Source organism: Pseudomonas sp. HS6-2 (assembly GCF_049325675.2).
GTDB classification, from domain to species: Bacteria; Pseudomonadota; Gammaproteobacteria; order Pseudomonadales; family Pseudomonadaceae; genus Aquipseudomonas; species Aquipseudomonas putida_N.
This window is the reverse complement of record NZ_CM143906.1, coordinates 3,394,423-3,449,785: the sequence shown is the minus strand read 5'-3', so window position 1 is coordinate 3,449,785 and position 55,363 is coordinate 3,394,423. Positions and strand designations below refer to the sequence as shown.

General features: G+C 64.2%; 54 protein-coding genes and 1 pseudogene (2 of these 55 running past the window's edge). 30 read left to right on the top strand and 25 right to left on the bottom strand.

Annotated elements, in window-relative coordinates; translation table 11 throughout:
* The 4 genes in view from hflK (ACOKS3_RS16010) to ACOKS3_RS15995 are tightly spaced (at most 37 nt apart) and all read left to right on the top strand, a layout consistent with a single transcriptional unit that may run on beyond the window.
* Positions 1–1,319 carry the 3' portion of a protease modulator HflK gene (gene hflK / locus ACOKS3_RS16010; RefSeq protein ID WP_422763652.1) on the top strand. The gene continues 661 nt to the left of window position 1, outside the view, so 1,319 of the gene's 1,980 nt are visible here — the last part of the coding sequence; its start codon lies beyond the left edge, outside the window; its stop codon occupies positions 1,317–1,319.
* Positions 1,316–2,338 (top strand): protease modulator HflC, encoded by a 1,023-nt coding sequence (gene hflC, locus ACOKS3_RS16005; protein WP_422763653.1) that lies wholly within the window; start codon positions 1,316–1,318, stop codon positions 2,336–2,338. The genes hflK (ACOKS3_RS16010) and hflC overlap by 4 nt, the downstream gene beginning before the upstream one ends.
* Positions 2,325–3,365: a protease modulator HflK gene (gene hflK, locus ACOKS3_RS16000; protein ID WP_422763654.1), complete on the top strand. Its 1,041-nt coding sequence runs from the start codon at positions 2,325–2,327 to the stop codon at positions 3,363–3,365. Before hflC ends, hflK (ACOKS3_RS16000) begins: the two co-directional genes overlap by 14 nt.
* A gap of 37 nt (positions 3,366–3,402) precedes the next feature.
* Entirely contained in the window at positions 3,403–5,367 is a 1,965-nt protein-coding gene (locus ACOKS3_RS15995) for a heavy metal translocating P-type ATPase (protein WP_103447564.1), read from the top strand.
* Here ACOKS3_RS15995 and mtlD read toward each other — a convergent pair.
* Positions 5,364–7,538, bottom strand: coding sequence for a bifunctional mannitol-1-phosphate dehydrogenase/phosphatase (gene mtlD, locus ACOKS3_RS15990; protein ID WP_422763655.1), 2,175 nt, complete (start codon positions 7,536–7,538; stop codon positions 5,364–5,366). The genes ACOKS3_RS15995 and mtlD overlap by 4 nt on opposite strands.
* Positions 7,539–8,031: 493 nt before the next feature.
* Here mtlD and ACOKS3_RS15985 point away from each other — a divergent pair, with 493 nt between their 5' ends.
* Positions 8,032–9,657: a methyl-accepting chemotaxis protein gene (locus ACOKS3_RS15985; protein ID WP_103447562.1), complete on the top strand. Its 1,626-nt coding sequence runs from the start codon at positions 8,032–8,034 to the stop codon at positions 9,655–9,657.
* 3 nt (positions 9,658–9,660) lie between these two features.
* Here ACOKS3_RS15985 and ACOKS3_RS15980 read toward each other — a convergent pair whose 3' ends face one another.
* Positions 9,661–9,957, bottom strand: a complete 297-nt coding sequence (locus ACOKS3_RS15980) for a DUF3144 domain-containing protein (RefSeq protein ID WP_103447561.1) — start codon at positions 9,955–9,957, stop codon at positions 9,661–9,663.
* Positions 9,958–10,040: 83 nt separating this feature from the next.
* A complete protein-coding gene (locus ACOKS3_RS15975; RefSeq protein ID WP_103448264.1) occupies positions 10,041–10,892 on the bottom strand; it encodes a GGDEF domain-containing protein in 852 nt (283 codons plus the stop codon).
* A gap of 119 nt (positions 10,893–11,011) precedes the next feature.
* On the opposite strand from ACOKS3_RS15975, the gene ACOKS3_RS15970 reads away from it, so the two are divergent.
* The 5 genes from ACOKS3_RS15970 (at position 11,012) to ACOKS3_RS15950 (ending at position 14,727) form a co-directional block, all read left to right on the top strand.
* A complete protein-coding gene (locus tag ACOKS3_RS15970; protein ID WP_103447560.1) occupies positions 11,012–11,500 on the top strand; it encodes an isochorismatase family protein in 489 nt (162 codons plus the stop codon).
* An 88-nt stretch (positions 11,501–11,588) separates the two neighbouring features.
* Positions 11,589–12,353 (top strand): hypothetical protein, encoded by a 765-nt coding sequence (locus tag ACOKS3_RS15965; RefSeq protein ID WP_422763656.1) that lies wholly within the window; start codon positions 11,589–11,591, stop codon positions 12,351–12,353.
* 206 nt (positions 12,354–12,559) lie between these two features.
* Positions 12,560–13,087: an HvfA family oxazolone/thioamide-modified RiPP metallophore gene (locus tag ACOKS3_RS15960; RefSeq protein ID WP_103447558.1), complete on the top strand. Its 528-nt coding sequence runs from the start codon at positions 12,560–12,562 to the stop codon at positions 13,085–13,087.
* A 64-nt stretch (positions 13,088–13,151) separates the two neighbouring features.
* The gene (locus ACOKS3_RS15955) at positions 13,152–13,997 is read left to right on the top strand and encodes an HvfB family MNIO-type RiPP peptide maturase (RefSeq protein ID WP_103447557.1); all 846 of its coding nucleotides are present in this window, start codon (positions 13,152–13,154) and stop codon (positions 13,995–13,997) included.
* Positions 13,990–14,727, top strand: a complete 738-nt coding sequence (locus ACOKS3_RS15950; protein WP_103447556.1) for an HvfC family RiPP maturation protein — start codon at positions 13,990–13,992, stop codon at positions 14,725–14,727. Before ACOKS3_RS15955 ends, ACOKS3_RS15950 begins: the two co-directional genes overlap by 8 nt.
* An 86-nt stretch (positions 14,728–14,813) precedes the next feature.
* Here ACOKS3_RS15950 and ACOKS3_RS15945 read toward each other — a convergent pair whose 3' ends face one another.
* The 7 genes and pseudogenes from ACOKS3_RS15945 to ACOKS3_RS15915 form a co-directional block, all read right to left on the bottom strand.
* Positions 14,814–15,203 (bottom strand): hypothetical protein, encoded by a 390-nt coding sequence (locus tag ACOKS3_RS15945; protein WP_103447555.1) that lies wholly within the window; start codon positions 15,201–15,203, stop codon positions 14,814–14,816.
* A gap of 142 nt (positions 15,204–15,345) precedes the next feature.
* Positions 15,346–15,708, bottom strand: a complete 363-nt coding sequence (locus ACOKS3_RS15940; protein ID WP_103466435.1) for a hypothetical protein — start codon at positions 15,706–15,708, stop codon at positions 15,346–15,348.
* A gap of 21 nt (positions 15,709–15,729) precedes the next feature.
* The gene (locus tag ACOKS3_RS15935) at positions 15,730–16,074 is read right to left on the bottom strand and encodes a hypothetical protein (protein WP_103447553.1); all 345 of its coding nucleotides are present in this window, start codon (positions 16,072–16,074) and stop codon (positions 15,730–15,732) included.
* Positions 16,071–16,712 (bottom strand): hypothetical protein, encoded by a 642-nt coding sequence (locus ACOKS3_RS15930; protein ID WP_146048960.1) that lies wholly within the window; start codon positions 16,710–16,712, stop codon positions 16,071–16,073. Before ACOKS3_RS15930 ends, ACOKS3_RS15935 begins: the two co-directional genes overlap by 4 nt.
* A gap of 279 nt (positions 16,713–16,991) precedes the next feature.
* Positions 16,992–17,348 carry a hypothetical protein gene (locus tag ACOKS3_RS15925; RefSeq protein WP_103447551.1) on the bottom strand — a complete coding sequence of 119 codons (357 nt, stop codon included), beginning with the start codon at positions 17,346–17,348 and terminating at the stop codon, positions 16,992–16,994.
* Between the two features lie 102 nt (positions 17,349–17,450).
* Positions 17,451–17,938: pseudogene (locus tag ACOKS3_RS15920) on the bottom strand (BamA/TamA family outer membrane protein); the annotation flags it as partial.
* An 86-nt stretch (positions 17,939–18,024) separates the two neighbouring features.
* Positions 18,025–18,978 (bottom strand): LysR family transcriptional regulator, encoded by a 954-nt coding sequence (locus ACOKS3_RS15915; protein WP_103447550.1) that lies wholly within the window; start codon positions 18,976–18,978, stop codon positions 18,025–18,027.
* Between the two features lie 146 nt (positions 18,979–19,124).
* Here ACOKS3_RS15915 and ACOKS3_RS15910 point away from each other — a divergent pair, with 146 nt between their 5' ends.
* Genes ACOKS3_RS15910 through ACOKS3_RS15895 form a run of 4 tightly spaced genes read left to right on the top strand, consistent with a single transcriptional unit; the run spans position 19,125 to position 22,868 of the window.
* A complete protein-coding gene (locus tag ACOKS3_RS15910) occupies positions 19,125–19,952 on the top strand; it encodes an amidohydrolase family protein (RefSeq protein ID WP_103447549.1) in 828 nt (275 codons plus the stop codon).
* 41 nt (positions 19,953–19,993) lie between these two features.
* Positions 19,994–21,343 carry an MFS transporter gene (locus tag ACOKS3_RS15905; RefSeq protein WP_422763657.1) on the top strand — a complete coding sequence of 450 codons (1,350 nt, stop codon included), beginning with the start codon at positions 19,994–19,996 and terminating at the stop codon, positions 21,341–21,343.
* Entirely contained in the window at positions 21,340–22,080 is a 741-nt protein-coding gene (locus ACOKS3_RS15900; RefSeq protein WP_422763658.1) for an SDR family NAD(P)-dependent oxidoreductase, read from the top strand. Before ACOKS3_RS15905 ends, ACOKS3_RS15900 begins: the two co-directional genes overlap by 4 nt.
* Entirely contained in the window at positions 22,077–22,868 is a 792-nt protein-coding gene (locus ACOKS3_RS15895; RefSeq protein ID WP_422763659.1) for a sugar phosphate isomerase/epimerase family protein, read from the top strand. The genes ACOKS3_RS15900 and ACOKS3_RS15895 overlap by 4 nt, the downstream gene beginning before the upstream one ends.
* A 28-nt stretch (positions 22,869–22,896) precedes the next feature.
* Here ACOKS3_RS15895 and ACOKS3_RS15890 read toward each other — a convergent pair whose 3' ends face one another.
* From ACOKS3_RS15890 to ACOKS3_RS15880, 3 genes are read right to left on the bottom strand one after another with little or no spacing between them, the layout of a single operon-like run.
* Positions 22,897–23,373, bottom strand: a complete 477-nt coding sequence (locus ACOKS3_RS15890) for a YMGG-like glycine zipper-containing protein (protein WP_103447545.1) — start codon at positions 23,371–23,373, stop codon at positions 22,897–22,899.
* Between the two features lie 54 nt (positions 23,374–23,427).
* Positions 23,428–24,945: an MDR family MFS transporter gene (locus ACOKS3_RS15885; RefSeq protein ID WP_103447544.1), complete on the bottom strand. Its 1,518-nt coding sequence runs from the start codon at positions 24,943–24,945 to the stop codon at positions 23,428–23,430.
* 45 nt (positions 24,946–24,990) lie between these two features.
* Positions 24,991–25,653, bottom strand: a complete 663-nt coding sequence (locus ACOKS3_RS15880; protein ID WP_103447543.1) for a TetR/AcrR family transcriptional regulator — start codon at positions 25,651–25,653, stop codon at positions 24,991–24,993.
* A 266-nt stretch (positions 25,654–25,919) separates the two neighbouring features.
* Here ACOKS3_RS15880 and ACOKS3_RS15875 point away from each other — a divergent pair, with 266 nt between their 5' ends.
* From ACOKS3_RS15875 to ACOKS3_RS15845, 7 genes are all read left to right on the top strand, one after another.
* The gene (locus tag ACOKS3_RS15875; RefSeq protein WP_103447542.1) at positions 25,920–26,240 is read left to right on the top strand and encodes a P-loop NTPase family protein; all 321 of its coding nucleotides are present in this window, start codon (positions 25,920–25,922) and stop codon (positions 26,238–26,240) included.
* Positions 26,241–26,461: 221 nt separating this feature from the next.
* Complete coding sequence (locus ACOKS3_RS15870) at positions 26,462–27,058, top strand: paraquat-inducible protein A (RefSeq protein WP_103447541.1); 597 nt, start codon at positions 26,462–26,464, stop codon at positions 27,056–27,058.
* Positions 27,055–27,696 carry a paraquat-inducible protein A gene (locus ACOKS3_RS15865; protein ID WP_103447540.1) on the top strand — a complete coding sequence of 214 codons (642 nt, stop codon included), beginning with the start codon at positions 27,055–27,057 and terminating at the stop codon, positions 27,694–27,696. The genes ACOKS3_RS15870 and ACOKS3_RS15865 overlap by 4 nt, the downstream gene beginning before the upstream one ends.
* On the top strand, positions 27,680–29,320 hold the full coding sequence (locus ACOKS3_RS15860) for a PqiB family protein (RefSeq protein WP_103447539.1): 1,641 nt from the start codon (positions 27,680–27,682) through the stop codon (positions 29,318–29,320). Before ACOKS3_RS15865 ends, ACOKS3_RS15860 begins: the two co-directional genes overlap by 17 nt.
* A gap of 28 nt (positions 29,321–29,348) precedes the next feature.
* Positions 29,349–29,885: a PqiC family protein gene (locus tag ACOKS3_RS15855; protein ID WP_103447538.1), complete on the top strand. Its 537-nt coding sequence runs from the start codon at positions 29,349–29,351 to the stop codon at positions 29,883–29,885.
* A gap of 42 nt (positions 29,886–29,927) precedes the next feature.
* Positions 29,928–31,790, top strand: coding sequence for a diguanylate cyclase domain-containing protein (locus ACOKS3_RS15850; RefSeq protein WP_422763660.1), 1,863 nt, complete (start codon positions 29,928–29,930; stop codon positions 31,788–31,790).
* 163 nt (positions 31,791–31,953) lie between these two features.
* Complete coding sequence (locus ACOKS3_RS15845; RefSeq protein ID WP_422763661.1) at positions 31,954–32,766, top strand: substrate-binding periplasmic protein; 813 nt, start codon at positions 31,954–31,956, stop codon at positions 32,764–32,766.
* Between the two features lie 8 nt (positions 32,767–32,774).
* On the opposite strand, the gene ACOKS3_RS15840 is transcribed toward ACOKS3_RS15845, so the two are convergent.
* Genes ACOKS3_RS15840 through ACOKS3_RS15825 form a run of 4 tightly spaced genes read right to left on the bottom strand, consistent with a single transcriptional unit; the run spans position 32,775 to position 37,862 of the window.
* Positions 32,775–33,788 (bottom strand): XdhC family protein, encoded by a 1,014-nt coding sequence (locus ACOKS3_RS15840; RefSeq protein WP_103447535.1) that lies wholly within the window; start codon positions 33,786–33,788, stop codon positions 32,775–32,777.
* A 13-nt stretch (positions 33,789–33,801) separates the two neighbouring features.
* Positions 33,802–35,139 (bottom strand): c-type cytochrome, encoded by a 1,338-nt coding sequence (locus tag ACOKS3_RS15835; protein ID WP_422763662.1) that lies wholly within the window; start codon positions 35,137–35,139, stop codon positions 33,802–33,804.
* Positions 35,140–35,157: 18 nt separating this feature from the next.
* Entirely contained in the window at positions 35,158–37,407 is a 2,250-nt protein-coding gene (locus ACOKS3_RS15830) for a xanthine dehydrogenase family protein molybdopterin-binding subunit (RefSeq protein ID WP_422763663.1), read from the bottom strand.
* Positions 37,407–37,862: a (2Fe-2S)-binding protein gene (locus ACOKS3_RS15825; RefSeq protein WP_422763664.1), complete on the bottom strand. Its 456-nt coding sequence runs from the start codon at positions 37,860–37,862 to the stop codon at positions 37,407–37,409. Before ACOKS3_RS15825 ends, ACOKS3_RS15830 begins: the two co-directional genes overlap by 1 nt.
* A gap of 246 nt (positions 37,863–38,108) precedes the next feature.
* Between ACOKS3_RS15825 and ACOKS3_RS15820 the strand changes: the two genes are divergently transcribed.
* The gene (locus ACOKS3_RS15820; RefSeq protein WP_422763665.1) at positions 38,109–40,295 is read left to right on the top strand and encodes an OsmC domain/YcaO domain-containing protein; all 2,187 of its coding nucleotides are present in this window, start codon (positions 38,109–38,111) and stop codon (positions 40,293–40,295) included.
* A gap of 86 nt (positions 40,296–40,381) precedes the next feature.
* On the opposite strand, the gene ACOKS3_RS15815 is transcribed toward ACOKS3_RS15820, so the two are convergent.
* Positions 40,382–40,681 (bottom strand): hypothetical protein, encoded by a 300-nt coding sequence (locus ACOKS3_RS15815; protein ID WP_422763666.1) that lies wholly within the window; start codon positions 40,679–40,681, stop codon positions 40,382–40,384.
* Between the two features lie 171 nt (positions 40,682–40,852).
* Here ACOKS3_RS15815 and ACOKS3_RS15810 point away from each other — a divergent pair, with 171 nt between their 5' ends.
* The 4 genes from ACOKS3_RS15810 to ACOKS3_RS15795 all read left to right on the top strand — a co-directional run bounded on the left by ACOKS3_RS15810 (position 40,853) and on the right by ACOKS3_RS15795 (position 43,992).
* Positions 40,853–41,281, top strand: coding sequence for a DUF2231 domain-containing protein (locus ACOKS3_RS15810; protein WP_422763667.1), 429 nt, complete (start codon positions 40,853–40,855; stop codon positions 41,279–41,281).
* Positions 41,278–42,567 (top strand): PQQ-dependent sugar dehydrogenase, encoded by a 1,290-nt coding sequence (locus ACOKS3_RS15805; protein WP_103447528.1) that lies wholly within the window; start codon positions 41,278–41,280, stop codon positions 42,565–42,567. The genes ACOKS3_RS15810 and ACOKS3_RS15805 overlap by 4 nt, the downstream gene beginning before the upstream one ends.
* A 192-nt stretch (positions 42,568–42,759) precedes the next feature.
* Entirely contained in the window at positions 42,760–43,338 is a 579-nt protein-coding gene (locus ACOKS3_RS15800; protein ID WP_103447527.1) for a hypothetical protein, read from the top strand.
* Between the two features lie 147 nt (positions 43,339–43,485).
* Positions 43,486–43,992 carry a DMT family transporter gene (locus ACOKS3_RS15795; protein ID WP_103447526.1) on the top strand — a complete coding sequence of 169 codons (507 nt, stop codon included), beginning with the start codon at positions 43,486–43,488 and terminating at the stop codon, positions 43,990–43,992.
* Here ACOKS3_RS15795 and ACOKS3_RS15790 read toward each other — a convergent pair whose 3' ends face one another.
* Complete coding sequence (locus ACOKS3_RS15790; protein ID WP_422763668.1) at positions 43,993–44,901, bottom strand: LysR family transcriptional regulator; 909 nt, start codon at positions 44,899–44,901, stop codon at positions 43,993–43,995.
* A 131-nt stretch (positions 44,902–45,032) separates the two neighbouring features.
* Between ACOKS3_RS15790 and ACOKS3_RS15785 the strand changes: the two genes are divergently transcribed.
* The 3 genes from ACOKS3_RS15785 to ACOKS3_RS15775 are packed head-to-tail and all read left to right on the top strand — an operon-like array spanning position 45,033 to position 46,961.
* Positions 45,033–46,247, top strand: coding sequence for a YeeE/YedE family protein (locus ACOKS3_RS15785; RefSeq protein ID WP_103447524.1), 1,215 nt, complete (start codon positions 45,033–45,035; stop codon positions 46,245–46,247).
* A 32-nt stretch (positions 46,248–46,279) separates the two neighbouring features.
* Complete coding sequence (locus ACOKS3_RS15780) at positions 46,280–46,759, top strand: OsmC family protein (protein WP_103447523.1); 480 nt, start codon at positions 46,280–46,282, stop codon at positions 46,757–46,759.
* Entirely contained in the window at positions 46,740–46,961 is a 222-nt protein-coding gene (locus ACOKS3_RS15775) for a LysR substrate-binding domain-containing protein (protein ID WP_463581493.1), read from the top strand. Before ACOKS3_RS15780 ends, ACOKS3_RS15775 begins: the two co-directional genes overlap by 20 nt.
* 177 nt (positions 46,962–47,138) lie before the next feature.
* Here ACOKS3_RS15775 and ACOKS3_RS15770 read toward each other — a convergent pair whose 3' ends face one another.
* A complete protein-coding gene (locus ACOKS3_RS15770; protein WP_103447522.1) occupies positions 47,139–47,468 on the bottom strand; it encodes a hypothetical protein in 330 nt (109 codons plus the stop codon).
* A gap of 252 nt (positions 47,469–47,720) precedes the next feature.
* Here ACOKS3_RS15770 and ACOKS3_RS15765 point away from each other — a divergent pair, with 252 nt between their 5' ends.
* Positions 47,721–48,470, top strand: coding sequence for a FadR/GntR family transcriptional regulator (locus ACOKS3_RS15765; protein ID WP_085678821.1), 750 nt, complete (start codon positions 47,721–47,723; stop codon positions 48,468–48,470).
* A gap of 170 nt (positions 48,471–48,640) precedes the next feature.
* Here ACOKS3_RS15765 and ACOKS3_RS15760 read toward each other — a convergent pair whose 3' ends face one another.
* From ACOKS3_RS15760 to ACOKS3_RS15740, 5 genes are all read right to left on the bottom strand, one after another.
* The gene (locus ACOKS3_RS15760) at positions 48,641–50,221 is read right to left on the bottom strand and encodes an aldehyde dehydrogenase (NADP(+)) (RefSeq protein ID WP_422763669.1); all 1,581 of its coding nucleotides are present in this window, start codon (positions 50,219–50,221) and stop codon (positions 48,641–48,643) included.
* 23 nt (positions 50,222–50,244) lie between these two features.
* A complete protein-coding gene (gene garD, locus ACOKS3_RS15755) occupies positions 50,245–51,798 on the bottom strand; it encodes a galactarate dehydratase (protein ID WP_422763670.1) in 1,554 nt (517 codons plus the stop codon).
* Between the two features lie 78 nt (positions 51,799–51,876).
* Positions 51,877–53,241 carry an MFS transporter gene (locus ACOKS3_RS15750; protein WP_422763671.1) on the bottom strand — a complete coding sequence of 455 codons (1,365 nt, stop codon included), beginning with the start codon at positions 53,239–53,241 and terminating at the stop codon, positions 51,877–51,879.
* Positions 53,242–53,343: 102 nt separating this feature from the next.
* Positions 53,344–54,255: a 5-dehydro-4-deoxyglucarate dehydratase gene (gene kdgD, locus ACOKS3_RS15745; protein WP_422763672.1), complete on the bottom strand. Its 912-nt coding sequence runs from the start codon at positions 54,253–54,255 to the stop codon at positions 53,344–53,346.
* A gap of 570 nt (positions 54,256–54,825) precedes the next feature.
* Positions 54,826–55,363: the 3' portion of a gamma-glutamyl-gamma-aminobutyrate hydrolase family protein gene (locus tag ACOKS3_RS15740; protein WP_103447516.1), read on the bottom strand. 272 nt of this gene lie beyond the right edge of the window; only the last 538 of its 810 coding nucleotides appear in the window; its start codon lies off the right edge, out of view — the gene reads right to left on this strand; its stop codon occupies positions 54,826–54,828.

Sequence of the window (55,363 nt, the reverse complement as noted above, 5' to 3'; positions counted from 1 at the left end):
GCCTGGTCAGTATTGATGGCGAGCGGCTGTGGCCGGCCCGCCTGGCAGTGCTGATCGGCCTGTTACCTGGCCTGGCAGCGCTCGAACTGCTGGCCCGGGCAGTATTGGCGATGTTCCGCCCCTCGCGCCCACATGAAGAGCCGGCGTTGGTGGCGCGCAGCCTGGCGGGCGACTTCCTGCAATGGCCACCGCGGCCATTGGCCGTGCTGCAGGACGAACTGCATGAACGCCTGGGCATCGACCTGCGCCAGGTATGGGCGTTCGCCTTCATGCGGCGGGCGTTCCTGCCGGTGGCGGCGCTGGTGGCGCTGGTCGGTTGGCTGCTGACGGGCATTGTCGAGGTGCCGACCAACAACCGTGGTGTCTACGAACGCTTTGGCAACCCCGTGTCGGTGTACCCGCCAGGCCTGCATGTCGGTTTGCCCTGGCCCTTTGGCAAAGTACTGACAGTGGACAACAGCATCATCCATGAATTGGCAACGACCACGGCCGAGGGTATCAGCGAACCGCTGGCAGCTGCCGACGGTGCCCCACCGACCACCGCCAACCGGCTGTGGGACGCCACTCACCTGAGCGAGAACTCGCAAGTGATTGCCGGTGCCGATGGCGGGCGTCAGGGGTTCCAGATCGTCAACATGGATGTGCGCTTCATCTACCGCATCGGCCTGAGCGACGCGGCCGCCTTGGCCGCGGCCTATCACACGGCCAACGTCGAGCAGCTGCTGCGCAGCGTTGCCAATCGCGTGCTGGTCCATGACTTCGCCGGCCGCTCGCTGGATGGTCTGCTGGGCGCTGAACGTGCCGAGCTCGGCCGTGACATCGGACGTGCAGTGCAGGCGGACCTCGACCGCATGGATACCGGAGTGGAGCTGTTGGCGACCTCGGTGGAGGCGATCCACCCGCCCGCCGGCGCAGCCAATGCCTACCATGCCGTGCAGGCTGCGCAGATCACCGCCCAGGCGCTGGTTGCCCGTGACCGTGGGCAGGCCGCGCAGAAGCTTGACGAAGCCCGCCAGAGCGCCACGTCTTTGACCGACAAGGCCACCGCCGACGCCCATGAAACCCAGACCAAGGCCGACACCGCCGCGTTGCGCTTCGATGCCGAGCACACCGCCTGGCTGCACGCAGGCCAGGCGTTCATCCTCGAACAGTACCTGGAGCGCCTGTCCCAAGGCATGGCGCAGGCGAGCAGCCTGATCATCGATCACCGGCTGGCGGCGAACCAGGCGCCGACTCTGGACCTGCGCAGCTTTGCAGCGCCTATCGACCCATCGCAATCAAAACCCGCATCCGGCCGTACCCAGGAGCGTAACCCGTGAGTTCCCATACTGCACATGGTCATGACCACGACCACGACCACGACCACGACCACGACCACAATCACGATCATGCCGATAATCACGGTCGTGCCCGTCCCGCCTGGCTGCGTGTCGGGGTGGCGCTGCTGCTGGTCCTGATCATGGTCGCGACGGCCTGCCTCGTGCAGGTTCGTGTCGGCGAAGCTACCGTCATCACGCGCTTTGGCAACCCGTCACGGGTACTGATCGAGCCCGGGCTCAACTGGCGCTGGCCCGTGCCGTTCGAGGCCGCGGTACCGGTCGACCTGCGCTTGCGCACCACCTCAAGCGGGCTGCAGGATGTCGGCACGCGGGATGGCCTGCGCATCATCGTCCAGGCCTATGTCGCCTGGCAGGTGGCGGCCGATCCGCAGAGCATCCAGCTGTTCATGCGCGCGGTGCAGAACCAGCCCGACGAGGCGGCGCGGCAGATCCGCACCCTGGTGGGCTCTGCCCTGGAAACCACGGCCAGCGGTTTCGAGCTGGCCGACCTGGTCAACGTTGATGCCAGCCGGGTACGCATCGACGGCTTCGAGCAACGCCTGCGTGAGCAGATTGAGCAGCAACTGATCAACAGCTATGGGGTGCGGGTGGTGCAAGTGGGCATCGAGCGCCTGACCTTGCCCAAGGTCACCCTCGAAGCCACCGTTGACCGCATGCGCGCCGAACGCGAGACCATCGCCACCGAGCGCACGGCCGAAGGCAAGCGCAAGGCGGCGGAGATCCAGTCGGCGGCCGAGCGTGATGCCCGTATCCTGCAGGCCGATGCCGGTGTGAAAGCCGCGCAGATCCAGGCGCAATCGCAGGTGCAGGCGGCGGACATCTACGGCAAGGCCTATGCCGGTGCGCCGCAGCTGTACACCTTGCTGCGCTCGCTCGACACCCTCGGCTCGGTCATCAACCCCGGCACCAAGCTGGTGTTGCGCACCGACGCTGCGCCGTTCCGTGCCCTGGTAGAGGGGCCTGTGCTGCCAGCGGGGGCTGACCATGGCCAGCCGTGAGCCGTTGTCGGCCAGGCTGCCCGCCGGCCCCTGGCTGCAATCGGGGCGCATCGGCTTTATAGCGCTGTACGTGGTGGCATTGTTGGCGGCGCTGGGCTGGCTGTTTGGCAATGTGCGTCAGATAGGCCCGGAAAACCGTGCGGTGGTCTTGCGCCTGGGGGCCGAGGAGCGCATCCAGAATGCCGGCTTGTTGCTGGCTTGGCCTGAGCCCTTCGAGCAAGTGGTGATGTTGCCCTCGGCAGCGCGGGTGACCGAACGCCAGGTGGAGTTGCTGCTGCGCTCGGCGCTTGCGCAGAAATCCGACAAGGACGGCACCCTGGCCAGCGATGCCACCGCAGGTTCCGGCTATCTGCTGACCGGCGATGCCGGGGCCGTGCAGTTGGACGTGCGAGTGTTCTACACGGTGAGCGACCCCTACGCCTACGCGCGCCAGGGGCAACATGTGCAACCCGCGCTGGACCGCCTGGTGGAACGTAACGCCGTGCAGATCTGCGCCTCGCGCGACATGGATGCCATCCTGGTCGCACGCCCGGAGCTGGTCGGTGGCGATGCCCGTCTGGCCGATCAACGCGAGCGGCTGCGCGGTGACCTGCAGCAAGGCATCAATGGCAGCCTGGCCCGGTTGCAGTCGGCTGGCGCCAGCCTGGGCATCGAGGTGGTGCGGGTCGACATCCAGTCTTCGCTGCCGTGGTCGGCGGTCAGCGCGTTCAACGCGGTGCTCACTGCCAGTCAGCAAGCCGAGCAGGCGGTCGCCAAAGCCCGTAATGATGCTGCGCGCCAATTGCAGCAGGCCACCCAGGCCGCCTACCGCACCGTGCAGGTGGCCCAGGCCGAAGCCAGCGAGCGCTTGTCCCGCGCCCAGGCCGCCACCGCGACGATCGTCGGCCTGACCCAGCAGCAAGATCCGCAGTTGCTGCTGCGCCTCTACCGCGAGCGGGTGCCGGCGATCCTGGCGCGTGCCGGGTCGGTCACCACCGTCAACAAAGATGACGCCGGGCACATGATCCTGCAGGGCCCTGCGCAATGACTACGATGCCTTTTTCCCAGTTCTGGAGCTGCTCGCGATGAGTACTCATCACTGTCATGGCCACGGGCACCATCACCATGCCCACACCCACCTCACGTCCGGCCTGCTGTCCCCGGCCGAGCAGCGCACGGCCGCACGCCAGCTTAGCCTGGCGATGCTGGCTCTCGGGTTACTGGCGCTGGGGCTGGTCTGGCGCTGGCTGGCACCGACCCAGGAAGGGGTCAGCCAGTTGTTGCTGGGCGGCGCCTCGCTGCTGGTGGCCGTTCCGGTGTTACGCTCTGCCTGGTACAGCCTGCTGCACCCCAGCCTGCATGGCCTCACCGATCAGCTGATCGCCCTGGCCATGCTGGGGGCCTGGGCGACCGGCGACCTGGCCACGGCGGCGCTGCTGCCGATCATCATGATCTTTGGCCACATGCTCGAAGAGCGCAGCGTGCTGGGTTCGCAAGAGGCCATTGCCGCGCTGGGGCAACTGACCCGCAGCCATGCGCGGCTGATCGACGCCGATGGCCAGGTGCGCGAGGTCGATAACGCCAGCCTCAAGCCAGGCGACCAGGTCGAGGTGCGCGCCGGTGATCGTGTACCCGCTGACGGCCGCGTCCTGCAAGGCCAGGCCAGCCTGGATACCGCGCCGATCACCGGCGAAGCGGTGCCGCTGGAAGTGGCCAGTGGCATGGATATCCATGGTGGCTCTATAAACCTGGACGGTCTGTTGCGGGTAGAAGTAACCCGGGTTGGCGATGACTCGACCCTGGGCAAGGTCATCGCCCTGATGCAGCGCGCCGAGCAGGCCAAACCACCGATTACCCGCCTGCTGGAACGCCACGCCGGGCGCTACCTGGTGCTGGTCTTGTTGATTGCCGCGGTGACCTGGTTCATCACCCGCGATGCCCAGGCCATGCTTGCCGTGCTGGTGGCTGCCTGCCCGTGCGCGCTGGTGCTGTCGGCGCCGGCCACGGCAGTGGCCGGCATTGCCGTCGCTGCCCGGCACGGCATCCTGATTCGCGGTTCGGCCTTCCTTGAAGAACTGGCCGACCTGTCTTCACTGGTGATCGACAAGACTGGCACGCTGACCTACGGTGACCTGCGCCTGCGCAGTGTGGTCGGCACTGCCGCGGCAGTGCCCCAGGCCGATATCGTCAACCTCGCGGCCACCCTTGGCGCTGCCAGCAGCCACCCGGTCAGCCGGGCGCTGGCGACGCTGGTGCCCCATGAGCAGCATCTGCCCCTGCTGGACATTCACGAGCGCCAGGGCTTTGGCGTGGTGGCACACACGGCCGAGGGTGAAGCGGCCCTCGGGCGCCCGGAGCTGTTCCGCCAACTGGGCATGCAGGTGCCGCCCGTGCCCGAGCATGACGGCCCGATTGCCGGCCTGGCGCTGAACGGGCAGTTCCTCGCCTGGCTGCTGCTGGCCGACAACGTGCGGGCAGAGTCTGCCGAGGCCATGCAGCAGCTGCGCGAACTCGGCCTGCAGCGCCAGTTGCTACTGACCGGTGACCGCAGCCGTGTCGCAGAAGCCATTGCCGAGCAGGTCGGCATGACGCGCGTGGTGGCTGAAGCGCTGCCGGAAGACAAGATGCACCACGTCAACCAGGAACTGCAGTTGGGATTCCGCCCGCTGGTGGTGGGGGATGGCATCAATGACTCGCTGGCGCTGAAGGCCGGTGTGGTCGGGGTGGCCATGGGCGCCAACGGTGCCGACATTGCCCTGGCCGCAGCAGATATCGTGCTGATCAACGGCGACCTGCGGCGCCTGGCCACCTGCATCCGCCTCAGCCGCGAGTGCCGACGCACGCTCCAGGTGAATGTGTTGATCGGCCTCGGTTGGACCTTGGCGATTGTGGTTGCCGCCGCATTCGGCCTGCTGGGCGCGGCGGGGGCCATGATCGCCGCGCTGCTGCACAACCTCAGCACGCTGTTGGTGCTGACCAACGCCGGGCGCCTGTTGCGCTATGACGAACGGCTCGGGCAGGGCAATCCGGTGCCGGCGCTGCAGCCCTAGCTGAGCACAGCGTCAGGGCCAGGCGCGTGCCTGGCCGCGCCGCTGTTGGCTGCAGGCGCGATGCTCCACTCGGCGCTGTCGCGTTGCTGCAGGCGGCGGAAGTGGGCGGCTATGCTGTCGATAATCGGCGCATCCTCGAGCGGGTCAAGCCCCGGATAGGGCTTGCCGTGGTAATCACCGTCATGGGTCAGTACCGCCTCGACCTGTTCGCCGCTGGCACTGTAGAGCTGCTTCATCAGCTGCGCCTCGCGGTCTTTGCGGGGGTTGCAGCGCAATGCATAGTGAATGGCCAGTGCCGCCCCCAACGCCAAGGCCGGTGTGTCCATGCCGTGCTTGCGGGCCAGGTCGATGCTGCTGAGGATGCGCTCGTTGCGCTGCAGCTTGCGCATCGGATCGCGGCCCACACGGGCGCAGGGGTCCTTGAACGAAGACTTGCAGCGTTCAAGAAACGCATTGGCAAACCGCTCGACCACCTCGGCCATTTGCGGATACTCGGCCACCAGCGCCGGCGCCACTTCCTGGTGAATCAAACGCTCGGCCAGCGCGCTCACGCGGGCGTCGCCCATGCCCTGGCCGACCCAGGTGTAGCCCAGCAGGCTGGCGTACCAGGCGATGATGGCGTGCGGGCCATTCCACAAGCGGTTCTTGATGATCTGGATCTGGGTAATGTCGGTGACGGTTTTCACCTGGCGCAGCCGCTCCAGCAAGTCGCCGCCGCGCTCGACATACAGCGGCATGTCGGGCTCGCTGTTGAACAGCACCAGATGCAACTGGCTCAGGGCATTACTGGACTGGGCGAAAGGCCTGAAGTGGCTGATCAGCCGTTGGTACTCGGCTGTCGGTTTTGCTGGCGCCGGTTCGTTATCAAGGCTGTTCTGGAACATCTGCGACTTGATGCGCAATTGCCGAACCAGCGCATCGTTGCTGATCTTGGAAACGATGCGGCTAACCACGGTTTCGGCGAAGTGGGTCTTTTCCAGTACCTGCTTGCAGATTTCGGGTGCACACAGCAACGCCAACTGAGCCTGTACCTGCCGGCGGACAAACGCGCCGCCGCCGATCTTGTTGAGCACGATCAGCAGGGTCAGCTCGCGACCGCGGCACTCGAAGCGTTGCAGCAAGCCCTTGGCAATGACCTTGGCCTGCTGCTGAATCGCCTGTTCAGGCAGGCTCAGGCCGATGATTTCGGCGGCGTTGTACATGTCGATCACCGCCTGCTCATCGTCCATGTCGATCATGCGCACATTTTCGATGGTCTGGTCGAACGCGCTGGCTCCGTAGCGCACGCTGTAGCGGCCGAACGCGGCGACGGTTTCCCTGAGCATGCGCGAGCGGCTGGCGGCGATGATTTCGCACGGCCGGGTGTAGCCGTCCCAGTGGGCGAACACCTGGGTCAGGTAGCCACCGCCGATGGCGCCGAAACCATGGATGCCGACACGGAACTGGTTGAGCGAGGCCGGGAAGGGTTCGGCGAGCTCCGGCATGCCCAGGTCGGGCACGCACTCGTTCAAGTCGGCGAGGAACCCGTGCATGCTGCGGTAGGCCTTGAGCGCACCCGCCTTGACTGCGGGCGCAGGCGGCTTGATGTCTTCGATCAGGATGGCCTGGCCTTCGGCGCGCATGGCCGAAAGCAGGCCGTTTTCCGAATCTTCGAGCATGAAGCACTGAGCGGGCGCGCAATTGAGTGCGCGGGCAGCGCGCAGGAAGATTTCCGGGTGCGGCTTGCCCTGGCTGACTTCATCGCCACAAACGGTGATGTCGAAGTACTTCAGCACGTTGGCATTGATCAGGTATTCCTCGGCAATCGCACGGCGGCTGGAGGTAGCCACCGCCAGGGTCAGGCCCGACTTGCGCAGGCGCTCCAGTACTTCCAGCAAGCCTGGCTTGATCGGCACGCCGTGATTGCGCACGTACTCCAGCTCCAGCTCGTCGGCGCGCTGACGAATCTGCGCATAGGGGAAATCTTCGCCGTTGTGGGCCTTGGCCAGCGCTTCGGCCTTTTTCGCACTCAGGCCCAGCGAGCCGATCAGCGTCTGCTCGCTCAAGGCTTTGCCGAAGATTTCCAGCGATGCCTGTTTCAACGTCCTGAAACGCAGGCGCTCGGTGTCGAACATCGTGCCATCCATATCGAAAATGGCGCTGAGAATTTTGTTGCCCTGAAACAAGATCATGTAGGTATTGCCCCTTTTTTTGGCGTGTAACACTTCGCCTGCAGCGGCTGAATGGCGAGTCAATGCGTGTCGACTGCGGCATGGGCAGTCAGGTAGGGGGCATGCGATCTACCGGTGGGCGCTCGGGTTTGACCCAGAGGTAGGGTGGTACGGCGCGGGGCGTGCAGAGGAGGGAGAGGAACTTCGAGGCAAGGCGGGCGACTTTGGATTCACGCCCACTGGCTGCAGCTTGGCTGGCAGACAATGGGCGCACAGAGCGATGGATACGTGTGATTCCAAGCATGAGGTGCTTATCTTCCTTATTCGGGTGACTGTCGTTCCTTTTTTACCCTTGCACGTATGCGCAAGCAGATGCAAGGCACCAGCAACATCCGTTCGGTTACCGAACACAAGCCGCATTTGCGCACTCAAGCCTGCCACGGCAACTCCGATAGCTGCTCACCCACCGTCGAAACCTCGACCAGAAGTGGCGCCAACAAGGAGTACTGCCCGCATGTTTGCCGACCTGAAGATCCGTACCGGAATGTTCTGGGTGCTGTTGTTGTTCAGCCTGACCCTGCTGTTTTCCACTGTCAGTGCCTGGCGAGCGGCGCTGGGCAGCGACGAGCAGATCACCGAACTCGACCAGACCGCACACCAGTCGGACCGGCTGAACAACGCGCTGCTGATGGCGATCCGCGCCAGTGCCAACGTGTCTTCGGGCTTCATCGAGCAGCTGGGCGGCCACGACGAGAGCGCGAACAAACGCATGGCGCTGTCGGTCGAGCTGAACGACAAGAGCCAGAAGCTGATCGGTGAGCTGGTCGACAACGCTCGCGAACCGGCGCTGCACGCGGTGGCCAGCGAGCTGCAAGCCACTTTCGGCGAGTACGCCAGGGCGGTCGCCGGGCAGCGCGAAGCCTCGCGTCAACGCTCGCTGGAGCAGTACTTCAAGGTCAACACCGACGCCGGCAACGCCATGGGCCGGCTGCAGGCGTTGCGCCAGCAACTGGTCGCCGCCTTGAGTGAGCGCGGCCAGCAGATCATGCAGGCATCCGACCGTCGCCTGGAGCGTGCGCAACAGCTGAGCCTGGCGCTGTTGGCGGTGACACTGTTGCTCGCCGGCCTGTGCTGGGCCTTCATCGCCCAACGCGTACTGCACCCGTTACGCGAGGCGGGTCGGCATTTCCAGCGCATTGCCGGTGGCGACCTGAGCGTGCCGGTGCAGGCTCAGCAGCGCAACGAGATCGGCCAGCTGTTCCATGAGCTGGAGCGCATGCAACAAAGCCAGCGCGATACCCTGGGCAAGATCAGCAGCTGCACCCGGGAGCTGGCCGACGCGGCGGGCGCACTGAACACGATTACCGAAGAAGGCGCCAACAACCTGCGCCAGCAAGGGCTAGAGCTGGAACAGGCCGCCACCGCCGTCACCGAAATGACCACGGCGGTGGAGGAGGTTGCACGCAATGCGGTCACTACCTCACAGGCGACCCACGAGTCCAATCAGCTGGCAGAGAAAAGCCGTCAGCAAGTCAGCGAAAACATCGACGGCACCCAGGCCATGACCCGCGAGATCCAGACCAGCAGCGGCCATCTGGAGCAGTTGGTGGGGCAGGTCCGAGATATCGGCAAGGTGCTGGAAGTGATCCGTTCGGTGTCCGAGCAGACCAACCTGCTGGCGCTCAACGCGGCCATCGAGGCGGCCCGCGCCGGGGACGCCGGGCGCGGCTTTGCCGTGGTGGCCGATGAAGTGCGCACGCTTGCCTACCGCACCCAGGCGTCGACCCAGGAAATCGAGCAGATGATCGGCCGCGTGCAGCAGGGTACCGAAGCGGCTGTTGCGTCGATGCAGGCCAGCACCAGCCGGGCCCAGTCGACACTCGACATCACCCTGGCATCGGGCCAGGTGCTGGAAGGCATCTACAGCGCCATCGGCGCGATCAACGAGCGCAACCTGGTGATCGCCAGCGCGGCCGAAGAACAGGCACAGGTGGCGCGTGAGGTGGATCGCAACCTGCTGAACATCCGCGAGCTGTCGAGCCACTCGGCGGCGGGTGCACAGCAGACCAGCGAGGCCAGTCAGGCGTTGTCAGGGCTGGTCGGGGAGATGACGGCGCTAGTGGGGCGGTTCAGGGTCTGAAGCTCAGCTGTCTTTGCCCAGTACGTAACGGTCGAACTGCTCGATGTACTCGTCGACGTTGTCTTCCAGCATCATCCGGTACTGCTCGCTGAAGTACTTGAGGATTTCCTCGCGCGCGGCGGCCATTTCGGCGCCGGACTTGAAGTTGCGGGCGCTGAGCCAGGCACTGAAGCGGCTGGCGGCGAAGGTCATCGAGGCGCTGACCTTGCCGATGTCGGCGAGGGTGTCGAGCTGCTGGTTGGCCAGGTCGATGTGCGCATCGGCGCGGTCGTAGAATGCCTGGTCAGTGGCTTGGGTCATGGCGGGATACCTGTGTGGGCCTGTCGTGCGGGCGCGCAGCATGCCACAGCGGGCACCTGCCGGCAGCAATTTCCGGCAGCAGCCTAGCGCGCCACGGAACGGCGCCGCTTGTTGCGGTACATGTCGTCATCGGCGCAGTTGAGCAGGGTGTCGATGTCTGCGCCGTCCTCCGGGTAACAGGCCACGCCGATGCTGCAGGACGGCATGGGCAGTGCACGCTGCTCGCTGGCCAGTGGCATTGCCAGGGCGGCGAGGATCTGGGCCATCTTTTCGGCTACCGCGCCCGCCGAGCTCAAGTCGGTCAGCAGCACGGTGAATTCGTCGCCGCCCATGCGCGCGACGGTGTCCTGCTGGCCGACACAATCCTCCAGGCGCCGCGCGACTTCGCACAGCACCTGGTCACCGATGGCATGCCCGTGTACATCGTTGATGCCCTTGAAGTCATTGATGTCCAGGAACAGCAGGGCAAACGGGCGCCCGTGGCGCAGGGCGCTGGCCAGCCGCTCGTTGAACAGCGAGCGGTTGCACAGCCGGGTCAGCGGGTCATGGTGGGCGAGAAAGCGCAACTGCTGCTCGGCCTGGGTCAGCGCTGTGATGTTGCGCGCCACGCCGATGCGCGCACCCACCTCTTCGGACCAGAAGGCCGACCAGAGGATGTGCACCACACCACCGTCCTTGCGCAGGTAGCGGTTGCGGAAGTCGCTATGCGACTGGCCGTTCATCACCCGCATGATCGACGCTCGTGTGGCGTCCAGGTCTTCGGGGTGCATATAGCGGGTGATCGGGGTGCCGATCAGCTCGTCGGCACGGTAACCGAGCAACGCCTCGCAGGCATTGCTGACGAACACGATGGTGTTGTCCCGGTCGACCACGAACACGGTGTCGAGCATCAGCTGGATCAGCTTCGGGTAAAGTGCTTGCAGGTCAACAGGCATAGGGTCGTCCGCTGCATCGGGCTCGGGCGTGGCCAGCATACACAGAGCAGGGTTGGTTCCACCAGCGGCCATTCAAACAGATATACTCCGCGGCCGTTTTGAGCATTCAGGAGTCGTTCATGCAGCAGGTTCTGCTCATCGTTGATGTCCAGTCCACCTTCAGCCCACCCGAATGGCTGGTAGACGGGATTCGTCTGTTGTCGGCGAGCATTCCGTCGATTGCCTCGATCGAACTGCACGATGAGCAGGTGACGCCGTTCCAGCGCCAGCTCGGCTGGCACCCGGCGGCCGAAGACGAGTGCCTGGTCGAGGTGGACCAGGTGTTCATCAAGCATGGCTATGGCCAGACCGCCGAGACCATCGCCCACATCCGGCAGCTCGGCGTTGAGCGCGTGCTGGTGTGCGGCATGCAGACCGAAACCTGCGTGCTGGCGGCAGGCTTTGCGCTGTTCGATGCCGGGCTTTGCCCGACCCTGGTGACCGACCTGACCGTCGGCTCTTCGCTGGACCGCTCCGGCAAGTTGGGTACCGACCTCTGGAAGCATCACTTTGGCAACGTGACCACCCGTGCCGAGGTGATGGCCGAGGTCGCGCAGTCGCGCGGCTGAGAAAACCGCGAAAAGCCAGCGCGCTTCGTTTAGCATGGGGACGCTGATGCACCTGGCCCCCTTCCTTATCGAAACGCGCTAGCTCCCCATGACTGCCTTTTACCTCAAGTTCCTCATCACCCCCACGCTCATGCTGGCCATCTCGTTGGCAGCCAAGCGCTGGGGCACGCAAATCGGCGGGCTGCTCTCCGGTCTGCCGGTTACATCAGCCTTGGTCGTGTTGTTCCTGAGCCTCGAACAGGGCCCAGGCTTTGCCTTGCAGGCCGTACCTGGGGCATTGGCCGGCCTGGCGGCGGTGCAGGCGACCTACCTGTTCTACTACCGGGTGACGCGGCGGATCGGCGCATTCCCCGGCTGCATCGCCGCGTTGGCGGTTTACGCAGCCATGGCTGCCTTGATGAGCCACCTCGGCTGGGTGGTGCTGTCGGTGGTGGTGACCCTGGCACTGCTCAGCCTGATCATCGTCGTCACCTCGCAACCAGCACCCACTGGCAACGCCAAGGTGGTGCAACTGCCGCGCTGGGTGATCCCGATGCGCATGCTCACGGCCACCGCGCTGCTGGTGGCGATCACCGCCAGTGCCGAATGGCTCGGCCCGGTGGCCAGTGGCCTGCTGGCGCCGATCCCGGTGATTGCCTGGCCGCTGGCGGTGTTCGCCCATGTTCAGGGCGGGCACCATGAGCTGGGCGCGATCGTGCGCGGCAACGCCATCGGCGGCGTCGGCGTGTTGGGTTTCTACCTGACGGTGAACAGCTTCATCGAGCAGTGGGGCACCGTGCCGGCCATTGCTGCCGCCGTGGTGCTGGCCGTGGTCGCCACTTTCGCCCTGGCCAAGCTGCTGGACCGCCGCTGACTTCTGCACCCCAGGCAGGCGCTTGTATCACTCTGTATCAAGGCGCCTGCCGCGCCTACTTGCATACAAAACCTTCGCTCTCCTGATACGCCCGGGATACATCCCTGGGGCCAAATGGGCCAGCCCGAACGAACAAGCCTTACGGCCTGCGTTCCCTGGCTCTTTCGCCCTTGAGGCATGACCGTACGACTATCAGGAGAAACACCATGTCCCGTATCCAGTTCCCCAACAAGACCCGTCTCGGCCTGCTGAGCATCGCCCTGGTGGGCGGTATCAACCTGGCTTCCTCGGCGTTTGCCGTCGAGGCACTGCCACAAGGCTATCAACTGGCAGCTGCAGAAAAGGCCGGCGAGGGCAAGTGTGGCGAAGGCAAGTGTGGTGCCAGCGGCGCCAAGGCCAAAGCCACCCAGGCCGAAGGCAAGTGCGGCGAGGGCAAGTGTGGCGCCAGCGGCGCCAAGGCCAAGGTTACCCAGGCTGAAGGCAAATGCGGTGAAGGCAAATGTGGCGACGCTTCGTTCGCCCGCACTGACGCCGACCATGACGGCCGCGTGTCCCGCGCCGAACTGCTGGCCGTGGCGCCAAAGGCCGGTGCCGAGTTCGATGCGATCGATGCCAACCACGACGGCTACCTTTCCGAGGCCGAGGTCTACCAGTTCCGCAAGCACCAGTTCGACGCCAATGGCAATCCATTCCCGACCGACCTGTACAGCAAACTGAGCCAGGCGAAGAACTGACCCTCGGCGGCATCCTCCCCGGGCCGTGGGCCGGGGAGGGCGCTGCACCACAAGGAACAAGCCAATGAGCACTTCTTCAACCCTGCAGGGCGCAGGCCTGGGCTTGCGCCGTGGGCTGTTGCCCGAACTGCTGAACATGGACGCCGGCGCCGTGGACTTTCTCGAATGCGCCCCGGACAACTGGATCGGTGTTGGTGGTGCCTTCGGCGAAGGCCTGGCGCAACTGGCCGAGCGCTATCCGCTGTCCTGCCACGGCCTGTCATTGTCGCTGGGCGGCCCGGCACCGCTGGACCATGGCTTTCTGCGCCAGATCCGCGCCTTTCTCGACCGTCATCAGGTACCGCTGTTCAGTGAGCACCTGAGCTACTGCGCCGATGACGGCCATCTTTACGACCTCATTCCGATGCCGTTCACCGACGAAGCCGTGCGCCATACTGCCCGGCGTATCGCTGAAGTCCAGGATGCCCTCGGCCGGCGTATCGCCGTGGAGAACATTTCGTACTATGCCGCGCCGTATCAGGCGATGAGCGAGATCGCGTTTCTTCAGGCGGTGTTGAGCGAGGCGGACTGCGACCTGCTGCTGGACATCAACAACATCGTGGTCAATGCCTGCAACCATCGCTACGACGCTGCCGAGTTTCTCGCCCAGGTGCCGGCCGAGCGAGTGGTCTGCCTGCATGTGGCCGGGCACTACGACGAAGCGCCGGATCTGAAGATCGATACCCATGGCGCCAGCGTCAAGCCAGATGTCTGGGGCCTGCTGGTCAGTGCCTACCAGCACCTGGGGCCGGTGCCGACCTTGCTCGAGCGCGACTTCAACCTGCCACCGCTGGCCGAACTGCTGGCCGAGGTGCAACACATTCGCAGCCTGCAACCCGTGGCGCAGGCCCTGGCGGTGCGCCATGGCTGACTCGCTGCGCGAACAGCAACTGCGCATGGCAAGGCATATCCGCGATCCCCAGGCCAATCCGCCGCCGCCCGGTATCGACGCGCGACACCTGGCGGTGTACCGGCAACTGTTCTTCGGCAACCTGCAATCACTGCTGGCCGGCAGCTTTCCGGTGCTGCATGCCAGCCTCGCCACCGAACACTGGCAGGGGTTATGTGAGGAGTTCTATGCCCACCATCGCTGCCATACGCCGCTGTTCACCGAAGTGGGCGCTGAGTGGGTCGAGTACCTGCAAGGGCGTACCGACCAGGCCGACTGGATCGCCGAACTGGCCCATTACGAATGGATCGAAACGGCCTTGCTGCTGAGCGATGCCGCCGAAGCTGAGCATGACCCTGAAGGCGATCTGCTCGAAGGCGTGCCTGTGCTGTCCAGCCTCGCCGTGCCACTGGCCTATGCCTGGCCGGTCAGCCATATTGGGCCGGAGCATCTGCCGGTTGAGGCTCCCGCCGAGCCGACATTGCTGGTGGCCCACCGAGGTGCAGGCCACAAGGTGAGCTTCTTACGTCTGGCACCGCTGGCCCATGCACTGTTGGAGTCGTTGCAAGACCAGCCACTGAGCGGGCGTGAACACCTGGCGGCGCTGGCCGCGGCTGCCGGTGTCGAACCCGCCGCCGTCGAGGCCCAGGGGCTTGCGTTGTTACTCAGCCTCAAGGCCCAGGGCGTGGTGCTCGGCACGCGCTGCGACTAGGTTGGCGACAGCCCAGGCCGTCACCCGCCGACGATGCCAGCAGTGCTGCACCGGCCAGGCCGTCGGGCACAAATGGCTGCCGGGGCCTAGCGGCGATAGTAGCGGTGGTCGTCATCGTAGTGGTGGGCGCGCTCGTTGCGGCGCTCCCATTCGTGGCGGCGTTCGGCTTCACGACGAGCCTGTTCCCGGCGCCATTGCGCGCGACGCCATTCTTCGCGGCGGCGGTCTTCGCTGTGGTAATGCCAGCGGCCGTCGCGCCAGTAGCGGTCGTCATGGGCGAGCAGCGGCCCTTGCTGGCCATCGGCGATGCTGGCCAGATTTGACCAGGGGCTCTGGGCTGGCTTGGCTGGCGTGTGGAGCGCACTGTCAGTGGCCTGGACCGGGTTCGGAGTGTGCATTTGCATCGCCGACGCCGAGCCTGCGGCCGCGAACGCGAACAGGCTGGCGAACAGGAGCTTCGAAAAGTGGAGTTTCATGAATACAGGCAATCCCCTGGTTATCATTGAACATACGGATGCGTTGCCTCTCGAGGCTGCGCGTCCGCTCGCGTGAGCCTGCTCAGATAGACCAGTAATTGCGCAAAAGTTCAGCCTCCTCAGTGCTTTAGTACCTTCAGGGCTATTTGTAGGTCACCGGGCTGGGCGACAGCAAGCCAGTGAGGAAGCTGATCACCGTCATGAGTACGGTCAGGATCGTGTCGGATTTCGTCACTGGGGTTTCGATACTGCTTTCGCTGACACCACTCCCCAGTATCCAGACGGTATACAGCATGACCAGCGTGAAAGAACCGACAATGACGATCCATATTCGATTGGTGGTGGCATCGTTCGGACGTGCCAGGTGCGGGAGCTGTTGTACAGTTTGATCTTTGAGTGCAGTGAGCGCGCTATGCGGATCCTCCTGGATTCTCTGCAGGACTTCAGGGTCTGACAGTGCATTCTTTACCAGCAGCTCGGCAGAGCGGATTTGATTGTCCATCATGTATTTTCCTTTGCAGACCAATTATTGCACGGCACAGCCCAGTGCCCGGTAGATGGCCGACCTGAACACGGCAGTCATGGCGTTGAGAATGGCCTCTGCAAGTTGCAGTGTGACAATGGCAATAGAGCGAAGGCGCAGGCGTGCCACTATCTTCTGGTCATCGAGGAATAGTCCGATATCGTGGTCACTCAATGAGCCGTCTTGGTGCTGTTGATGAAGGAACATCATATCTCTGGCCATGCCGCGACCAAGGCTTTCCACTTCGGCCCGAATGACTGGCCAATCCGACTGAATGATGATTTTTGCGGCGTTGATCGCCTCGAGCAGGACCGCGTCGAGGTCCACGCCATTGATGAGGGTGCTCATGGGGTTATCCTCGAAGACGGTGTGTTGGCTGTCGCGGCCTGGATGGCCAGTATGCTGTCGAAGAGCGTGTTGTTGCGATTTTGCCAAATGGCCTTGTTCAACACCTGATAACTGGCTTGTTGGTGTTCGCGCTGCCACCTATTGACCAGGCACTTGAGATCTACATAGTTGCGTGTGGTCAGGTCGGCGTCGGGAAAGTCGCGCTGCAGCGAATCGCATTCGTTGCCGAGCTGCTCCTCCAGCGACCGCTCGACACGGACGTGCACCTGCTTGCCGGGCTCGCTGAGCGCTGCTGAATTGGCCAGCGCCCGCAGGATGAGGGTGTTGCTTTCGACCAGAAGCTCGTCGTATTCAGCCTGGTATCGATTGAAATGCCCAGGATGCTGACGTGCCTCCTTTGCCCTCAAGGTTGAAAGTTGTTGCTTGCTGACAGGGCTTGCACGTTCGCCCTTGAACAGTAGCGTTGCTGCGTTTTTGTAGAAGGCTTCTGTGGTTTTATAGAGTTCGGCATCGTCGGGTTGAGCCAATGTCACCGTACAACCTGATAGAGCGATGTTGCTGAGTAACGCGGCGGCAATCAGTGTTTTCTTTTTCATATTCACCCAGCTGCTTCGATAGCGGTAACTGTTCAGGCGCATCGTTGAAGCGCGTCGTCGCAGTCGAGGCAGGGAAATATATGAAAATACATATTTCGCTGAACAGGTTTAAATAGTTACAGAAAGTTTGATGTGCGAGAGGTTGTGCGGGTTTTCTGAAAGTTTTAAGAATGACTGGAAAGTATTGGCCTGAGGGGCGGGAAGTTGTTGCGCTGATGTTGAATATTCAGCTTGACGTCAATGTGAAGATTGCAGTTTCAACAAGGCGCTTGCGCGTCAAGGTGGAAACGCCAAGGGTCCAATGCCACACCAGTGGCGCCATCAGGCGCCATCTGAATCAGCCCGATCGCTGAGCCATACCAGTGGCCGGCCCGGGTCGTCGCTGCCCATGCGTGCGAAGGTTTGCGACTCGAGCATGGCCTTGACCTGCCTGCCGAGGGCCAGCAGCCGCTCGGCGAAACCCGGGCCGATGCTGCCATTGTCCTCCAGCGACAGGCCGCTCTGGCTGTACTGGATTGCCAGGTAGTAGTGGCTGGCGTCGTCGCCACTGGCCGCAAGGATCACCGTGAAACGTGGGCCCAACACGGTGCTAAGGCGCTGCTGCAGCAGGTCGAGCAGCGAGGCGGGGCTGTCTTCGTGCAATGCCGAGGCCAGGGCGGTGGGGGCGAAGGGTGGCATGTGGTTACCTGCAAGGCATGTTCATATGTCTCTCAGCTTAGGCAAGGTGACTGTCAACTTGGGTTAAGCGAGGGTAAAAAGCAGTAATTTGTGCGCCCTGAGTCAGAAGGTCTGCCCCAGGGAGAACTGGATGATCTGCGTCTCGGTGTTGTCCGGCTTTTTCAGCGGTGCCGCCAGGCTGAAGCTCAGCGGCTCCATCGGGCTGTACCAGATCACGCCCACACCCACCGACACCGCCAGCTGGTTTAGGTCGACGTTGCCGCAGCCCTGGGTGGTGGACAGGTAGCAGGTGTCGGCATAGACGTTGCCGGCGACGACGAACACCGAGCTGCTAATTGGCTCTGGTTCTTGATGAACGGCAGCGGGAAGATGTACTCGGCGCCGCCGGTGATCAGGATATTGCCGCCAAGCACGTCGGTGTTGCGGTCGGAGTAATAGGCCTGGCCAGCGCTTGAATAGGTGCCGGTGGCCGGAGTGCTGCGTGGGCCGAGGGTGCCGTCCTTGAAACCGCGTAACCAACCCTGGCCGCCAGCGGTGTAGCTTTCGTAGAAGGGCAGGCCGTCGGTGGAACCGTAGCCGTTGCCGTAGCCCGGGTTGATGTCGTCGTGCTGCAGGGGCAGGCCGTAGGTCAGGCGCTGAAAGTGCTGCGGCGAACACCCGGAAGCCCTCAATCACTTCAACCCGGTGGCAGCATGAACCCGTCAATCCCCCGGCCGAGCCCAACGGCCTGATCATGCAACACCCGCATCAGGTGCAGCGCCGACTGCGTCGGCGGCTCGAAGCGCGAGTAGACGAAGCTGATGTCGAAATGGATCTCGTCGACCAAGGGCACCACGTGCAGGCCGCTGTCCTGCGCGACGAACTCGTCGATCACACTGATGCCCATGCCCTGCTTGACCAGTGCCACGGCTTCGTTGGCATTGGTGAACGACAGCAGGGAATCCAGCTGCAGGCCGCGTCGCTCGATGTGGCCGGCCAACAGCTGGCCGAAGGGCATGTCCGGGCGAAACAGCAGCAGCGCATGGCCCTGCAGCTGTTCCAGCGTCAATGACGACGCTTGCGCCAGTGCATGGTCGGCTGGCATCACCACCACCATGCGCCCGCGCATGAAGGCCTGGGAGTGCAGGTGGTCGTGGATCACCGGCAATGCGGCGATCGACAGGTCGACGGTCTTCGACAGGATCTGGTTGGGCATGGCGTGCATCAGCGAAGTCTGCCATTCGATCTGCAATGACGGCGCTTCGCGTTTGAGCTGAGCCAGCGCGGCGGGGATGACGACAGTTGACAGCGAGGCACTGCAGGAAATGCGCAGCGTGCGGTGGGTGCCGGCGGCCAGGGAGTGGGCGCAGGCGTTCACCTGCAAGGCCGCCTGGTACACCCGCTCGACCTCGCGGTACAGCACCTGCGCCTCGGCCGTGGGTACCAGGCGGTTGTTGATGCGCTCGAACAATCGATAGCTCAGGCGCCCCTCGATGTAGCCGATCAGCTTGCTCACAGCCGGCTGGGACACGTAGAGCAGCTTCGCTGCCGCGCTGATCGAGCCGGTCAGCATCACCGCGCGGAACACTTCCATGTGCCGCAGTTTGAACACCATCGTCGTGCCGTCCGGGTTTTCCTGAGCGGGGATCATGCCTATTACCTTCGGTTATGGTCTTCGCCATCTGTGTATGAGCGCTGGGCAATCGCCCGCAGTATCGTGAACCCAGGCAAATCGCCCTGGCGGCGAACAATAACAAGATCTGCAGGCAAGCGCAGTGGCGCTTGAAGGAACCGCGCTTGAACATCTACGACGAACCCAAGATCGACTGCCATAACCATTTGTTTGACCCCGCACGCTTCGCCTACCACCCAAGCGCCCCTTACGCGCCGTCGGGCCAGGAGGTCGCCACCCTGGCCCAGTTCAACCAGGTGATGGACGCCTATGGCGTGCGCCATGCGTTGCTGGTGGGGCCGAACAGTGGCTACCACACCGACAATGGCCTGCTGCTGCACGCACTGGCGGCTGGCCAGGGGCGCTTCAAGGGAATTGCGGTGGTCGAGCGGCAGATCGGCCTGGACGCATTGGCCGCTCTGCACGAGCAGGGCGTGGTCGGTGTGGCTTTCAACCCGGCGCTGTACGGCGTGGCGAGCATGCGTGATGCCGAGCCGCTGTTCGGCAAGCTGGCTGAGCTTGGCATGTTCGCCCAGGTGCAGGTCTGCGAAGACCAGCTGCTGGACCTGCAATGGCTGGTCGAGGCTACTTCGGCGCCCCTGCTGATTGACCACTGTGGCCGCCCGGATGCCGCCGCCGGCCTGCAGCAGGCCGGCTTCCAGGCCCTGCTGCGGCTGGCCCGCAGCGGGCGGGCCTGCGTGAAGCTGTCAGGCATGCAGAAGTTCGCCGATGCCGATGGCCTGTATAAGCAAAGCCACGCCTACGTGCAGGTATTGCTCGATGCGTTCGGCCCGGATGCCTGCGTGTGGGGCTCGGACTGGCCGTTCATCCGCCAGCAGGCGCGGGTCGACTATGGCCCGCTGCTGAAGCTGGCCGAGCGGTTGATGCCGGAAGCCCGTCTGCGGCGCAAGGTCATGTGGGACACCCCGCGGCGCCTGTTCGGTTTTGCCTGAATTCCTGCACTTGCCAATCCAATAACAAGAGAGCAATCGCCATGAGCACTGAGCAGCCAATCGGCGTCGGGGTGTTCGACACCCCCGCGCGCGCGCAACAACGGACCCGCACCCGGTTCATGATCCTTGCGCTGATTTCCGGTGGCACCATGATCAACTACCTGGACCGCAGCGTGATGGGTATCGCCGCCCCGAGCATCAGCGCCGACCTGGGCCTGAATGCAGCGATGATGGGGGTGATCTTCTCGGCGTTTTCCTGGACCTACGCCGCAGCGCAGATCCCCGGCGGCATCCTCATCGACCGCCTGGGCACCAAGTTCACCTACTGGCTGGCGTTGACCCTGTGGTCGCTGTTCACTGGCCTGCAGGGCCTGGCTCAAGGCTTTCTGTCGTTGCTGGGCATGCGCTTTCTGGTCGGCGTGACCGAGGCGCCGTGCTTCCCCACCAACAGCCGCGTGGTGGCGACCTGGTTTCCGCAGCGCGAAAGGGCTCGGGCAACTGGCATCTACACCTTTGCCGAGTACACCGGGCTGGCGTTCCTCACGCCATTGCTGTTCTTGGTGCTGCATGCCTATGGCTGGCGCTTCTTGCTGATGGCAGTGGGGCTGCTGGGCATACTCTATGGCCTGGTGTGGTGGCGCAAGTACCACGAGCCACACCAGTCGACGTCGGCCAACCAGGCAGAGCTCGACTACATTGCCGCCGGCGGTGGGGTGGTCGATGGCGGGCAGAAGGCCGCGCAGTTCCACTGGTCGCAGATCCCGGCGCTGCTCAAGCACCGCAACATGCTCGGCATCTGCCTGGGGCAGTTCGCCTGCAACTCGACCAACGTGTTCTTTCTGACCTGGTTCCCCACATACCTGGTTACCGAGCGGCACATGCCCTGGCTCAAGGTGGGTTGGGTAGCGGTACTGCCGTTCATTGCCGCCTCGCTGGGCACGCTGGTCGGCGGCTGGATTTCCGATGCACTGCTGCGCCGGGGCCATTCGCTGAACCTGGCGCGCAAGCTGCCGGTGATCGCCGGGTTGCTGACCGCGTCGATCATCGTGCTGGCCAACTATGTCGAGTCGGACGCGCTGGTGATCAGCATTCTCTGCGTCGCTTACTTCGCCCAAGGCATGTCGGCCCTGGCCTGGATGATCGTGTCCGACATTGCGCCGAAAGGGCTGCTGGGCCTGAGCGGCGGCTTGTTCAACCTGTTCGCCAATGCCGCCGGCATCGTCACCCCGCTGACCATCGGCCTGATTGTCACTGCCACCGGCTCGTTCGTCTGGGCGCTGGCCTTCGTCTCGATGATCACCGCGCTGGGCGCGCTGTGTTACCTGTTCATGGTGCGCGACCTGCGTCGCCTGCCGGATGTCCCTTCTGTTGAAAATGGAGCAAGACAATGAGCCAACCCCTGCACGGGCAAACTGCAATCGTCACCGGCGGCATGCGCGGCATCGGCCTGGCCATCGCCCAGCGCCTGCACCAGGCCGGCGCCCAGGTGGTGATCTGGGACCTCGCGGTCGATGGCTGGAACACGGCTGAAAACGGTTTCGAACCGGTGCTGCGCCAGGCCGTGGATGTGTCCTCGCTGGAGTCGGTGGAGGCGGCGTTCGGCCAAGCGCTGGCCCACGTCGGCCAGGTCGAGATCCTGGTCAACAACGCCGGAATCAACGGCCCGGTGGTCGCCTCGTGGGAGTACCCGCCAGAAGCCTGGGACAAGGTCATCGCCATTGACCTCAACGGTGTCTTCTACTGCTGCCGCACCGCCATCCCGCACATGCGTGAGCGCGGTTACGGGCGCATCGTCAACGTTGCCTCGATGGCCGGCAAGGACGGCGTGCAGTACATCTCGGCGTATTCTGCGGCCAAGGCCGGGGTCATCGCCTTCACCAAGGCGGCGGCGAAGGAGTTGGCCCAGGACGGCGTACTGCTCAACTGTATTGCGCCGGCCATGGTCGAGACCCCGCTGATGGCGGAAATGACTTCGGAACACGTCGCCGCCAGCAAGGCCAAGATCCCCATGGGTCGGTTCCTCAAGGTCGAGGAGATCGCCAACATGGTTAGTTGGATCGCTGGGCCGGAATGCAGCTTTACCACCGGGTTCGTGTTCGACCTCAGTGGTGGAAGGGCGACCTATTGAGGCCGCTGGGGGTTGCCCACCTGACGGCGCTGGACCTGGCGCCGGTGGCGTTGGTGCGTGAGGCGGCGCGGGCCGGCTTCAGTGCCGTGGGGCTGCGGTTGCATCCGGTAATGCCGGGCGCGCAGGCCTACCCGCAACCGGTCGGCAGCCCCGCGGCCCGCGAACTGCAGCGGGTGCTGGCGGGCGAGGGCATGCGGGTGAGTGATATCGAGTTCGTGTCGCTCACTGCGCATTTGCAGATCGCCGAATGCGAGGCATTGCTGGCTGCGGGGGCTGAGCTAGGGGCCGTCAGCCTTACCGTCTCGGGTGATGACGACGACCCGGTGCGGCTCTCCCACACCTTTGCGGCGCTCTGTGAGTTGTCCAGGGGCTACGGCCTGCGCGTGGACCTTGAGTTCATGCGCTGGCGGGCGGTGGCGAACGTGCAGCAAGCGGTGGCCGTGGTCGCCGGGGCCGGGCAAGGGAATGCCGGAGTGCTGGTGGATGCGCTGCACCTTTATCGCTCGGGTGGGGATGAGCAAGCGCTTGCCCAGGTTGACCCGCGTTACCTGCGGGCTTTGCAGTTGTGCGATGCGCCGCTGCAAGCGCCGGTCGAGACGTTGATCATTCAGGAGGCACGGGAAGGGCGGTTGTTGCCGGGGGACGGGCAATTGCCGTTGGCAGCGCTGATTAACGCTCTGCCAGCTGATGTGCAAGTCAGCGTGGAAACACCTTCGGCGTTGTTTGCGCCTGAAATGCGCTTGAAAACTGCCTATGAAACAACCCGGTCATGGCTAAGCCGAGTTTGAAACCTGGGGCCGCAGAGCGGCCCCGATTTCAAGGGTTGACCTGGTAGCCACGCCCCTGCAGGCATCCGCTGTAGGCGCTGGCATGCGCCGAGCTTTGTGCCTCGCCCTGGTTGCGCCGGTCCTGGCGGCGCTCCTGGCGTTGCCGCGAGGCGCCTACCGCAGCACCGGCGGCTGCCCCTTGGCCTGCACGGTTCTGCCGATATTCCTGCTTGGCATCGTCGCTGGCCCGGTCATACACCTCGTCATGCTGATTGCCACGCACCTGGGCACCTACCGCACCCGCTGCGGCACCGGCCGCCGCGCCCTTGACCCTGCCGCCGACATGGCTGCCAGAAGTACTGCTGCTGGCGCTGTTAGCGGCATTGGTCGCCACGGTGTTGCAGTCGTTGATGTCCAGCTGCATCTGCTGGCTGCTCTGGCCCTTGAGCGGCACCACCGACTGGGCCTGGGCTGCTGAAGCAGCACACAGCATTATCAGTACGTAGCTCCACGTGAACGCACGCATTGCACACCTCCACAGGATAGGATTCGCACCTCACAGCATAGCTGGGTGCTGCGCTCAGTGAGCGGTACGCAGCGGCACCTCGCGCAGCAGCCAAGACAAGGCAAAGGCCACACAGGTAATCACCGCCGCCACCAGGAAAACCCCATGCATGGCCCCGGAGAATGCATCCAGATACGCCTGCTGCAGCGGCGCCGCCAAGGCATGCACCGCCGTCGGCGAGAGGCTCGCGGCACCGCCACTGCTGGCCGCGAAATCGCTCGGCAGGCCATCGAGCAGGGCATGGGAAAACAATGCGCCGAACACCGAAACCCCCACCGAACCGCCAATTGATCGGAACAGCGTGGCCCCGGAAGTCGCCACGCCCATGTGGCGCCGTTCAACGCTGTTCTGCACTGCCAGGATCAGCACCTGCATCACCATGCCCAGGCCTGCGCCAAGCAGCCCCATGTACAGGTTCATCCGCCACATCGGCGTGCCCAGTTCCAGGCTGCTGAGCAGCCCCAGGGCGACCACCTGCAGCAGCGTGCCCACGATCGGGAACACCCGGTAGCGCCCCCAGCGACTGATCAATCGCCCGGTAATCGCCGACACCACCAGCAAGCCACCCATCAACGGCAGCATCTGCAGGCCGGCGCTGGTGGGCGAGGCGTCCTTGACCACCTGCATGTACAGCGGCAGGAAGGTCACCGAGCCGAACAGCGACACGCCGACAATCAAGCCGATCAACCCGGCCAGCACGAAAGTCCGGTGGCGGAACAGGTGCAGCGGCATGATCGGCTCGGCCGCACGGCGTTGCTCGAATACGAAACCGACCAGGCCGATGATGGCGAACAGCGCCAGGCACAGGACATCCAGCGAAGCCCAGGGCAGCAAGCCGCCACCCAGGCTGGTGATAAGCACCAGCGCGCCCAGGGTGATGGTGAGGAAGAACGCACCGATGTAGTCGACCACATGCTTGACCGGGGCCACGTGCGGGCGGAACACGCCGCCGATCACCACGACGGCCAGCAGGCCCAGCGGCAGGTTGATGAAGAAGATCCAGTGCCATGACAGGTGTTCGACCAGAAACCCGCCGATCAACGGGCCAACCACGGTGGCCAGGCCGAACACGCCACCGAACAGGCCTTGGTAGCGGCCCCGCTCGGCGGGTGGAATGACGTCGCCGATGGCCGCCATGGCCACCACCATCAGGCCGCCGCCGCCCAGGCCTTGCAGGGTGCGGAACAGGATCAGCTGAGTCATGTCCTGGGCCAGCCCGCACAGCACCGAGCCGAGCAGGAACAAGGCAATGGCGATCTGCAGGACGCGCTTGCGCCCGTAGAGGTCGCCGAACTTGCCATACAGCGGCACGACCACGGTGGAAGCCAGTAAATAAGCCGTGACCACCCAGGACAGCCAGCGCAACCCGCCGAGGTCGCTGACGATGGTCGGCAGCGCGGTGGACACGATGGTCTGGTCCAGTGCGGCGAGGAACATCACCAGCATCAGGGCGCCGAGCAGCAGCGCAATGGAGGCCTGGGTGCCCGGTTCGGCCTGTACGGAGGAGGGCGCGTCAGCGGATGTCGGTTGCATGCAGTTGCCTTGAGCCTGTGGGTGCGATCGAGCGTCCATGTGCGGTCAGCAGCCTTTGCCGTTGGCGTGCTGGCGGCCGGCTTCCTGCAGGCCGGCCAGGGCGAAGCTGAATAGCTGGGCAGACACGTCTTCGGCCGGCATGCCGAGGATTTCGTGGAGGGTCCCGGTGGACCCGCGGGGGCCGATCAACAGCATCGCCCAAGGTGCGGTGACGCAGAGGATGCAGCGGGTCAGTGCCGGGTCGCTCTGGGGAATGGCGGTGATCTCGCTGAACAGGCCCTTGAGCAGCGACAGCTTCAGCGGTGCCTCGGCTTGCAGGTGGGCCTGGCCGTGCGGGCTGGGCGCGAGGATTTCCGCGGCCAGCACGCGCAGGTGCCAGTTGTCGCGACGCTGCGTGGCCTTGCGCACGACCAGTTCGACCAGTGCCCGCAACTTTTCCGCCGCCGGTTGCTCGGCGAGGGTGATCCGCTGCAGGTCGCTGATGTCGAGGAAGCGCCGCCGTGCTTCGTCGAGCACGGCCAGGTACAGGCCATTGCGGCTGCCGAAGTGGTAGTTGATCGAGGCCAGGTCGACCTCGGCCTTGGCGGCGACGGCCTTGTTGCTGGCTTCGGCATAACCCACGGCGGCGAACAATTCGCCTGCGGCCTGGAGGATGCGTGTGCGGGTGGCTTCGCCGTCCTTGCGCGGTTCGCGCGGTGTGGTGGCCATGGTGCGATGCTCTCGATTCAGTGCAATGACACAGAGCGTGATCCTGTTATAAGTTAAATTCAATTTAAATTTAATTATCGCGCCTGGCCAGCGACAGACGGTGTCGCTGCGTTGCTCCCGGATGGCGCACGCCGCTAGGGGGAGAGGCCCGAGTTGTGGTATACAACTCGGGAACTGACACCACCTTCGCTGGCACCCGGATGCGTCGCGGCGGGTTGGTGATTTCCTTGCACCTGCTCCTTTTACTGTGAAACGGAGATTCGAAGATGACCGCCACCGACCGTCTGAGCCTGCTGCAGTACGAGCACTTGGGCCTGGACGATGCTGCCGCTGCCGAGTTCAAGGTGGCGCTGGAGGAACTGCGCAAACTGGCGCTGGAAGACCGCTACGAGCATCCAGCAGCCCTGCACCTGGGGGATATCGCCGACGCCGAGAACCGTCAGGAGCTGGCTGAAACCAAAGGCTGGGGTATCGGCTTCCTGCAAGGCCTGACCTGTGCCAAGGCTTTTCCGCCCGAACAGCTGGAGGCCATGCGCAAGGTGTTCCAGGCGGCCGCAGAGCGCGCCGTGAAGCGCATGTGCAGGTGATCCAGGGTTATTCGATCAGCAGGTTCGCCTGATCCAGAAGGCCGGGGACCGATGTAAAGCATCGGTCCCCGGCCTTTCTTCTATTATCGCCATTGGATCCGCGGTGCTTTCTCTGGCTCCGTAACGCAACTTTCCCGTCTACGCTTGCTCATGTCGACGCTCGGCCCTGCGTCAATCAATGGCTGACTGCACGCATAGAGACCTGCATCCGGGAATACCGCATGAGCCAGACCGAGCCCCTGATCATCTGCGAATATTGCGATGCCGTATATCGGCGCACGCCATTGCAGCGTCACCAGCGTGCCCTCTGCCCGCGCTGTGCCGGAGTCCTGTACCGGCATGGCAGCCTGAGCATCCAGCAACGCCTGGCCCTGAGCATCACGGGTGCTGTCTTGCTGCTGTTCGCCAACCTTTATCCGGTCATGACCATCGGCATGCAAGGGTTGAGCAATTCCGCCACCCTGTGGGATTCGGTGCTGATCCTCAGCAGTGGCAGCATCACCTTCATCGCCCTGGTCATGGCGCTGGCGATCATATTTGCGCCGGTGCTGCAAATCACCTTGCTGTGCTGGTTGCTGAGCTTTGCCCTGGCCGGGCGCAGGGCGCCAGGGTTTGCCGTGAGCATGCGCTGCCTTGAAGGCCTGCGCCCCTGGAGCATGCTGGAAGTCTGCCTGCTCGGCGCGTTGGTGGCGGTCATCAAGCTGGCCGGCCTGCTCGATGTCATTCCAGGTATCGGCTTGATCGCGCTGGCCGCCCTGAGCATGCTGATCATCTACATTGCCGGCCGCGATATTCGCGACCTGTGGGAGCAGGTATGAGCACGCCGGTATTGGCCGATGACCTCGGCCTGTGCCTGTGCCACGGCTGCGGGCTGGCGTGCGAACTGGGCAAGGACCACACCTGCCCGCGCTGCGGTGCGCCCTTGCACCGGCGCAAGGCCAACGCCATCAACCGTGGCTGGGCCTTCTTGCTGGCCGCGCTGGTGTTCTACGTACCCGCCAATCTGTTGCCGGTGATGCACACCGAAATGCTCGGCAGTGGCAGCGACAGCACCATCGGTGGCGGCGTGTTGGAATTCTGGGAGGCAGGTGCCTGGGACATCGCCCTGATCATCTTCATTGCCAGCGTCGGCGTGCCGGCGATCAAGTTCTTTTCCCTTGGCCTGCTGCTGTTCACCGCCCAGCGTCGCTCCAGCTGGGCACAACGGCAGCGCTCGCAGCTGTACCGTGGCGTTGAACTGATCGGTTACTGGTCAATGCTCGATGTCATCGTCGTCGCACTGGTGGCTGCGCTCGTGCAGTTGCGCGGCCTGGGCACCATCGAACCGCGCCCGGGCATCCTGTTTTTCGGCATGGTCGTGGTGCTGACCATGTTTTCGGCAATGAGCTTCGACCCACGCTTGATCTGGGATCACCCTGGCAATGATGGAGGCCGCACTGATGGCGCAAGCGAGTGATGCGCGAAATGGGGCAGGGCAGGCAGAGGTACGCACCCGGCGCTGGAATATTTCACTGGTGTGGATCGTGCCTATCCTGGCGATCCTGGTCGGGGCCTCGCTGGTGGTGCGCAACTGGCTGCAGGAAGGGCCGGTGATTTCGATTTCCTTTCGCTCCGGTGAAGGGCTGGTGGCGCACAAGACGCAGGTCAAGTACCGCAGCGTGGTGATTGGCGAAGTGACCACCGTGGACCTGGCCGAGGACCACAACAGCGTCATCGTCAAGGTGCAACTGGCCAATGATGCGCGCTCGTTCGCCACCGAGGGGGCGCGCTTCTGGGTGGTACGCCCACGGATTGGTGCAGGCGGGGTGTCCGGCGTCGATACCTTGCTGTCCGGCAGCTTCATTGGTGCCGATGCCGGTGAGTCGAAAGCGACGGAAAAGAACTTCACTGGCCTGGAACTGCCGCCAGCGATCACCTATGGCGAGAAGGGCAAGCGTTTCCTGCTCAGCGCCGAAGACCTTGGATCGCTGGATATCGGCGCGGCCATCTATTACCGCAAGATCCCGGTGGGTGAAGTGGTGTCCTATGCCTTGCAGGACGATGGCAAGGGCGTCGAGATCGGCATCTTCGTGCAGTCGCCCTACGACAACTTCGTCACAGGCGACACTCGATTCTGGAATGCCAGCGGCGTCGACATGCAGATTGGCGCCAATGGCCTGAAGGTCGATACCGAGTCGTTGTCGTCGATACTGATCGGCGGGCTGGCCTTTGGTTCGCCCGACTTTACCGCGGATGTTCAGCCGGCAGCGGACCAGACGCACTTCCAGCTGTTTGCCGATCGTGAAGCGGCACTGGCACCGCCACACGGCAAGGGGCAGTACCTGCAGCTGCGCTTCGACCAGTCCATGCGCGGGCTGTCGGTGGGCGCTCCGGTAGAGTTCAAGGGCGTGGAGTTTGGCCGGGTCACTTCGATCAAACTGGATTACGACCCGGTGAAACAGATCTTCCCGGTGGTGGTGGATGCGGTGATCTACCCGCAGCGGCTCGGCCCGGTGCATCAGAAGATGCTGGCGGTGTTCAAACACACCGAGGGTGACCTCAACGGCGCACGGCAGCTGATCGGCACCTTCGTCGAGCATGGCCTGCGGGCGCAGGCGCGCAGCGGCAACCTGATCACCGGGCAGATGTTCATCTCCCTGGACTTCTACCCGAACGCCCCCAAGGTCGCGTTCGACAGGGAGGCCAACCCGATCGTCATTCCTACGATGCCCGGCAGCCTGGAGATGCTGCAGGAGCAGTTGCAGCATTTCGTCGAGCGTATCGGCAAGTTGCCGCTGGAGAGCATTGCCAGCAACCTCGATGGCACCCTGCGTGACCTGCGCGCCAACCTCAAGACGTTCAACAGTCAGACGCTGCCTGGGGTGAAAGCCACCCTTGACGACATGCAGAAGACCTTGAAGACGGCCAACGCGACCATTGCCGACGACTCGCCCGAGCGCGAACGGCTGGGTGAAACACTGGACGAACTGGAGCGCATGTCGCGTTCGCTGCGTGACCTGACCGACTACCTGGGGCGCCACCCCGAGTCGCTGATTCAAGGCCGGCCGAAGGCAGCCGGTGCGCAAGACTTGAGACCTTGAAAGTGAAAGGCCAAAGGAGTGTCAGCTGATGCATCGAGTGCGCAACCTGTGTGGGGCCAGCCTGCTGATCTGGCTGAGCGGCTGCAGCAGTACCCCGAACAACTACCACACCCTGGTGCCGGCGCAGCCGGTGCAAGGGGGTAGCCAGCACGTGCAGGTGAGCCGGGTCAGCCTGCCGCCGCAAGTGGACCGCCCGCAACTGGTGGTGCGCCAGGGCAGCAGCGGCCTGGCCATCCTGGAAACGGAATGGTGGGGCGCCAATCTGGTGGATGAGTTTCGCAGTGCCCTGCAGGACATGCTGGGCGGCCCGGCGCCCGGCACCAGCAGTGTGTTGAGGGTCGATGTGCAGCGCTTCGACAGCGTGCCCGGCCAATACGCCTCGCTCGATACACTGTGGCGGCTGAAGCGGCCAGGCGAGCCCGAAATTACCTGCCGGACGTCGGTCCAGACTACCGCCGACAACAGTATCAACAACCTGGTCAACGCCCATCAGGCCAATCTGCGCAAGCTGGCCGAGGCCGTGCGGGCAACGGCGGCGCCAGGCAGGTCCTGCCCAAGCTCATGAAGCGGGTGAACCAGGGTACGGGGAGCCCGCATGAAGTTACGCATGAGATTGCTCTGGCTGTTCGTACCGCCGCTGCTGCTGGTGTTGTCGCTCGTCTACTTTGCGGCCCAGGGCATGCTGCTGGCACGGCTGGACAAGCAGGACGAGCGGCTGCTGGTGGCCGAGGCCGAGCGCCTGCGCGCCTTGCTGGGCAACAGCTTCGAGCGTGACGCCAATCGCCTGCGGCAATGGGCGCAGGCAGTTCCGGGGGCGGTGCCGTCGGCGTTCCCGCTCGATGCCGCCACGCTGGGCCGCAGTGGCTTCGATTTCATCCTTTACTTCGCCAATGGTGAGCAGCGGGTGAGCTGGCGGCCACTGGACCTGGCGTCGCTGGAGCGCCCGGCCGGGGCACCAGCGCTGACCCTGAAGGCGCTGCATGACGGCGTCGCCCAGCAACTGGCGCGCCTGCTGCAGTCTCAGGATGTGGCGCCGCCCGCACAATTGCTGGCCGTGCTCAGGGTGCCGCTGATTCTGGTCGCCGTGGATACTGCGCGCAGCGGCGACAGGGCTAGCGGCGTGCTGCTGGCGGGAACATTCCTGGACAGCAAGCGCGTTGCCATGCTGCAACAGCAGTTGGGCGGTGAACTCACCTGGCTGCCGTCGGCCACCGAGCAGCAGCCGCCGGTGCTGCAGGCCGAACTGATGAGCATCGGCAATCGCGAGGTGGTCGATGCCCGCCACCAGAGCATCGACCTGCTGTTCAAGGATAGCCTTGGCGAGCCGCAGCTGCGCCTGCAACTGACCCGCGAGCGCCATTTGTACCTTGAAGGCGAGCAGCAGCTCAATGTGTTCCTCGGCGTGACGGGCGGGCTCATCGGCCTGGCCTGGTTGCTGATCTACCTCGCGCTGGACGTCACCTTGCTGCGGCGTATTGCGCGCTTGCATCAGGAGCTTCTGGCCATTGGCCCGACGGCGGCAGGGCGGCGCCTGACCGACGACGGGCGCGATGAGCTGGGCACGCTGGCGCGCGAAGCGAACCGTGCGCTGGACCGCCTGGAGCAAAGCGAAGCGCGCGACCGGGCGATTCTCGACGCCATGGAAGACGGCTATTTCGAACTGGACGAGCTGGCCAGGATCGAGTCGGTCAACCCGGCTTTCTGCAGGTTGCTCGGTTACCCGGCGGCGCAGGTGATCGGCCGGACCGTTGCTTCTCTGCAGGAAGACCATGGCGCCAGCGCGCCCACGGAACCGGCAATCGCCGAGACCGAACCTGGGGCGCCGCTCTCGGCCCGGCTGCGGCGGGCCGACGGCAGCATCGGCCACTTCGAGACCCAGATCTCCAGGCGCCACAACGCCGGGGGCCGCCTGATCGGCTATCGCGGCATCCTGCACGACGTCAGCGAGCATGTGCTTCATCAACAGCAACTGTTCGACCTGGCCTATCAGGATGCCTTGACCGGGCTGGGCAATCGCAAGGCGTTCCATGAGGACCTTGCCCGGCACCTGAATGGCGATAGCCTGCCGCTGGCGCTGATTTTTCTCGATCTTGACCGCTTCAAGCAGGTCAATGACCGCTTTGGCCACGATATCGGCGATGCCTTGCTGGTATGCATGGCCGAGCGCCTGGGCAATGCGCTGCGTCAACCGGCCAAGGCCTATCGCCTGGGGGGTGACGAGTTCACCGTGATCGTCCCGATGACCGAGTTCCAGGCAGCCGATGCGCTGGCCCAGCGCTTGCTCAAGGTGCTGGGCCAGCCGGTCAGTGTCAGGGGCCTGAGCATCGACTTCGTCACCTCAAGCATCGGGCTTGCCCTTGCACCTGCCCATGCCAGCGAGGTGGATGCACTGGTCAAGGCCGCCGATCAGGCGATGTATGAAGCCAAGCGCCTGCGTGGACGGGTCTGTGTTTTCCGGCCCAGCGACTAAGTGTCGCGTAATGCGCAAATGGCGCACGAAAGGCTGGCGCACGGCCAATCCTCGGCCAGACTGTTGGTAGTACGCGGCCATCGATGCCGCCGTGGCCCACGGGATGTGGCAGCTTTCGCGACCACGCCTGACAGCTGAATGCCACAGCTTCCGCGGGGTGTAGATGATCGAGCGCTGTCGTTGCCGGCCTTTGCTGATGTCGCTCTTCATGCTTGTGCTGCCCGAAGGGGCGATAGCAGAGGCGTTGTGCGGCCAGCTGACCGCTACCGGCAATCCGGAATATCCACCGTATCTCTGGCGTGACCCGAACAACCCTGACCGCTTGATCGGGGCCAATGCCGACCTGCTCAATGAAGTGGGCAAGGCGCTTGGGCTGGAAGTGAAGGTGGTGTACGGCGGGCCCTGGTCAAGGGCGCAGGAGGAGGTGCGCACTGGGCGTATCGACCTGATGGCGGGGTACTTCCTGACCCACGAGCGCCAGCAGCAGATGGACTTCGTCAGCCCGGCGTTCCTGCATGTGCGCAGCGTGGTCTGGGTCCGTCAGGATGGCGGCTTTCCCTACCACGACTGGGCGGACCTCAAGGGCCACAATGGCGGGACGCTGGTCGGCAACAGCCACGGCCAGCAGTTCGACGACTACGCCAGGGCCAACCTGCAGCTCGAAGCGGTGCCCAGCGCCAGGCAGGCGTTCGAGAAACTGCTGCACAAGCGCAATGACTACCTGATCTATGAGCAGTACCCCGGCATGGCCCTGGCGGGAACGCAGGGTTGGGATACGCAGCTGAAGATGCTCGACCCACCGGTGGCCAGCGAGGGGCTGTACCTGGCGCTGTCGCATCAATCGAAGTGCAACCGTCCAGAGCTGCGCGAGAGGCTGGCGCAAAAAATGAAAGAGCTGGTTGCCGGGCCGGTGCCTGAGCAACTGGTCGAGAAGAATCTGGAGTTGTGGCGGCAGCAGGCGGAAGGGAAGCCTTGAGGGAGCGGCTACCCATCAACCTCCAGCGCCCGCTTGGCTTCGCTGACATTGACTGCACCGGGCAAAGTGACGCCGTTCTTGGTCGCCAGGATCTCGGCCATGACGCTGACGGCAATCTCCGCCGGGGTCTTGCTGCCGATGTAGATGCCAATCGGCCCGTGCAGGCGCTGCAGTGAGGCCTCGCTTTCGCCGAAGTGCTCGATCAGGCGCTCACGGCGTGACTGGTTGTTGCGCCGCGAACCGATCACGCCAATGTAGAACGCCGGGCTGTGCAAGGCTTCGAGCAGGGCCAGGTCGTCCAGCTTGGGGTCGTGGCTGAGGCCGACAATACAGCTGCGCAGGTCCGGAGCGAACGCACGTACCACGTCATCCGGCATACCGATGATCTTCTCCACGCCAGCGACATTCCACCCGCCCATGTATTCCGGGCGCGGGTCGCAGACCGCCACTTTGAAACCATTGAACAGGGCCATGGTCGCCAGGTACTCGGCCAGCACCCCGGCACCGATCAGCAGCATGCGATAACCAGGGCCCAGGGTGTTGAGCATGTACCGGCCATCGAAGCCGAACTGCTCCGGTGCGCCGGTGATGGTCAGGTGTACGTGGCCGCTATCCAACTCCAGCTCGCGGCGCACCAGGTTGCCGCTGTCCAGCAGTGGCAGCAGTTGCTCCAGGCTTGCCAGCGCCGGGTCGAATTCGAGGATCAGCTCGAGGGTGCCGCCGCAGGGCAGACCGAAACGTTGTGCTTCATCGGCGCTGACGCCGTAACGCACCACCTGCGGCAGGCGCGCTGGCATGCCGTCGCCCTGGTAGGCCGTGGTGTAGCGGTGGATGAGGTCGTCTTCGATGCAGCCGCCAGAGACGCTGCCGACCACTCGGCCATCGCCGCGCAGGGCCATCATCGAGCCGACGGGCCGTGGCGACGAGCCCCAGGTGCGGGCGACGGTGGCCAGCAGCACGCGCTCGCCAGCCTGGAGCCAGTCACGGGCGGTGCGCAAGACCAACAGGTCGATGCTTTCCATGGGCTGTGCCTCCTCAGCGCATATGCAGGATGATCGGGCTGCTGCTGGCCGGGTCAGTGTGCCCGCGCAGCTTGCTCACAGCCTGTGCATCCACCACACCGCCCGAGTTGCCCCAGGTATTGCGCACGAAACTCAGTACATCGGCAATCTCCTGGTCCGACAGCTGCTCGCGAAACGCCGGCATGCGGTAGGCATCCGGCACGCCAGCAGCGACGATGCGTTGCGAGCCATTGAGGGTGATGTTGATCGCCGAGGCGTTTTCCTTGGCCAACGCCGAGGTGGCACCGGCCAGCGGTGGCATCCACTCGGCCTGGCCCTTGCCGTCCAGGCCATGGCAAGTGGCACAGCGAGTGACGTAGGTGTGGGCGCCAGGGCTGTTCAGGCGCGTGGCCGCAGAAACTGCCTGGTACTGCCACGGCGTACCGTCACGCTGTGGGTCCCCGGGCAGTGACTTGAGGTAGTGGGCGATGGCGCCCAAGTCTTCATCGTTCATGAACTGCGTGGAGTTGTTGAACGCCTCGGTCATCGAGCCATACACCACCGCATGCGGGTTGCGCCCGGTCTTGAGGAACTGGACGATCTCGGCCTCGCTCCAGCGGCCGAGCCCGGTGTTGTGGTCGCCGCGCAGGCTCGGCGCATACCAGCCATCGAGCAGGGCGCCGGCGAGGAACGGGGTACCGGCTTCATCCAGGGCCTTCTCGTTGAAGGCCAGGCCCCGTGGCGTGTGGCAGCTGCCGCAGTGGCCAGGGCCCTGGACGATATAGGCGCCGCGGTTCCACTGCGCGTCCTGCCCAGGCTTGGTCGCGTAAGGCTTGGTGGCGGCGAACACGCCGTTCCACAAGGCGATAGGCCAGCGCAGGTTCAGCGGCCAGGGGATATCGCTGGGGATGTTCGCCTGTTGTGCCGGCTGCACACCCTTCATGAAGAAGGCATACAGCGCCTTGACATCGTCGTCGCTTAGCTTGGCGTACGAAGGGTAGGGCATGGCCGGGTACAACCGCCGGCCGCCCGGCGCGACGCCATGGCGCACGGCGCGGTCGAAGTCGGCCAGGCTGTAGTTGCCGATGCCGGTTTCGCGGTCGGGGGTCACGTTGGTGGCGTGGATTGTGCCCAACGGCGTGGCCATTGCCAGGCCCCCGGCAAACGGCTTGCCGTCGGGCAGGCTGTGGCAGGCCACGCAGTCGCTGAGCCGGGCGACATACTCGCCGCGGCTGACCAGCGCGGGGTCAATGCGTTCGGTGGTGAAAGGCGAGGCGGGCTCGCGGGTCACGTACCAGGCCAGCAGGCCGGCCGCGACCAGGCACGGCACGGCCAGCCAGCCCGCAGTTCGGGCGAAACGGCTGTGGGTCATGGGGCAGTCCTTGTCGGGTCAGCTGAAGGTGTGGCGGCTAAGTGGCAGACTACGCACGCGCTGGCCGGTGAGCTGCGCCACCGCATTGGCCACGGCAGGCGCCACCGCTGGCAACGGCGGCTCGCCGATACCGCCCATCTTCGCCCCGCTCTCGACAATGCGCACATGCACCCGGGCCATGCGCGAGGGCGGCAGGATCGGGTACAGGTCGTAGTTGCGTGCGCGTGGCTTGCCATCGATGAACACCGCTTCTTCCACCAGCGTCTGCGACAAGCCCAGGGCCACTGCACCATTGACCTGGTGCTCGATGATCGCCGGGTTGACGATGCTGCCGGGGTCGATCGCCTGCCAGATGTCGTGCACCTTGACCTGGCCGTTCTCGATCGACACCTCGGCGATTGCCGCGGCTTCGGAGCCGAACGGCGAGGCCATGGCTATGCCGCGGGCGCGCTTGCTGCCGTCTTCTGCCGTGAACGGCCCACGCTTCCAGCCGCCGGACAACTCGGCCACCGCGTGCAGCAGGTTGGTCAGGCGCTGATTGTCCCGCAGCAGGTGCAGGCGCAGTTCGTAAGGGTCCTTGCCGCCTTTGTCGGCCAGCTCGTCAAGGAACGATTCATAGAAGAAGTCGTTCAGCGAATTGCCCACCGAGCGCCAGTAGCCAAGCATTGCCGGGCCCTTGACGTAGATCTGGGCGATGCGTTTGTTGGCAATGGCGTAGGACTTGCCCGATAGCCCTTCGAGGGCCGTGGGGTCGATCTTGTCGCCTTGCTTGCCAGCGAGGGCTTCGGTCGGGCCTTCGGTGGCGCTTACGGCTTCGATGGCCACCGGTAGGCCTTCGGCATCCAGCCCGGCGCGGAACGTGACCACGGCGACCGGGCGCAGCACGTCGCGCAGGAACTCTTCTTCGCGGCTCCAGATCAGTTTGATCGGGCGGCCGACGGCCTTGGCCAAGGCGATGGCCTGTGGATACGGGTTGGCCGAGTCATACAGGAAATGGCGTCCGAAGAAGCCGCCAAGCAGCGGCGAGTGCAAGGTGATCTGCGCGGCATCCAGGCCGGTGCGCCTGGCGATGTCGTCGCGGAACATGTCCGGCGCCTGGTTGGGCAGCCAGACCTCCAGGGTGCCGTCCGGGTTGAAGCGGGCGAGGGCAGACGGTGGCTCCAGCTGGGCATGGTTGAGGTACTGGTTGTGGTAGCTGGCCTCGACCTTGGTCTTGGCATTGGCCAGGGCGCCGGCGATGTCGCCTTCATTTTCTTCATCGCGGGCCGGCCCTTCAACGGTGGCCAGGTGCTCGCGCCAGCCGTCGCTGGAAAAGTCTGCCGGCATTGGCCGCACCTTGCTGTCGGCACCCGGCTCTTTCCAGTCCACCTGGATCGCCTCCACGGCGCGCTTGGCGTGCCACCAGCGTTCGGCAATCACGGCAACCGCGCCCGGCAACTGATGCACCGAGTGCACGCCTTTCATGGCCTTGACCTGCTCCTCGTTGCGCAGGCTACCCACGGTCATGCCCAGACGTGGCGCATGCTGCACGGCGGCATGGAGCATGCCGTCGAGCTTGATGTCGATGCAGTACTGGGCCCTGCCGGTGGATTTGTCGTAGGCGTCCAGGCGCCGCACCGGCTTGCCGATCCAGCGGAACTGGCTGGGGTCGCGCAGCTTGATGCTGGCAGGGTCCGGCACCGGCAGGTCCATGGCCCGGCCGGCCAGTTCGCCGTAGGCCAGCGAGCGGCCGGAGGCGGCGTGAATGACCTTGCCAGGCTCGGTGGACAGCTCGCCGACCGGCACGCCCCATTGCTCGGCGGCAGCCTGCATTAGCATGGCCCGGGCCAAACCGCCGAGGCGACGCATGGTCGGGTAGCTCATGCGCACCGACATGCTGCCACCGGTGATGCGCAGGCCGTTTTCCATCACCACATAGGCTTCCCCGGGCGGTGCGCTTTCGACCAGGAAGTTGGCCGGGTCGACGTCGAGTTCTTCACCGACGATCTGGGCCATGGCCGTGAAGGGGCCTTGGCCACCCTCCATGAATGGGCTGAGCAGGCGCACCTTGCCATCCGGGCGGATTTCCAGGAACGCCGGCACCTGGGTGCCGCGCTCCGGGGCGGCGGCTGCCGCTGCCTGCACGCGGGTCGCGCCCATCGGCAGGCCGAAGCCCAGCACCAGGGCACCGACCGCAGTGCCGGCCAGGAAGCGCCGGCGCGACAAGTTGACGGTTTCACCCAGTTGCAGCCTGAGCAGTTCTGCGGGGGTATCGACGGGCGTGTTCATCAGGCCTGCTCCCCTTGGGCGAGTGCATGCACGGCGGCATGGATGGCGTTGTAGGTGCCGCAGCGGCACAGGTTGACCATCGCCGCGCCGATCTGCTCGTCGCTGGGTTTGGGGGTGTGCTTGAGCAGCGCTGTGGCCGCCATCACCTGGCCAGACTGGCAGTAGCCGCACTGCGCCACCTGGTGCTCGACCCAGGCCGCCACCACGCGCTTGCCTACCGGGTCGGCCTCGACCGCCTCGATGGTGGTCACCTCGCGCCCGACCACGCCGGCCACGGGGGTGACACAGGCCCGCACGACGTTGCCATCCACTAGCACCGAGCAGGCGCCGCATTGGGCCAGGCCACAGCCATACTTGGTGCCGGTCATGCCCAGGTCGTCACGCAGCACCCACAGCAGGGGCGTGTCGGCATCGGCGTCGACCTGGTAGGTCCTTTGGTTGATACGAAGTTCCATGGCTCACCTGCTGATCATCGATTGATGGCGCTTACTGTCTGGTGGGGAATACGTTGTTCCCCAATCCAGAAACGCTAGCACAGAGGCACGACCACTGGTCTGGTGGCGGGCGCAGGTCCGCAGGATCAGGCAAGCAATCCGTTGGATTGTGTAGGACGGAATACAGATGCAGAGGACTTGCGCGGCGAAAACCCGGATAATGCCGGCCTATTTCGTTTTGCACGCTCAAATCACGGTAATCCCCGCATGGAAATCAAGGTCAATTTTCTCGACAACCTTCGTCTTGAAGCCAAGTTCGACGACTTCACGGTGATCGCCGACCAGCCGATCCGCTACAAGGGCGATGGCTCGGCCCCGGGCCCGTTCGACTATTTCCTGGCCTCGTCGGCCCTGTGCGCGGCGTACTTCGTCAAGCTTTACTGCCAGACCCGCGATATTCCCACCGAGAATATCCGCCTGTCGCAGAACAACATCGTCGACCCGGAGAACCGCTACAACCAGATCTTCAAGATCCAGGTCGAGCTGCCCGAAGACATTTCCGAGAAAGACCGCCAGGGCATCCTGCGCTCCATCGACCGCTGCACCGTGAAGAAAGTGGTACAGACCGGCCCCGAGTTCATCATCGAGGAAGTCGACAACCTCGACGCCGATGCCCAGGGCCTGCTGATGCCGGTGGCCGACACCACCACCTACATCCCCGGCAAGGACCTGCCGCTGGAGCAGACCATCGCCAACATGTCCGGCATCCTCGCCGGCCTGGGCATGAAGATCGAGATCGCCTCCTGGCGCAACATCGTGCCCAACGTCTGGTCGTTGCACGTGCGCGATGCGCAGTCGCCGATGTGCTTCACCAACGGCAAGGGTTCGACCAAAGAGGCCGCTCTGGCCTCGGCGCTGGGCGAGTTCATCGAGCGGCTCAACTGCAACTTCTTCTACAACGATCAGTTCTGGGGCGAGGACATCGCCAACGCACCGTTCGTGCATTACCCGAACGAGCAGTGGTTCAAGCCAGGGCCGAAGGACGCGCTGCCGGCGCAAATCCTCGACGAACACTGCCTGGAGATCTACAACGCCGACGGCGAACTGCGCGGGTCGCACCTGTACGACACCAACTCGGGCAACACCGAACGCGGTATCTGCTCGTTGCCGTTCGTGCGCCAGTCCGACCAGCAGGTGGTGTATTTCCCGTCCAACCTGATCGAGAACCTGTTCCTCAGCAACGGCATGAGCGCCGGCAACACCCTGGCCGAAGCCCAGGTGCAGTGCCTGTCGGAAATCTTCGAGCGTGCGGTCAAGCGCGAAATCCTCGAGGGCGAGCTGGCCCTGCCGGATGTACCTCAGGACGTGCTGGCCAAATATCCGGGCATCCTCGCCGGTATCCAGGGCCTGGAAGAGCAGGGCTTCCCGGTGCTGGTCAAGGACGCCTCGCTGGGCGGTGAGTTCCCGGTGATGTGCGTGACCTTGATGAACCCGCGCACCGGCGGCGTGTTCGCCTCGTTCGGCGCCCACCCGAGCTTTGAAGTGGCGCTCGAGCGCAGCCTCACCGAACTGCTGCAGGGCCGCAGCTTCGAGGGCCTCAACGACCTGCCACAGCCGACCTTCGAAAGCCATGCACTGACCGAGCCGAACAACTTCGTCGAGCATTTCATCGATTCCAGCGGTGTGGTGTCGTGGCGCTTCTTCAGTGCCAAGGCCGATTTCGAGTTCGTCGAGTGGGACTTCTCCGGCCATGGCGAGGACTCCAACATCCAGGAAGCCGCAACCCTGTTCGGCATCCTCGAAGACCTCGGCAAAGAGGTGTACATGGCGGTGTACGACAACCTTGGCGCCACCGCCTGCCGCATCCTGGTACCGGGTTATTCCGAGATCTACCCGGTCGAGGACCTGATCTGGGACAACACCAACCGTGCCCTGGGCTTCCGTGCCGACATCCTCAACCTGCACAGCCTCGACGACCGCGCCCTGCGCGCGCTGCGCCGTCGCCTGGATAAATGCGAGGTGGATGACTACACCACCATCACCACCTTGATCGGCGTCGAGTTCGACGAGAACACGGTGTGGGGCCAGCTGACCATCCTTGAGCTGAAGCTGTTGATCTGCCTGGCGCTCAAGCGCTTCGAGGATGCCAAGGAGCTGGTCGAGGCGTTCCTGCAGTTTAATGACAACACCGTCGAGCGCGGCCTGTTCTACCAGGCGCTGAATGTGGTGCTGGAAGTGCAGCTGGATGAAGAGCTGGAAATGGCCGACTACGAGGTCAACTTCCGTCGCATGTTCGGCAACCCGCGGATGGACGCGGTGCTGGGTTCGATCGATGGTAGCGTGCGCTTCCATGGGCTGACCCCGACCAGCATGAAGTTGGAAGGGATGGACCGCCATCTGCGCCTGATCGAGAGCTACAAGAAGCTGCATGCTGCGCGGGCCAAGTTTGCCTGACCGACCCAGGGGAGCGAATGGGCTGCAATGCAGCCCTCGATAGCCGGCCTGACGCGTTGCTCAACAGCGCATAACCGCCGTAAGGGTCAGTTCTTGCACTTGGCCAGCACCACCTGGCAGGTGTCTGGCGTGCCGCCTGAGCGGCCGGCATAGCGGATGCAGTTGTTAAGCGACTTCTGCTTGGCAATGCCCAGTGTGTTGCCCCAGGCCAGCCCGCCTTCGCCAGTGCTTGGAAGCGCCTTGGCGTAACAGTTGGAGCCAGGCGCGGCGGCGTAGTAGCGCGCCTTGCTGCTTTTGCTCGAACAGCCGGCATTGAGTGCCAGGCTGATGGCCAGCAAGGCATGCGCGGTCCAGCACGCGTAAGGTCGTGCGCTGCAGATTCTCATGGTATCCCTCATTCAGACGCGCAAAGTCTTTCAGGATATTTCTATCAAGCCAAGCGGTGAACTATCCGAACGTCAAGGTGATCCCTTCTTAAGCGCACCCTGCGCACGCCTGATGGACCAGGCCCCATGCCAGTCCTTCAGCCCCGGGTCACCGACTGATAAGGAGGCGCCGTGACCGCTACTGAGCAAACCCTCTACCGATGCACGCCCAGCCCGCTGCATGCGATCCTGCTGGCCGGCACGGTCCCGCTGTTTCTCGGCGCGCTGCTGAGCGACATTGCCTACTTCAAGAGCTACCAGATCCAGTGGAGCAACTTCGCCGCCTGGCTGATTGCCGGTGGCTTGCTGTTCTGCGGGCTGGCGCTGTTGTTTGCCCTGGCCAACCTGATCCGCGCTCCACGCAAGGGTGGGCGGCCGACGCTGTATTTCCTGCTGTTGCTGGCGACCTGGGTGTTGGGCCTGATCAACGCCTTCGAACATGCCAAGGATGCCTGGGCGGTGATGCCGACGGGCTTGGTGCTGTCGGTGATCGTCACCGTGCTGGCTTGCGTGGCGGCATGGCTAGGCATGAGTAATCTGGGTTCGGGAGGTGAGGCATGAAGCCATTGCATGGAATGTCGCTGCTGAGCGTGGCACTGCTTCTGGCCGCTTGTGGCGGTGACGGCGAACCGACTCAGGCGCTGGGCCCCGACCCGAAACTGCCGGCCCCTGAGCGCGGCTTGCTGCCGAGTATGAAGATCGCGCAACCGGCGCAGTGGGGCGAGCAGAAGCCCACCGTGCCCGAGGGCTACAGCATCACGGCCATTGCCACTGACCTGAAGATCCCGCGCCAGAGCCTGGTGCTGCCCAATGGCGATATCCTGATCGCCGAAGGGCGCGGCGGCAGTGCCGCCAAGCTCAAGCCCAAGGACGTGGTCGCCAGCCAGATCAAGGCCAAGGGCAACACCCAGGTCAAGGGTGGTAACCGCCTGACCCTGCTGCGCGATGCCGATGGCGATGGCACGTATGAGCTACAGACTGTGTTCGCCGAAGGCCTCAATGCGCCCTATGGCCTGGCCTTTGCCGACGGCAAGCTGTACGTGGCCAACCAGGATGCGCTGGTACGTTTTGACTACCAGGACGGTCAGACCAAAGCGGCCGGCTCGCCGACCAAGGTCACCGATCTGCCGGCTGAGATCAACCACCACTGGACCAAGGCACTGACCATCAGCCCTGATGGCCGCTACTTGTACGTGGGCATCGGCTCGAACAGCAATATCACCGAGCGTGGCATGGAGGTGGAAATCGACCGCGCCATGGTCTGGCAGATCGACGCCGTGACGGGGGCGCACAAGCCTTACGCCACCGGTTTGCGCAACCCGACGGCGCTTACCATTCAGCCGGACACCGGGCAGTTGTGGACGGTGGTCAACGAACGTGACGAACTGGGCCCGGACCTGGTGCCGGACTACCTCACCTCGGTGCGAGAGGGCGGCTTCTATGGCTGGCCGTTCAGCTACTGGGGGCAGAACGTCGATGAACGGGTGAAACCGCAGAACCCGGACAAGGTGGCGGCGGCGATCAAGCCGGACTACAGCCTGGGGTCGCACGTAGCCGCGCTGGGTGTGGACTTCTCCATCCCGGCCATGGGTGAACGGTTTGCCGACGGGGTGTTCGTAGGCGAGCACGGTAGTTGGAATCGCCCGAACCCGGTGGGTTACAAGGTGATCTTCGTGCCGTTCAAGGCGGGCAAGCCGGCCGGTGAGCCGATCGACTTCGCCACCGGGTTCCGCGGGGAGGATGGCAAGACCCGAGGTCGGCCTGTGGGCGTGACGGTAGACCCGCGCGGGGCGTTGATCATTGCCGATGACCTGGCCAACACCGTCTGGCGGGTGACGCGTAACTGAGTGCTTGTGGGAGTCACGACAAGCGCGGCTCCCACAAGATTCGCATTTCTCGAACGCTTGCCGTTGACGCCAAGGGGTTGAAATATGCAGCAGCCTGGGCGGTTGCCTGCAGAGTGGCGGGCAATGGCTATGCTTGTTTGCGCGTAAACATTTCACGCACAAACCCGGTCTTGAACCCATGGAAGCAGGCCTATGAATCCTATTAGCACGCTCGCTCGCGCTGTTGCCCTCGCCACGCTGATGTCCGCTGCCACCTTCACGGTGCAGGCCGCCGAGATTCCGATTGGCAGCCAGGCGTTGGAAAGCCACGTCAAAACCCAGGTCACGGCCATCGACCTGGCCAACCGCCAAGTCACGGTAAAAGGGCCGAACGACAAGGATGTCACCCTGCAACTGACGGAAAAGGCCAAGGCGCTGCCCAACCTGAAGGTGGGTGACAACGTCGATATCTATGTCACTCGGGCAGTCGCCTATGTGCTCAACAGTGAGGTTGGCGGTGCGCCGAAGGCCACTGAAGAGTCTGGGGAGATCCGTGCCACCAAGGACAACCCCAACCCTGGCGGCGAAGCGTTCCGCCAGGTCCGGGTAACCTCGCAGATCAAGAAGATCGACCTGAAGAAACATGAAGTCAGCCTGCTGCCGCCGGAAGGCAAGCTGCAGGTGGTCAAGGTCGAGAACCCGGACCTGCAGAAGCGGATGAAGAACCTCAAGGTCGGCCAGACCGTCGATGCGATCTACACCGAAGTGCTGCGCGTCGATACCTGGCGTTGAGGTCGGGCTGCGGGCACGCCTCGGCAGGCCCGCATTTTTTTTCGGCAGCATGCGCGTGACGAATACAGCACGTGCACCTTTTCGATTTCCATAAACGCTGTCGATTTACCGATCATGGTCTCATCCTGACCTCAGATGAGACCCATCATGCCCTACAAGACCCTGCTCTTTGCATTCGTTCCCGTGATGATGGCCCTGCTTGCAGGCTTCGTACTGCCGTATCAGGCTGCCAGCAACGCCGCCGTCGGTCGTGCGCTGGGGCACTGGTTGTGGGGCGCCTTCACCTCGTTGACGGTCAGTTCGGTGGTGATCATCACGGCGTTGCTGATCCTTCGGGTGCCCATGCCTGACCTGAGCAAAGCGCTACAAGGCCCGTGGTGGCTCTGGATCGGTGGTGTGCTGGGCGCCCTCTACGTGGCCGGCGCTGCAGCCTTGACACCGAAGCTGGGCACGGCGGGTTTCCTGGTGCTGGTGGTGGCAGGGCAGATCCTGACCTCGGTGATCGTCGATCACTTCGGGCTGATGGGAGTTGCCAGCAAGCCGGTGAACCTGGCCAGGGTTGCCGGCGTGCTACTGATCCTTTGTGGCGTGTTGCTGGTGCAGGGTGGCTGGACTTCGACCCCGTCGTCCGGCCAGGCCGTGATCGAGCGCTGATCAGTGCCCGGGCTGGCTGCACGCGCAGACCGCTTCACGCAGCCAGCGATGTCCGGGGTCGCTGTCCTTTCGTCCATGCCACGCCTGTTGATAGGCGAGGGCAGGCACCGGCAGTGGCGGCGTGAACTCGCGCAGTGACGGGTGCTGGCGCATCGGGCCTACCGCTCGCCTGGCCACGGTGAGGACCAGGTCGGTGCCCGCGAGCACCTCGACGGCCGCGCTCCAGTGCGGCAGCGCCAGGGCAATATGCCGGCGCAGGCCATGTTCGGCCAAGGTGCGCTCGGTCTCGTCGTGGGCATCCGGGTGCATGGCCATGAGTACGTGCGGGCGTGCCAGCCAGTCATCCAGCGCAAGCCCGCCCTTGGCCGGTAGCACCTGGCGATCGGCGACGCTGATGAAGCGGTCTTCGAACAAGGTCTGGGCAATGATGTCGGCCGGCAGTTCCGGGAAGATGCCCAGGGCCAGGTCGAGTTCGCCATCGAGCAACTGTGCGAGCATCGTTTCGCGGCTGGCCTGGCTGATCGCCAGATCGACGCCGGGGGCGACCTGGCGCAGGTGGCGCACCAGCGGCGGCAGGATGATGCGCGAGGAATAGTCGGATAGCGACAGCCTGAAGCGGCGCCGGGCTTGGGCAGGGTCGAACTGGGGTGTGGCCAGGAGGCCGTTGAGGCTCCCGAGGGCATCCTGCAGCGGTTTGGCCAGGGATTGGGCGCGGGCAGTCAGGGCCATCTGGCCGTGCTGGCGGATCAGCAACGGGTCGTCGAAGTGTGCACGAAGCTGCGCCAGCGCGTGGCTGACTGCAGGTTGGCTGCGGTGCAGGCGCAGGGCGGCGCGGGTCACGTGCCGTTCGCTGAGCAGGGCGTGCAGGGTGAGTAGCAGGTTGAGGTCGATCTTGCGCAGTTCATCCATGGGGCGAATGCTTCGGTTGGCAATGACGGGTAGTTATCAGCCTAACAGATGTACTGGCCCCTTCGCGGACCACACGAAGCACCTGACGGGGTTATACTCGCCCTCCGTTTCACTGTAGTCCGAGTATTTCAATGGGTCTTTCTGCAACCGCCACACCCGAACCGCGCCGCCTCGGTGCGCCCTTGATCGCCCTGGCCCTGCTGCTGGCCGGCGCCTGGTTCCTCAACCTCAACGCCGGCTTCAAGCAGGTGCTGCTGTTGATGGTCGGCGCCGCCCTGGGCCTGACGCTCTATCACGCCGCTTTTGGCTTCACCTCGGCCTGGCGCGTGTTCATCAACGAACGCCGCGGCGCCGGCCTGCGTGCGCAGATGGTCATGTTGACCCTGGCCGTGCTGCTGTTCTTCCCGGCGCTGTCGGCCGGCAGCCTGTTCGGCACCCCGGTTACCGGCCTGGTCGCGCCGGCTGGCATGTCGGTGGTGTTCGGCGCATTCATTTTCGGCATTGGCATGCAACTGGGGGGCGGCTGTGCCTCGGGCACGCTGTTCACGGTCGGCGGCGGCAATGCGCGAATGCTGGTAACCCTGCTGTTCTTCATCATCGGCTCGGTCAGCGCCACCCACCATGCCGACTGGTGGTTCGCGCTGCCGTCGTTCCCGGCCACTTCGATTGTCCAGGCCTGGGGCGTGGTGCCATCGCTGCTGGCCAGCGTGGCCGTGTTCGCGCTGATCGCCTGGGCCACGGTGGTGCTGGAAAAGCGTCGTCATGGCGCCCTGGAAACGCCACTGAGCAGCGAGCATCGAAGCCTGCGCCGCTTCCTGCATGGCCCTTGGCCGCTGCTGTGGGGCGCAATTGCCCTGGCCTTGCTCAACTACGCCACCCTGGCCCTGGCCGGCCGCCCGTGGGGTATCACTTCGGCCTTTGCCCTGTGGGGCGCCAAGACCCTTTCAAGCTTCGGCGTGGACGTCGGCAGCTGGGTATTCTGGCAGGCGCCGGCCAATGCCAAGGCGCTGGCTGCGCCGCTGTGGCAGGACATCACCACGGTGATGGACATCGGCATCGTGCTCGGCGCACTGATGGCGGCAGGCTTGGCAGGCCGCTTCGCGCCCAGCCTGAAAATCCCGCTGCCATCGCTGATCGCCGCAGTGATCGGGGGCCTGCTGCTGGGCTATGGTTCGCGCCTGGCCTATGGCTGTAATATCGGCGCCTACTTCAGCGGTATCGCGTCGGGTAGCGTGCACGGCTGGTTGTGGCTGATCGCGGCTTACACCGGCAACCTGATCGGCGTGCGCCTGCGCCCGATGTTCTTTGCCGGTGAACGCCGCCCGGTGGCGCTCAGCGGCTGTTGAAACGATGTGATCAATTGGACAAGGAGGTTCGAATGGCGCAATACACCGCTCACGTGGCCTGGGCTCGCGACGGCCAGGACTTTCTCGGTAACCAGTACAGCCGCCGGCACCTGTGGCGCTTCGACGGCGGCGTCGAGGTGCCGGGGTCGTCGTCGCCCCATGTGGTGCCGTTGCCCATGTCCGATGCCTCGGCCGTGGACCCGGAAGAGGCTTTCATCGCCGCGCTGTCCAGCTGCCACATGTTGTGGTTCCTGTCGCTGGCGGCCAAACAGCGCTTTTGCGTCGAGCACTATGCCGATGACGCCGAAGGGGTGATGGCGCGCAATGAAGCAGGGCGCATGGCAATGACCGTGGTCACCCTGCGGCCGCGGGTCGAGTTCTCCGGGGAGCGCCAGCCGACGGCGGAGCAGCTCGATCAGCTGCATCACCTGGCCCACGACGCCTGCTTCATCGCCAACTCGGTGAAGACCGAAGTGCGCTGCGAGCCGGTCTATCCCCGACCGATTCGTTGACCTGGTCGGCGAGGGTTTCGACGCAGCCATCCGCGTTGGCGAGCGGGCAGACAACCCTCTGGTGGCGCGCAAGCTGTGCGATCACCTGCGCATCCTGTGCGCTTCACCGGCTTACCTTGCGCGCCAGGGCGAACTGCTCGACCCTCAGCAGCTCTCTGGGGATAACTGTTTAATATTCAGTGGTTTATGTTCATTTCATTAATGGCGGCTTAACAGTGGAAAGCGCAAGTGAGCGTCCGGGTCAGCGGCTCGTTACGCGGCAACGACAACGAGGCAGCTTGAGGCCGCACGGCGTGGCGTGGGCATTCTGGCAGGTGGCGACTGACTGATTCTCGAAAATACATTAGTAAAATATTTTAAATAATTGAAATATATAGATTTATCGTTTAGCGACAGCGTGCTGGACGCATTGCTCGTAATACGTCTGCTTGATGGCTGACGGCTGCAGTTTTGAACGGCTGTTGTACGTCTGTTCGGTGATGCCGAAGGCGGTCATGCGCATCCATGGCTTGTCGAACCGGCGCACCTGCAGCTTCTTGCGCGTGGCATACAGGGTGACCCCGGAGAGCTTGGCTTGCTGAGCCTCGGCGGCGATCTGCGAACCCCAGCCACAGACGTTGCGATCGTTCTGGCTCAGCGCCTTGGCCTGGACGCCGAAGCCGACAGTGGCCAGCAGGCAGCCGGCCATCGTTGCTAGAATTGTTCGCATGTAGCTGTCCTAAGCATATGAAGATGAACGGAGTTTGCCTTCACTGACAATGCCTGGGGGCCAGCATTTTTCCTATCAGGTAGTGGCGATGCGAAAGCGATTTGCCAGCGCGGGCTTTCCTTCCATGGATGAGGCTCACTGTACCTGAGTTGGCTGCGGCCGGTCCTGGCAAGAAATACCGCGTCGGGTGTATGTGATCGTACAACTGCTTGCGTTATGATGACGGCTGTCTTTCAAGGTGAAATACAGGGCATGACAGAGCAGCAGGTACAGGCAAGGACCCGGCGCAAGCCGCGCAGTCTGGCCCAGGAACTGGTCACGGTGCTGACCGAGCGCATTCGCAGCGGCCAGCTCAAGCGCGGCGACAAGCTACCGACCGAATCGCAGATCATGGCCGAGGAGGGCGTCAGCCGTACCGTGGTGCGTGAGGCGATCTCCCGGCTGCAGGCGGCCGGGCAGGTCGAGACGCGCCATGGCATCGGTACCTTTGTGCTGGATGCGCCGGCGACCGGGGGCTTCCGTATCGACCCGGCGACCGTGGTGACCTTGCGCGAGGTGCTGGCAGTGCTGGAGCTGCGCATCGCCCTGGAAATCGAATCGGCGGGCCTGGCGGCGCAACGGCGCAGCGATGAAGAACTGGCTGGCATGCGCGCGGCGCTCGATGAGCTGAACGAGGGGGCTGCGCATGCCACCGACGCGGTATCGGCGGACTTCCAGTTCCACCTGCGTATTGCCCAGGCCAGCGGCAACCACTATTTCGCCGACATCATCAACCACCTGGGGACCAGCATCATTCCGCGCACCCGGTTGAATTCGGCGCGGTTGGCCCATGATGACCAGGCGCATTACATGAGCCGGTTGATGCATGAGCATGAAGCGATCTACGAAGCCATTGCCCGGCGCGACAGCGAAGGGGCGAAGATGGCCATGCGCATGCACCTGAGCAACAGCCGCGAGCGCTTGCGCCAGGCCCATGAAGAAGCCGAGGCACAAGGGGCCTGAGCCCTTCAATAGCCTGTGCTGGCCTCGTCGCGGGGCAAGCCCGCACCTACACGTGCTGTACAGCCCTGAAGCTATAGGTACTCCTGTAGGAGCGGGCTTGTCCCGCGAAGAGGCCAGCACAGGCGATAAAGAAAAGCCCCGCGGTGCAGGGCTTTCTTGTTTCAAGGTACTCAGAGCGCGTCTTCGCTCCACTGCCCGTTGACCAGGCGACGCAGCCCCAGCGGGTTGCCGTCACGCAGTGCTTCCGGCAGCAGCGCCTGCGGGTAGTTCTGGTAGCACACCGGACGCAGGAAACGGTCGATGGCCAGGGTGCCGACCGAGGTGCCACGGGCATCGGAGGTGGCCGGATACGGCCCGCCGTGGACCATCGCGTCACACACTTCCACACCCGTCGGGTAGCCATTGACCAGAATGCGGCCAACTTTCTCTTCCAGCAGCGGCACCAGCCAGGCGAAGGCCTCGAAGTCTTCCGGCTCGCCGATCAGCGTCGCGGTCAGCTGGCCGCGCAGGCCGAGCAGGGCGTCACGTAGTTGCGCATTGTCCTTGACCTCGACCGCCACGGTGGTCGGGCCGAACACTTCTTCCTGCAGCAGCGGGTCAGCCTCCACCAGCAGGCGGGCATCGGCCTTGAACAGCTGGGCACGGGCCTGGCTGCCCTCTTGGGCCTGGCCGGCCAGGTGCTCGATACCGGCGTGGGCGTGCAGGTGCTCCAGGCCGCCAACATAGCTGCGCAGGCCACCCGCGTTGAGCATGGTCTGCCCGGCTTGTTGTTCCAGGTGCTGGCCGAGGTCGGCGAGCAGCTGGCTGTATTGTGCCGACTGCAGGCCGATCACCAGGCCTGGGTTGGTGCAGAACTGCCCGGCTCCCATGCACACGGAGCCTGCCAGCTCGCGGGCGATGGCCTCGCCACGCTTGGCCAGGGCACCCGGCAGAATGATCACAGGGTTGATGCTGGACATCTCGGCGAACACCGGGATTGGTTGCGGGCGTTCGGCGGCCATGCGGCACAGGGCGTCGCCGCCCTTGAGCGAACCGGTGAAGCCGACGGCCTGGATGGCCGGGTGCTTGACCAGCGGCTCGCCGACGCCAGCGCCGAACACCATGTTGAACACGCCCTTGGGCATGCCGGTACGCTCGGCGGCGCGCTGGATGGCGCAACCGACCAGGTCGGCGGTGGCCATATGGCCGCTGTGCGCCTTGAACACCACTGGGCAACCGGCTGCCAGGGCTGCGGCGGTGTCACCACCGGCAGTCGAGAAGGCCAGCGGGAAGTTGCTGGCACCGAACACGGCGACCGGGCCGACGCCGATGCGCATCTGGCGCAGGTCTACCCGCGGCAGTGGTTGGCGCTCGGGCAGGGCCAGGTCGATGCGCGCACCGAGGAAATCGCCACGGCGCAGCACCTGGGCGAACAGGCGCATCTGGCCGCTGGTGCGGCCGCGCTCGCCCTGGATTCGGGCGGCAGGCAGGGCGGTTTCACGGCAGACGATGGCGACGAAGGCGTCATCCAACTCGTCCAGTTCGGCAGCGATGGCGTCGAGGAACTCGGCGCGACGGGCCGGTTTCAGGTTGCGGAATTCAACAAAGGCGGCAGCGGCGGCTTTGGCAGCCTGGTCCACTTCGGCCTCGGTGGCTTGGGCGAAGCTGTAGGGCAGGGCCTCGCCGGTGGTGGCGTCCAGGCTTTGCAGGCGTTGCGCGCCAGCGGCGCTGCGCTGGCCGGCGATGAAGTTGTGGCCGAGGATCTCTGGCATGTGGGGCTCCTAGGGTTGAATGTTCAGGTAATGGGTGCCGGATTGAATAGGGTGATGTCGTTGTGCAGGCGGTGCTGTTCGGCCCAGGTCTGCTTGCGGCCACTGGCGACGTCCAGGTAGTAGTGGAACAGCTCCCAGCCCAACTCTTCGATGGTCGAGCGGCCACTGGCGATGCGCCCGGCGTCGATGTCGATCAGGTCCGGCCAGCGTTGGGCCAGCTCGGTACGGGTGCAGACCTTGACCACGGGGGCCATGGCCAGGCCGTAGGGCGTGCCGCGACCGGTGGTGAACACATGCAGGTTCATGCCAGCGGCCAGCTGCAGGGTGCCGCAGACAAAGTCGCTGGCCGGGGTGGCACAGAAGATCAGGCCCTTGCGGTTGACCCGCTCGCCCGGGCCGAGCACGCCCTGGATGGCGCCGCTGCCGGACTTGACGATCGAACCGAGGGACTTCTCGACGATGTTCGACAGGCCGCCTTTCTTGTTGCCCGGCGTGGTATTGGCGCTGCGGTCGGCCGCGCCTTGCTGCAGGTAGCGGTCGTACCAGTCCATCTCGCGCACCAGGGCATCGGCGACCTCCTGGTTTTGCGCGCGCGAGGTGAGCATGTAGATGGCGTCGCGCACTTCGGTCACTTCCGAGAACAGCACGGTGGCGCCAGCGCGCACCAGCAGGTCGGCGGCAAAGCCGAGTGCCGGGTTGGCGGTGATGCCGGAGAAGGCGTCACTGCCGCCGCACTGCATGCCGAGGATCAGCTCGCTGGCCGGTACGGTCTCGCGGCGGCGCTGGTCGAGCTTCTTGAGGCGGGTTTCCGCCAGGCCCATGATCTGCTCGATCATCTCGGCAAAGCCAAGGCTGGCGTCCTGCAAGCGATACAGCCAGGGCTCGCTGAGGTCCACCGACGGGTCGTTGTCGTGCATCACCTGGCCGGCCTGGAGCTTTTCGCAACCCAGGCTGATCACCAGCGCTTCGCCACCGAGGTTGGGGTTGCGCGCCAGGTTGCGCACGGTGCGGATCGGGATGTAGGCGTCGCGGGCGTTGATCGCCACGCCGCAGCCATAGCTGTGGGTGAGGGCGACCACGTCATCGACGTTGGGGTATTTGGGCAGCAATTCGGCGCGGATGCGTTTGACTGCGTGTTCCAGCACGCCGGTCACGCACTGCACGGTGGTGGTGATGCCGAGGATGTTGCGGGTGCCGACGGTGCCGTCGGCGTTGCGGTAGCCTTCGAAGGTGAAGCCGTCCAGCGGTGGCAGGGCATCGGGCACTGCATCGCAGCGCGGCAGGCTGTCCAGCTCGGGGGCGGCCGGCATGGCCAGCTGGCTTTCCTGTACCCAGCTGCCCTGGCGCAGGTCTTCCAGCGCATACCCGATGATCTGCCCATAACGGCGCACCGGCTCGCCCTTGGCAATCAGCATGGTGGCAACCTTGTGGCTCTGTGGCACGCCTTCGACCAGGGTCAGGCCATCGGCGAAGCGGGCGCCTTCGCCCAGGCCGCCGTCATTGACCACCACCACGACGTTGTCGTCATCGTGCAGGCGGACGTAGCGGGGCGAGTCGGAATGTTCGATCAACTGCATGTTTGGGCCCTACTTGTCAGGTTCTCAGGCTTTTATACATCCGCCCGCGCAGCCTTCGGCCGGCGCGGGCGTGTTCACTCAGTGCCGCGAGCTGGCCAGTTCGCCATTGGCGGCCGGCTCAGGTTGTGGCTTTGGGGCATCTTCGCGCAACTCGATACGCTTGATCGGGCCGACGATCACCAGGTAGCTGAACACCGCCACCAGGGCATTGGCGCCCACGTACACCAGGGCCCACTTGAACGAGCCGGTGGCGCTGATGATGTAGCCGATCACGATCGGGGTGGTGATCGAGGCTATGTTGCCGAAGGTGTTGAACAGGCCACCGGACAGCCCGGCGATCTGCTTGGGCGAGGTGTCTGCTACCACGGCCCAGCCCAGCGCGCCGATACCTTTGCCGAAGAAGGCCAGGGTCATGAAACCGACTACCATCCACTCGGCGTCGACATAGTTGCAGAAGACCATGGTGGTCGACAGCAACAGGCCGCAGACGATCGGCAGCTTGCGCGAGAAGGTCAGCGAGTTGCCGCGGCGCAGCAGCCAGTCCGAGATCACGCCACCCAGCACGCCACCAATGAAGCCACACACCGCGGGCAGCGAGGCGATGAAGCCGGCCTTGAGGATGGTCATGCCGCGCTCCTGCACCAGGTACACCGGGAACCAGGTGAGGAAGAAGTAGGTGATGGCGTTGATGCAGTACTGGCCCAGGTAAACGCCCAGCAGCATGCGGCTGGTCAGCAGTTGCTTGATATAGCCCCATTTCGGGCCATCGTTGCCACGCTTCTGGTCCATGTCGACCAGGCCGCCGTTCTGCTCGATGTGCTCGAGTTCGTCCTTGCTGATGCGTGGGTGCTGGCGCGGGTTGTAGATGGTCTTCAGCCACACCATGGAGAACACGATGCCCAGCGCACCCATGACCACGAACACGTGCTCCCAGCCGAAGCTGAACACGATCCAGCCCATGATCGGGGCGAACAGTGCGGTGGCGAAGTATTGCGCCGAGTTGAAGATCGCCGAGGCGGTGCCGCGTTCCTGGGTCGGGAACCAGGCCGCGACGATACGGGCATTACCCGGGAACGACGGGGCTTCGGCGAAACCGACGAGAAAGCGCAGGGTGAACAGGGTCACTACCGCCCAGGCCACCGGCAGGCCGCCGACAAAACCCTGCAGCAGGGTGAACAGCGACCAGGTGAAGATGCTGAAGGCGTAGACATTTTTCGAACCGAAGCGGTCCAGCAGCCAGCCACCGGGGATCTGCCCGGCCACGTAAGCCCATCCGAAGGCGGAGAAAATATAACCAAGGGTAACGGCGTCGATGCCGAGGTCTTTCTGCAGGCTGGAGCCGGCGATGGCGATGGTTGCTCGGTCTGCGTAGTTGATCGTGGTCACCAGGAACAGCATGAACAGGATCAGGTAGCGCACATGCGTCTTTTTAGTCGCTTGCATGCTGGTAATACTCCCACTAGTTATTTTTGTGCGGGCTCACGAGTTGTAGCCGGAGTGAGCAGGCCCACTCCGGATGCGGCAATGGCAGGCCGCGGGGTGCGCTTATTGCGGACCCACCTTGTCCATCAGTGCTGCGAGCATTTCGTACTCTTCGGCGGTCAGGTCGGTCAGCGGGGTGCGCACCGGGCCTGCGTCGTAACCGGCGATCTTGGCACCGGCCTTGACGATGCTCACGGCGTAGCCGGCCTTGCGGTTACGAATGTCCAGGTACGGCAGGAAGAAATCGTCGATCAGCTTGGCCACGGTGGCGTGATCGTCGCGGGCGATGGCGTGGTAGAAGTCCATCGCAGTCTTCGGAATGAAGTTGAACACTGCCGACGAGTACACCGGCACACCCAGTGCCTTGTAAGCCGCAGCGTACACCTCGGCGGTCGGCAGGCCACCCAGGTAGCTGAAACGATCACCCATGCGGCGACGGATCGACACCATCAGTTCGATATCGCCCAGGCCGTCCTTGTAGCCGATCAGGTTCGGGCAACGTTCGGCCAGTTGCTCCAGCAGGTTGGCGTTCAGGCGGCAGACGTTGCGGTTGTACACCACCACACCGATGTTGACCGATTTGCACACCGCTTCGACGTGGGCGGCAACGCCGTCCTGGCTGGCTTCTGTGAGGTAGTGCGGCAGCAGCAGCAGGCCCTTGGCGCCCAGGCGCTCGGCTTCTTGTGCGTACTCGATGGCCTGGCGGGTGGAGCCACCGACGCCGGCGAGGATTGGCACCGACTTGGCGCAGGTGTCGACCGCAGTCTTGATCACCTGGCTGTATTCGCTGGCGGCCAGGGAGAAGAACTCACCGGTGCCACCGGCGGCGAACAGGGCGCTGGCGCCGTAGGGGGCGAGCCACTCCAGGCGCTTGATGTAGCCAGCCTGGTTGAAGTCGCCCTGGGCATTGAAGTCGGTGACCGGGAAAGACAGCAGGCCGTGGGAGAGGATGGATTTCAGTTCTTGTGGATTCATTGTTGTAGGCATCCTGTGGCGCTTGGGGTGAAGGGTGTTGCTCTGTTAGAGGTAAGTTATCGTACAACATGTGCAATGACTAGTCCCCTTTGCAGAAATTTTTGTGTGGGTGCCTAGGTGATCAGTTCAAGGGGTGTGTGGGTGCGGATATCGAGCGCCGCCCGCGCGGCGCTTCGCGGGGCAAGCCCGCTCCTACATTTGTTTCGGGCCAGTAAAACCTGTGCCATTGGCGCGCGTACCCCCTGGCGCATGGCTCGATATCGAGTCGTACAAACAAGGGACCGCGCGCAAATGCCTCAGGAATAATTGGTCCGAAACAAATGTAGGAGCGGGCTTTCCCCGCGAAGCGCCGCGCGGGCGGCGCTCGATCTCACAGGCGCAGAAAATGTTACGACAACCACTCGGCAGTCATCGTATCTCTCGGGGAAAGGAAAAACGATCGCGGAGACAGGCACAAGCCCGCCGCCCGCTTCCACGGGAAGTGTTCTGGGACCAGCAGAGGGTGACCGGGGAAGCGGGGGCGACCTTGCGCCGCCCCGCGATCAAAGCTAACGAAGCTGAAACCGGGTATCAGGCGGCCTGTTGGCGCTTGATCTGGCTTTTGCGCACCTGGGCGCGGCAGGCATCGCCGAAGGCCTGGAAGATCTTGATCGAATCAGGGTTCTTCGCGGCTTGCCACTCCGGGTGCCACTGCACGGCAAACAGGAACGGCGAGATGCTCGGCGCGTGAATCGCCTCGACCAGGCCGTCTTCGGCGTGGGCGATCGGCTCGATGCCGGCGCCGAGGTTACGCAGGCCCTGGCCGTGCAGCGAGTTCACGCGGATCTCGTCGGTGCCCAGGGTTTCACGCAGCCAGCTGCCCGGCTTGATCTTCACGCCATGCACCTGGGCGTATTGCACATCGACCGGATCTTCCGGGTTTTCCCGGTGGTCGTTGAAGCCTGGCTCGGCGTAGACTTTCTGGTAGATGTCGCCGCCCAGGGCAACGTTGATTTCCTGCATGCCACGGCATACGCCGAAGATCGGCAGGCCGCGCTTGATCGCTGCCTTGACCAGCGGGATGTCGAACAGGTCGCGGTTCTTGTCCTGGCCTTTGCCGGGGGTTTCG

Bases quoted from the DNA above. Each gene is read 5' to 3' on its own strand.
- ACOKS3_RS15860 (WP_103447539.1), top strand. From the start codon at position 27,680: ATGGCGCAAGCGAGTGATGCGCGAAATGGGGCAGGGCAGGCAGAGGTA.
- ACOKS3_RS15790 (WP_422763668.1), bottom strand. From the start codon at position 44,901: ATGGATGAACTGCGCAAGATCGACCTCAACCTGCTACTCACCCTGCAC.
- ACOKS3_RS15815 (WP_422763666.1), bottom strand. From the start codon at position 40,681: ATGAGAATCTGCAGCGCACGACCTTACGCGTGCTGGACCGCGCATGCC.
- ACOKS3_RS15960 (WP_103447558.1), top strand. From the start codon at position 12,560: ATGTCCCGTATCCAGTTCCCCAACAAGACCCGTCTCGGCCTGCTGAGC.
- hflK (WP_422763654.1), top strand. From the start codon at position 2,325: ATGGCCAGCCGTGAGCCGTTGTCGGCCAGGCTGCCCGCCGGCCCCTGG.
- ACOKS3_RS15975 (WP_103448264.1), bottom strand. From the start codon at position 10,892: ATGCCTGTTGACCTGCAAGCACTTTACCCGAAGCTGATCCAGCTGATG.
- ACOKS3_RS15985 (WP_103447562.1), top strand. From the start codon at position 8,032: ATGTTTGCCGACCTGAAGATCCGTACCGGAATGTTCTGGGTGCTGTTG.
- ACOKS3_RS15980 (WP_103447561.1), bottom strand. From the start codon at position 9,957: ATGACCCAAGCCACTGACCAGGCATTCTACGACCGCGCCGATGCGCAC.
- kdgD (WP_422763672.1), bottom strand. From the start codon at position 54,255: ATGAATCCACAAGAACTGAAATCCATCCTCTCCCACGGCCTGCTGTCT.
- ACOKS3_RS15905 (WP_422763657.1), top strand. From the start codon at position 19,994: ATGAGCACTGAGCAGCCAATCGGCGTCGGGGTGTTCGACACCCCCGCG.
- ACOKS3_RS15850 (WP_422763660.1), top strand. From the start codon at position 29,928: ATGAGATTGCTCTGGCTGTTCGTACCGCCGCTGCTGCTGGTGTTGTCG.
- ACOKS3_RS15835 (WP_422763662.1), bottom strand. From the start codon at position 35,139: ATGACCCACAGCCGTTTCGCCCGAACTGCGGGCTGGCTGGCCGTGCCG.
- ACOKS3_RS15865 (WP_103447540.1), top strand. From the start codon at position 27,055: ATGAGCACGCCGGTATTGGCCGATGACCTCGGCCTGTGCCTGTGCCAC.
- ACOKS3_RS15750 (WP_422763671.1), bottom strand. From the start codon at position 53,241: ATGCAAGCGACTAAAAAGACGCATGTGCGCTACCTGATCCTGTTCATG.
- ACOKS3_RS15945 (WP_103447555.1), bottom strand. From the start codon at position 15,203: ATGAAACTCCACTTTTCGAAGCTCCTGTTCGCCAGCCTGTTCGCGTTC.
- ACOKS3_RS15935 (WP_103447553.1), bottom strand. From the start codon at position 16,074: ATGAGCACCCTCATCAATGGCGTGGACCTCGACGCGGTCCTGCTCGAG.
- ACOKS3_RS15875 (WP_103447542.1), top strand. From the start codon at position 25,920: ATGACCGCCACCGACCGTCTGAGCCTGCTGCAGTACGAGCACTTGGGC.
- ACOKS3_RS15825 (WP_422763664.1), bottom strand. From the start codon at position 37,862: ATGGAACTTCGTATCAACCAAAGGACCTACCAGGTCGACGCCGATGCC.
- ACOKS3_RS15870 (WP_103447541.1), top strand. From the start codon at position 26,462: ATGAGCCAGACCGAGCCCCTGATCATCTGCGAATATTGCGATGCCGTA.
- ACOKS3_RS15840 (WP_103447535.1), bottom strand. From the start codon at position 33,788: ATGGAAAGCATCGACCTGTTGGTCTTGCGCACCGCCCGTGACTGGCTC.
- garD (WP_422763670.1), bottom strand. From the start codon at position 51,798: ATGCAGTTGATCGAACATTCCGACTCGCCCCGCTACGTCCGCCTGCAC.
- ACOKS3_RS15900 (WP_422763658.1), top strand. From the start codon at position 21,340: ATGAGCCAACCCCTGCACGGGCAAACTGCAATCGTCACCGGCGGCATG.
- ACOKS3_RS15970 (WP_103447560.1), top strand. From the start codon at position 11,012: ATGCAGCAGGTTCTGCTCATCGTTGATGTCCAGTCCACCTTCAGCCCA.
- ACOKS3_RS15940 (WP_103466435.1), bottom strand. From the start codon at position 15,708: ATGATGGACAATCAAATCCGCTCTGCCGAGCTGCTGGTAAAGAATGCA.
- ACOKS3_RS15930 (WP_146048960.1), bottom strand. From the start codon at position 16,712: ATGCGCCTGAACAGTTACCGCTATCGAAGCAGCTGGGTGAATATGAAA.
- ACOKS3_RS15770 (WP_103447522.1), bottom strand. From the start codon at position 47,468: ATGCGAACAATTCTAGCAACGATGGCCGGCTGCCTGCTGGCCACTGTC.
- ACOKS3_RS15890 (WP_103447545.1), bottom strand. From the start codon at position 23,373: ATGCGTGCGTTCACGTGGAGCTACGTACTGATAATGCTGTGTGCTGCT.
- ACOKS3_RS15965 (WP_422763656.1), top strand. From the start codon at position 11,589: ATGACTGCCTTTTACCTCAAGTTCCTCATCACCCCCACGCTCATGCTG.
- ACOKS3_RS15830 (WP_422763663.1), bottom strand. From the start codon at position 37,407: ATGAACACGCCCGTCGATACCCCCGCAGAACTGCTCAGGCTGCAACTG.
- ACOKS3_RS15995 (WP_103447564.1), top strand. From the start codon at position 3,403: ATGAGTACTCATCACTGTCATGGCCACGGGCACCATCACCATGCCCAC.
- ACOKS3_RS15800 (WP_103447527.1), top strand. From the start codon at position 42,760: ATGAATCCTATTAGCACGCTCGCTCGCGCTGTTGCCCTCGCCACGCTG.
- ACOKS3_RS15885 (WP_103447544.1), bottom strand. From the start codon at position 24,945: ATGCAACCGACATCCGCTGACGCGCCCTCCTCCGTACAGGCCGAACCG.
- ACOKS3_RS15780 (WP_103447523.1), top strand. From the start codon at position 46,280: ATGGCGCAATACACCGCTCACGTGGCCTGGGCTCGCGACGGCCAGGAC.
- ACOKS3_RS15765 (WP_085678821.1), top strand. From the start codon at position 47,721: ATGACAGAGCAGCAGGTACAGGCAAGGACCCGGCGCAAGCCGCGCAGT.
- ACOKS3_RS15915 (WP_103447550.1), bottom strand. From the start codon at position 18,978: ATGATCCCCGCTCAGGAAAACCCGGACGGCACGACGATGGTGTTCAAA.
- ACOKS3_RS15880 (WP_103447543.1), bottom strand. From the start codon at position 25,653: ATGGCCACCACACCGCGCGAACCGCGCAAGGACGGCGAAGCCACCCGC.
- ACOKS3_RS15955 (WP_103447557.1), top strand. From the start codon at position 13,152: ATGAGCACTTCTTCAACCCTGCAGGGCGCAGGCCTGGGCTTGCGCCGT.
- ACOKS3_RS15805 (WP_103447528.1), top strand. From the start codon at position 41,278: ATGAAGCCATTGCATGGAATGTCGCTGCTGAGCGTGGCACTGCTTCTG.
- ACOKS3_RS15795 (WP_103447526.1), top strand. From the start codon at position 43,486: ATGCCCTACAAGACCCTGCTCTTTGCATTCGTTCCCGTGATGATGGCC.
- ACOKS3_RS15855 (WP_103447538.1), top strand. From the start codon at position 29,349: ATGCATCGAGTGCGCAACCTGTGTGGGGCCAGCCTGCTGATCTGGCTG.
- ACOKS3_RS15950 (WP_103447556.1), top strand. From the start codon at position 13,990: ATGGCTGACTCGCTGCGCGAACAGCAACTGCGCATGGCAAGGCATATC.
- ACOKS3_RS15760 (WP_422763669.1), bottom strand. From the start codon at position 50,221: ATGCCAGAGATCCTCGGCCACAACTTCATCGCCGGCCAGCGCAGCGCC.
- ACOKS3_RS15925 (WP_103447551.1), bottom strand. From the start codon at position 17,348: ATGCCACCCTTCGCCCCCACCGCCCTGGCCTCGGCATTGCACGAAGAC.
- mtlD (WP_422763655.1), bottom strand. From the start codon at position 7,538: ATGATCTTGTTTCAGGGCAACAAAATTCTCAGCGCCATTTTCGATATG.
- ACOKS3_RS15820 (WP_422763665.1), top strand. From the start codon at position 38,109: ATGGAAATCAAGGTCAATTTTCTCGACAACCTTCGTCTTGAAGCCAAG.
- ACOKS3_RS15785 (WP_103447524.1), top strand. From the start codon at position 45,033: ATGGGTCTTTCTGCAACCGCCACACCCGAACCGCGCCGCCTCGGTGCG.
- ACOKS3_RS15845 (WP_422763661.1), top strand. From the start codon at position 31,954: ATGATCGAGCGCTGTCGTTGCCGGCCTTTGCTGATGTCGCTCTTCATG.